Source organism: Actinocrispum wychmicini (genome assembly GCF_004345645.1).
Taxonomy (GTDB): Bacteria; Actinomycetota; Actinomycetes; order Mycobacteriales; family Pseudonocardiaceae; genus Kibdelosporangium; species Kibdelosporangium wychmicini.
The window spans coordinates 229,340-287,010 of the sequence record NZ_SLWS01000010.1 but is presented as its reverse complement, the minus strand read 5'-3'; the positions used below and the strand labels follow the sequence as shown (position 1 = coordinate 287,010).

Sequence of the window (57,671 nt, the reverse complement as noted above, 5' to 3'; positions counted from 1 at the left end):
GTACCCGAGGTCCATCAGGTTGACGTCCACAATGGACTTGACGTTGGCGATCTGCTCATCGAGCGCGACGGCCGATTTCGCCGAGACCACGACCGGGATGACGTCCTCCGCCGGTGGCTCGGCCGGCGGTTGGTCCGGCGGCTCCTCGATGATCACGTGCGCGTTCGTCCCGCTGATGCCGAACCCGGAGATCGCGGCCCGGCGCGGCTCGTCACCCCGCTCCCACGGCACCGGTTCGGTCAGCAGCCGCACGTTCCCCACCGACCAGTCGACCCGTGGCGACGGCTGGTCCACGTTGATCGTCCTGGGCAGAGTGCCGTGCCGCATCGCCATGATCATCTTGATCACCCCGGCCGCGCCGGCCGCGGCCTGGGTGTGGCCGATGTTGGACTTGACCGACCCCAGCCACAACGGCGTCGGCCGGTCCTTGCCGTACGTCGCCAGAATCGCCTGCGCCTCAACAGGATCGCCCAGTTCCGTGCCGGTGCCGTGCGCTTCGACCACGGCCACGTCCTCAGGGGTCAACCCGGCGACCGCCAGCGCGGTGCGGATCAGCCGGCGCTGCGCGGTCCCGCTCGGCGCGGTGAGGCCGTTGGACGCGCCGTCCTGGTTGATGGCCGAGCCGCGCACCACGGCAAGCACCGGGCGGCCGTTGCGGCGCGCGTCCGACAGGCGTTCGACCACCAGCAACGCGGAACCCTCGGCGAAGCTCGTCCCGTCCGCCCCAGCGGAGAACGCCTTGACCCTCCCGTCCCCGGCCAGCCCACCTTGCCGGCGGAACTCGTCCCATAACTCGGGGCTGCCCAACACAGTCACGCCGCCCGCCAACGCGAGTGAGCACTCCCCCTGCCGGACCGACTCGGCGGCGAGGTGGAGCGCCACCAGCGAGCCGGAACACGCCGTGTCGAGCGTCAACGCGGGCCCGTGCAGGCCAAGGAAGTACGCGACCCGGCCGGACGCGATGGACAGCGCGGTGCCGGTCAGCCGATGCCCGGCCGAACCGGCGTAGCCGGACATGCCGGCGCCGACGAACACCCCGGTCCGGCTGCCGCGCAACGACATCGGATCGATACCCGCCCGCTCCAGGGCCTCCCACGCGGTCTCCAACAGCAGTCGCTGCTGGGGTTCCATCGCGGTGGCCTCGCGCGGCGAGATACCGAAGAACTCGGCGTCGAACCGCGTCGCGTCCTTGAGGAAGCCACCCAAGCCCGTCGCTTCCCAGCCGCGATCGGTCGGGACGTCCGTGATCGCGCTGCCGCCCTCGGCGACCAGCCGCCACAGGTCGTCAGGTGACGAGATGCCACCGGGGAACCTACATCCGATGCCGACGACGGCCACCGGAATGTCCATTCTGGACGGTATGGCCAATGGCCGGTCCTCGGTCAGGCCGAGCATCTCCCGACGCAGGTACTCGGCCAACGACGTGGCCCGCGGGTAGTCGAAGGCGATCGTGACCGGCAGGCTCAGCCCCAGCGCGGCGTTCAGCCGGGCGTGCAGCTCCACCAGGGCGAGCGAGTCCATGCCCAGGTCGGTGAACGAACGGTTGACGTCGAACACCGGATCCGGGTGGATCCCCCGCAGGACCGCGAGTGCCTCAGCCCTGACCACATCGAGCAGCAGCGTGATTTCGCCGGGCTGAGTCATGTGCGCGCTCCCGGTATTGACGGACGTACCACCTCACGGGCACGGTATTGCGCGCGCGATACACCGAAATACCCCTAGCCACCCGGACCCGGGCGTATTCACACACGGCCCGGAAAACATCACGGGCCGCGCCTGAGCACCTCACTTGTGCTGTTGTCGGGGAACGTGTCTCAGCAGCCCGGCGTCACACAGTTCGCCCACCCAGATGTCCAGTTCCGCCCGCATGTTCTCCGGGTCGGCCAGCCACGCCGCGGCGAGCGTGTCCGCGGCCGCGTCGACCAGCCAACCGTGCTGGCACAAGGCGATCCACATGGCCGCGCCGGCCGGGTCGCAGCGGAAACTGACACCGCCGTGCCGCGGGGTGAGCTCAAGAACGCCGTCCGGCCGGACCGTCGCGTCGATCCAGGGCTCCGGCTGGAGCCGTCCACACAACTCCTTCACAGTGCCCCCTCTCGATCTTTCACAGTGATCTTTCACAACATGCCCATGAATTATCACCACCACTCTACCGGAATCGTCCACACAAATCCAGACAGTCGTATAATCTGAGGGCGCGCGAAAAACCGGCGGTCCACCACGCGGACCGCCGGTCGGCGTCGAATACCACCCTATTCGACCCCTGCTTTTCGAAATACGCCCCTATTCGAACGAACTCATCGTGTCCTGCTGCGCACCGGTGACGGGAACGCGGCTGAGCAGCAGGCCCACAGGGAGGTCCGCCCGGCTGCCGACGTTGAGCTTGCGGTAGACCCGGGTCAGGTGCTGTTCCACCGTGCTCACCGTGATGTACAGCATCCGGCCGATCTCGCGGTTGCTGTAGCCGCGGGCCGCGAGGGTCGCGACCCGCCGTTCGGCGCCGCTCAGCGGCGGCACGCCCTCGGCATCCATCTTCGTTTCCTTCACCTCGAAGGAGCCGCTGTGCGACAGCAGCCTCGACATCGGTTCCGCGTGGCACGCCTTGGCCTCGGCCGCGGCCCGACGCGCGTGCATCCTGGCCCGGCTGAACTCGCCCAGCTCCTGGTGCGCCTCACTCAGGTCGATCAGCGCCCGGGCCAACTCCAGCCGGTCCCCGGAGTTGTGCAGGTCCTCGATCGCCTCCATCAGCAGGTGCGGGCGTTGCCGCAGCTCGGTGGTGGCGGCGAGCACGCGCAGCGAGACCCCTCTGGTCCGCGAGCTGGTCGTGCGGGACCGTTCGAGCTGCCGGGTCACCAGGTCCCGCGCGAGCTTGTGCTGGTCCAACTGCAGATACGCCTGGGCGAGATCGGTGAGCGCGGGCACCAGGGCCGGCACGTCGATGTTCCACTCCCGCATCTGCCGGTCGCACGTCTGGAAGTCGTCCAACGCGGCCAGGGCGCGTTCCGTGCCCAGGTAGTAGTGGCCGCGCGCGTGCAGGTAGCGCAGCCCGATCACGGTACGGAACATCTGGTCCGGCACGAACTGCTTGAGCACGTCGGCCGCGGCGTCCTGCTGGCCCATCCCGGTGTACGCGGACAGCAGCGTGGCCCGGGGCAGTCCGATCAGGACACCCCAGCCCTCGGCCGGCAGCAGCGCCAGCGCGGCGACGGCCTGCGACTGGGCGAACGCCAGGTCCCCTTGGCGCAACGCGATGTCCGCCCGTACCGCGCCGAGCAACGCCTGCCAGGTGGGGGCGTTGCGCCGCTCGGCCTCGTCGGCCAGGGTCTCGCACCAGAACGCGGCCTTGTCCGGCTTGTCGGCGTACGCCAGGGCGAACAGCGCGGAGACGATGACCTCCAGCGTGGTGTCCCCGAGGTGGCAGCTCTGCAGGATGTGCTCGGCGCTGCCGGCCACTTCCTCGGCCCGGCCCTTGACCATCAGGCCGCTGAGCTTGCTCGCCACCTGCACCCAGGGGTTGCCTGGGGTGCCCGCGCGGTCGCCCGCCGGCAACGCCTGCTGCGAGCCGTACATCCACTCGAACACCAGCCGGAGCTCGGCCGCGATCTGCGGATCCGACGCCTGACTCAGCGCGGCCAGCACGGTCTCGGTGTCCCCTTGCCATAACGCGTGCCGCGCGAGCGTCGCCGCGTCCCGGCTGGTGAGCGTGCCTTCGTGCATCGCCTTCTGCAACGGCCCCAGGTGCAGCGCGGCCGCGGCCGGGTTGACCCGCCACTCCACCCGGGCCAGCGCCTTGGTGATCGCGAACCGGGCCTCATCGGACGCGCAGTCGCGCAACGCCAGCCGCAGGCAGTGCGCGGCGGCTTCGACGTCGTCGTCGGCGAGCGCCCGCTCGGACGCCTCGCGCAGCAACTCCACCGCCCACGGCCCGCACGCGGCGTCGGCGGCGAGCAGGTGCCGTGCGATGTCCAACGCGCCCGCGCCCAGTTGGTGCAACATGTTCGCGGCGCTCAGGTGCATCCGCGACCGTTCACCCGCGCGGAGACTGTCGAGCACGACCCGCGCGGCCGTCGGGTGCCGGAAGCCGTGCGGACCGAGCACCCCGGCGGCGGTGAGCACCTCGAACACGGGAACGATCTCGTCGGTCGACTCCCCGACGAGTTTGGCCACGAGCGCGGGCGTGCCCAGCACGCCCAGCACGGCCACCGCGCTGGCGACGTCGAGCAGTTGCGGGTCGCCCCGGTGCAGGCAGGTCAGCACGGCCTGCGCGTACACGATGCCCGGCTTGGGTTCCTGGCCCGGTGTGCTGCGGAAGTCGTCGACCAGCGCGTCGACCAGGAGCGGGTTGCCGCCGGAGAGCTCGTTGCACAACGCGGCGAGTTGGGCGGCGGCCGGCGAGTCCACCCGGCCGAGCACCATTTGTTCGACGCCTTGCACTGACAGTGCGGTGAGCCGGATCTGTTCGTGCGGTTGACGCGTCATCTCGGCACGGAACGAAGGCCACGAGCGACGGCGCTGCTCCCACCCGGCGAGCACGAGCATCACCGGCGCGGACGTCATCCGACGCCTGAGGTAAAGCAGCACCCGCAGGGACGCGCTGTCGACGAACTGAACGTCGTCGATGGCCATGACGATCTGGCGTTGTTTCGCGACATGCATGATGGCCGCGCACATGTCGCGGACGATCGGCGCGTCCAGCGGGCCGACCACGGCCGGGTCGGGGTCGATCTCCGCCCACGGCAGTTCGTCCACTGTGGACATCAGCGGCACGGGAACGTCCGCGAACGCGGAACTGTGCAGGATCTGGCCCAACACGCCCATCTGCAGCGACTGCTCGGCCCGCGACCCGGCGGCGGACAACACCAGCGCGCCGGCCTCCGCGGCGTGGTCGGCGAAGACCCTGAGCAGCTCGGTCTTGCCGGTCGCCAGACCGCCGGTGACCAACGCGACCCGACCGTGCCCGGCGGCGCTCTCCCGCATCAACCGGTCCAACGCGCTCCACGCGTCATTTCGCTCGACCAGGGTCATCATCCCCACAGCCTTTCGTCGTTCAGGACACCGATACCGTGCACCTGACGCCGACCTGTCCACCCGGTAGGGGGACTGTTCCCCGCTCGCGCCACCGCTGGTGCACGCACCCGTACCTGGAAAATTGTTCATCGGGGCCGGATCCCCTTTCCAGTGCCGCGCTCACCAACCTTGACGTGCTCTTCTCATCCGCCGGTATGAACAATCGACGCTGCCACTAGGTGTTCTTCACGAACCAATCAGCGGTCCACTCACATCGAAACAGTGACCCATTGACTGGCAACCGGCGAGGAAACTGCGCTATACAGCAGGCGGAGGCGCATGAAGATGCCTGATCTCGATCTGTTACGCGAACTGGCCGCCGCCCGCACCTACTACGAGGAACGTTTCGGCTGGCCGGTCACCATTGAAGTCAACACCGAACGCCTGGTCATCCCGCTCGGCCAGCGGCTGGACGCCGTGGTGATGCCCGAAGCATTAGGGAGCCGGGTACTGACCGAATTGCGGATCTGTTTGCTCGCCGGGCCGGTACTGGCCGACACGGGCGGCGACTGGTGGATGTTCCTGACCGGCCCCAAAGGTACGGCACCGAAGGACGTGGCGGACCTTCGGTGCGTCGAAGTGCATCTGCCGGCCGCCGGCACACTCGTGGTGATACCACGTGAAATCGGCGAAACAAACGGGTGGCCGTGGATTGAACGGCCGCGGCCGCTGCACCTGCTGCCACCATGGCCGGCCGTGCTGGCCACCACCCGCCGCACCTGTGCCCGGATCCCCCGGATTCCGGCCCCGCGGATACCGGACCTGATCCGGACGAGATGATCCGGCGCTACGCCCTTCAGCCGTCCACATTGGTCTCAATGGCGGTATACCAACACCGGCGAGCAGATATGCGTCGGCGTTATGCACGGTTTGCGGTACGTTCATTATCTTCAATTGCCGCACGGCTACCGATTTTACGCTTTGTCACCGAACGAATACGTTGCGTTCCGGGTCGCGGACCGGACAGGTGACAAGGACTGTCAGTATCACTGGGAGCTGAATTCTTTTCCCCTAATAGCCGATCCAAATGTTCGGTGAAACCCCTATGATCTCGGGTGACGCCTACTGTGGTCCTCACCCACCACGCCGGGCGAGATGTGCCCGACCGGAGGCCACCGCCCTGTTACCAGGTGGCCGGCCGGGAATGGGAAAGGCGCGGACCCAGGCGAGGGCACGCGCCGAGGGGAAAGGGGCAACCATGATCAGGGTGATTATTGCCGAAGACATGCACATGGTCCGCGGTGCCCTCGTCGCGCTGCTCAACGTGGAGCCGGACATCGAGGTCGTGGCGGAGATGTCGTCGGGGGACGAGATCCTGCCGGCGGCGACCAAGTGGCGACCGGACGTGGCCCTGTTGGACATCGACCTGCCGGGCAAGGACGGGTTGACCGCGGCCGGCGAGATCCGCGCGGCGCTGCCCGAGGTGCGCACACTGATCCTGACCGGCCTCGGCCGGCCGGGCACCCTGCGTCGCGCGCTGTCCGCCCACGTCAGCGGCTTCATGCTGAAGGACGCCCCGGCCAGCGAACTGGCCGACGCGATCCGCAGCGTCGCGGCCGGCCGACGGGTGGTGGACAGCCAGCTCGCGCTCGCCGCGTGGGACAGCACCGACTGCCCGCTGACCACACGGGAGAGTGAAGTGCTCCGGCTGGCGGCGCACGGCGCGGACGCCTCGGAGATCGCGTCCAAGCTGTACCTGTCAGTGGGAACGGTCCGCAACTACCTGACGACGATCGCGGGCAAGCTCAACGCCCGCAACCGGGTCGACGCGATCCGGATCGCGACCGAAGCGGGATGGCTGTAACCGAAGACTTCGGTACCAGCCAGCGGGAACCCGTGGCACGGAGCGAAAGAACAGCGGGGGCGGCGGCGAAGCGAACCACCAGGAACGCCAACAAAGCCGCCACCGCCTTAACCCAAAGCCACCACCGCGCTGATCCATGACAGCCGCGAAAAGCCGCGCATCGCATCGACCACAACCGGCCGCCGCTGTCCCCGACGCCAGCCACGAAAACCCACCGCGCTGATCACAACCCGCCGCCGTCCACGCCAGCCGCGCATCACATCGACCTGAACCGGCTGCCGCTGTCCCCGACGCCACCTCGGAATCCACCCACCGCACGACCACAACCGGCTGCCGCCGTCTCCGACGCCAGCCGGGAATCCACCCACCGCACGACCACAACCGGCTGCCGCTGTCCCCGACGCCAGCCGGGAACTCACCCTCCGCGCCGAGAACAACCCGGCGCTGCTGTCGTCGACACCAGCCGCGAAAGTCCCGCCTATCGCGCCGAGCACATCTCGCCGCCACCGTCTCCGACACCAGCCGGAAACTCATCGCTTCAACCACAGCTCACCATTGCTGTCCTCGATGCCAGCCGCTATGCCGCGCACGCATCGACCACAACTCGCCACCGCCGCCCTAGCCCCAGCCCCGAAACCCACCCTCCGCACCGACCACAGCTGTCTTCGATACCTCACGCATCAACCCACAGTTCGCCTTCGCAGTCCCCGCCGACCAGCCCGCAAGTCTCCCGGCGGCCATCGCCGTCGGCTAGGAAACCACCCGCAGTGGGGGTTTCAGGTCGTCGTCGCCGTCGTCCTGGTCGCTGTCGTGTTGCTGGTCGAACAGGGGAATCACAGCGTGCAGCCGGAATCTCTTGTCGCCTTCGCGTTCCGCGGTCAGCTCGCCGCCCAGTTCGGCCACCCGCGCGGACAGGTTGTGAATGCCGCTGCCGCCCGGACCTTCGTCCTTTCGGGAATCGACCGGAATGTCCCGAACGCCGTCGTTGACCATCTCGATGGTCACCCGGCCGTCCGCCTGCCGGACGCTGATCTCGCAGAATTCGGCCTTGCTGTGCCGCAGCAGGTTCGTGATCCCCTCGCGCAGCACGGTGGCCAACACCGTGGACACCCGCACCGGCAGGTCGCGGTAGTTCACGTCCATTTGGACCTGCACGTCAGCGGCCGCGAGCACCGACCGGGCCGACTGGCATTCCTCGTCGAGCGACATCTCGCGGTAGCCGCTCGCCACCGCACGCACGTCGGCCAGTGCCTGCCGAGAGATCTGCAGGATCTCCACCAGCTCCTCGCGGGCCCGCGCCGGGTGCTTGATCACCAGGCGGTGGGTCAGCTCGCTCTTCAACGTGATGGCCGAGAGGTTGTAGCCGAGCAGGTCGTGCAGGTCGCGGGCGAACCGCAGCCGCTCCCGCGCCACCGCCATCTTGGCCAGTTCCTCGCGCGCCTTGTGCAGCTCGGTGACCAGGGTGGCGAGCCTGGTCAGGCCGTACACCAACAACCCGGTCAACGTGGTGGACAGGGTGATGTAGACGACGTCCTCCGGCTGGCCGCTGTACGCCGCCTGCGTGAACGCCATGCTGACGACGACCAGGCCGGCGGTGATCCAGCCGAACGGCACCGGCATCACCACGAGCGCGCTGCCAGCCAGGAATCCGGGCAGCCCGACCCACAACTGCTTGAACTGGAGCAGCGGCAGGTAGACCAGGCAGGCTTGGACGAGCAGCGCCGAATAGCGGGCCCAGACCGGCAGTTCGGCCGCCCGTTTGGACATCCAGAGAATCTGAATCGAGAGCAGCAGGACGATATAGACGGTGCACAGCGCGCCGGTGAGGAACGTCGGCTTTGTCAGCAGCACCCGGAAGAACGCTAGCATGGCTATGCAGCTGAAGGCCGTGACAACGACTAACCTGGCCACTCTTGGGGCGAGTGTCGAGTTGACGGATAACGCATTACCGTCCGAGTCTGGGCTCATTCTCCCCCCAGCATCGTCACGCTCTCGGCCTGCCTAAGACTACACGCCAACCTGTATAAGTAGTTGTTGCAGCAAGCTGCAGTCACGGATCTTGCCTAGCCATGTCACGCTCGGGTATGGCCTCGGGGCGAAGCCCGACCACGAACCCGCCCACGGTCACTTCCGCCGGCCAGTCCAGCAGGAAGGCGCTGTCGCAGACCTCGATGTCGCCGACGGAAAGCGCGCACGGCGCCAGCCCCATAGCCGTCGCCACAAGGTACAGCGTCTGCTGCAACACGCCCACATGCCGCAGCGTGGTGGCGTACGCGATGCCGTTGTACATCCAAGACAACCGTCCCATTCGTGCGGTCACGGTGATGAGCGCCGGTGGCCGTTGCAGCGAACCCGTGGCCACCTTCGCATCGTCCAACAACTCGCCGACCTTGTCCTCCGAAGTATTGATGAGCGTCAGGGCGTGCCCCAGCGGGTCGTAGTGGTAGATCCCGCGGGGCAGGTCGGTGCACCGGTCAAGGGTCACGTACAGCTCGAGTTCGTGCAGGCTGGCGCTACTGGGATATGGCCGGTCGCTCACCGCGTAGCTGACTCCGCCGCCGTCCGCGGGCCGTACCGAACGAATTCTGGCGGACCGGAACAACAGTTCGCCCAGCCGGCCGGCACTCAGCGGACGGCGCGCGAACTTACGGTAGGACCGTCGGCTCTCCACCACTTCGGTGAACGGCGGATCAGCCGCGATCACCTCCGACAGGAGCGGCTTTTTCAGCGGGAACCGGGGCCCGTCCGGGACGGGTTTCACCGCGGGCGGCGGCGGCAGCTTGTCCCCGTGCGGATACACCGCGCCCCGCGGGTCGTCGTGCCGGCCCAACCGGCTGCGGGAATGGAACAGCAGGTCATTGTGCGACCACACCAACAAAGCCGGGTCGGTGTCCTCGGCGAACCGCGCCGTGAGCGGATTCCCGGGCCCGTCGGCGAAGACCACCATGCCGACCGCGGCCACGTACGTGACGATGTCGACCACCAGCGACTCGGCGATGTCCAGCGCGGGCGCCAGGTCCGCGATGGTGGTCGCCTTCCCCAGCGACCCCACCACCCGGGTGGCCAGCGACCGGTGGAACACCACCCGGTGGCGGGCCAGCGGCGACTCGAGCACCACCTCGCCGTCGCTCGCGCGCATCGCCGCGAACCGCGACAGCCGCACCGGGTGGTGCACGTCGACCACGGGCAACTCGAAGTTCGCCTTGCGGGAGATCGGCACCGCGGACAGCAGCGGCCCGCCCATGTCGGCCAGGCCGAGCGAGTGCACGACGCAGCTCCCGAGCTTCTCCAGCACCTTGCGCACGCGCAGGTACTCCGGGTCCTGGTCGACGTGGTTGCCGCCGCCCGCGCGCGGCGGCAGCAGGTTCTCCAGGGACACCGGGCCGAGGCTCATCCGGTACAGCCACTCCCGCACGACCGGGCTCGGGTCGTCGATCTCGATGTCCCCCCATCTGGTGAAAACCAGCAGTTGGTCATCCGTGCCGCTCTCCACCAGAGCGTCCTCACGCAACGACCACAGCCTGATCCGCTCCGGCTCACCGGCGGGGGGCTTGAACTGCACAGTCGGTCTCCACGGATTGACGGTGACGCCTGGTGGGAACCACCCATCTGCCCTGGCCACGATCAGATGAACAGCGGGGTCGGGTTGAGCTCCTCGTACCGTGTTGGCGCGGCGAGCCGACCAAGCAGAACAGGGACGTCGAACAGCCGGCCGGGCGCGTAGCGGGCCCAGAAGCTGCGCATCCCGGGCACGACCACCTTCACCACCGGCAGGCCGATGTCCGGCCTGGTCTGGTCCAGCACGAGCACCTCCAGTCCCAGCGACTCCACCCGGCCGCGGACGAACTCGACGTCGTCAAGCAGGTCCGGAGTGGACACATAGCCGTAGTCCTGCGGTGTCAGCGGCCGGACGTCCCGGTCCGGCGCCAGGTAGGGCTGGTTGGCCACGGTGGCGTTCTGCCACCACTTCACCGGTTCCGGCTCGATCCAACCGTAGTCCCCGTCGGTGACCACGGGCATGAGCTGGTTCATCTCGGTCAGCGCGCGACGCAGGCACACGCGGGGATCCAGGTGCGCGCCGAACCCGAACATGATGTCCTCTGTGTCGCCGTCGGTTCGCCGCGACAGGGCGACCATCGTCGGGATCCCGGAGTCGGCGGTCACGTCCAGCACCCAGACCTCCCGGTTCAGTCCCTTGTAGACGTCACGGAGTTCGTCCACCCACGGCTCGGCGAACGCGTCCAAGTCGACGGCGGCCTGCTTTGTCCGGTTGTACCACCAGATCGCCACCGAGTCACGCTCGACCAACTCCAGCAACCCCTGCAGCACCGCGTCTTCCAGGCTGCTGCCTGCGGCGTTGCCGTTGGAATCGGCGTACAAGGAAACTGAACCGCCCTCGGGTGGCGCGCCGTAGTACAACATGGCGGTGGGCAGCAGCCGGTGCCGCTCGTTCGTCAACGACCAAACCGGAGTCCAGTCCATCACCGCGTTGTCGTCGAACGGGTCCGGCACGTGTTGGAACGACGAGTGCGACGCGTTCCACGCGGACCGGTTCGGGTACTGCCGTTCGTCGAACAGTTGGCACGTCGACGGATGGACGGCCTGGTCCGCCAACGACCGGTAGCTGCCCCGGACGCGTTCCTCGTCGCCGTGGAAGAACCCGGAATGTCGTTCGAGCGCCTCGCACATGGCGCTCACCTTGCCGTGCAACGGAGTCACGCCCTTGCCGCCGTTCTCCACCCGCGGCGCGGCGGTCAGGTTGATCATGGTGCGGCCGCCGACGGCCACGTTCGGGCCGGCCCGGAAGGAGTTGAAGAACTCCGGCCCGCGGGTGTTGCGGGTGATCTCCTTGATCACCCCGGTGACCGGGCTGATCAGGTGCTGGTAGCGGTCGAGGACCTGCTGCGGCGGAAGCGTTCGGTGCCCGCCGGCGTTGTCGGCCGCCTTCGGCTGGCTGGTCAGCGTCACCGGAAGTCGGGCCTGCGCGCGCATGTACGTCGGGTCTCCGCACAACGCGCACTGTGGCCTGCGCCGGAACTCGTGGTGCCGGGCCTTCAGGTCGAGACTGTCGAACGTCATCACCGAGCGTTGGCCGGCGTACCGGTAGCCGGCCAGCCACTTGGTGACCTCCAACGCCATCATGCGGGTCGCCATCGCGTCGAGCGCGGGCAGGGAAGCGACCGGGCGCACAGCGGGGCCGACCCGGCCCAGCCTTGCCTGTACGTGCGCCTCGGCCTCGCGGTGGGCCCACAACCGGTTCGCCAGGCAGTGCCAGCAGCCCAGTTCCGGTGAGTCGAAGACCGGCCCGATCCACACCTGGGAGCCGATCAGTTTGGCGAGCAGCCAGGGGCGGCGAGCGGCACGGTGCACGGCGTCGATGTCGGCCAGATCCGGCGACAGGTAGTCATCGCACAGCACGACCGAAAGGTCCGCTGGATCATCCGTCGCCAGGGCGAACCCGGCACCCGTGCGGTCCTCATCCCTCGGCGGCGGACCGACCTGCACGGAAAGTCCCGCTTCGCGCAGGGCGGCGAGCGCGGGCACCGGATCGACATCTCCAGTCACGATCACCTGGACGCGTTTGCCCGTGGTGTTCGCGACCGCCGTAGTGGCGTCCGTGCCGGCCGCCTCCCAGTAAGCCCTGGCCCGCTCGGCCACGCCGGAGCTCGGCGGCGGTCCCAGGGTGAGCAGTCCGGCCTCGTCCAGCCGGGCGATGAACCTGCCGACCTGCTCCGGCGCCACGCCTGTGGGGACATCCCGAAGCAGGGTCTCCAGGTCGCGGGTGCTGTCCAGCAGCGGCGCGAGCGTCTCCGCGTCCGTCCCCCGGAGCGCGGTGACCCCGCGCTCGGAGAACAGGTACACGGCCTCGCCCTTGACGACCTCAACGCGCAGGTGGCGTTTGAAGCCGACGACACGCCCGGACGACGCACCCGAGGTGGTCATCGCTACTTCATCTCCTCGGCAACCACGACGAGGTTGAAAGTCTGAGTGCACGAGCCAGCCATTGTCGCCTCGGGATTGCGCCACTGGTCAAGTTCGTTGATGACCAGGTCGCTGTCGATGGTCAACTGCAGGTCCAACTCTGCGAACAACGAACCGAGGGTGTCGGTGAGAGTGGCGGTCACGGTGTTGTTCAGGGTGGCGATCACAATGTCCCCTATCCTAGATTTCCCCGCTCGATTGGATCGAGAAAAGCATGCGACACACCCGCCCAGCCCGGCCAGTGTCGCGTTAATCAGTGCGCGAGCCGTTCCATCACCGTCCGGTACAGGAATTTTTCATACCCGTTATAGGAGATCGTCATAGCCGGTCAACGGGGTCACGACCACCGGCCAGTGGCCAAGGATCCCCAGCAAGAGGGCCATGATCGCGGAGCGTCGCCGCCCACCACCCCACCGTGATCCATTTCATGTACCGATCACCGGAACACAACGCGCCGCAGTAACCACCAAGTGGCCGCCCGTTCATTTTCTCACCCCTTCACCAATGCAATTCTTCGATCAATTACTTCGGCACGGCACCCACATTCCCCCAGGCAGACCCAGACAACATGGCTAAGAGTGACCACCATTAACGGAAAGCACCCACCCACCCCCACCCCACGCTCCGTACCCAACAATGACCAGGGCCAACAGGTATGCCCAGTTCAACGGGCCGAACCGGGATTCTGTCTTGAGCGTCTGCATAGGACAGTGCGACAAGACCCGGGACGAACAGGACAAATCATGCGATGACCCACTCCCCTGCAGGAACATGAGCTGGCCGCACCCGGGTGAGTTGCAGGAAGATGCGGCCCCCAAAGACCGCCTGGCCCGCCCAAAGACCCGATGAGCCAACGATGTGCAGACCCACACGCCCACACGCCGCGCGCCTAGCGCATGGATGCCGCGCGCCAGCGCATGGGCGCGCCTAGCGCATGGGTATGGCTGGCGCGCTAGCGCATGAGTGTGGCCTGGCGCGCCAGCGCATCGCTTGGGTGTGGCGCGCCTAGCGCATGGGTGTGGCTGGCGTGTTCCCTCTCCCGACCGACCTGGGCGAAGCCCAACCACGCGTGTCAAGAGGTCCGCCGGCGCGACCCAACCCCGAGACCAGGCGATACGGACCTCTTGATACGTGTGGTTGCCTCCCGGCAGGTTGGTCGGGAGAGGGAACACGCCCTCAACCAGCCCTCCACCAAAGCCGAATGCCCCGTCAAAGGGGCACCCCACTCTCTCCTGATCGATCAGCCGCCCGGCGAGGGCAGTCTTTGAACAACGAGCACTCTTTGGGCAAAAGATGCGCTCGCCGCGCAGGCAGATCAACCAGGAGACAGGGGAAGGGCCGCGTCCTGTCTCCCACCCGACCTGCCAAAGGCAACCACAGGCGTCAAGAGGCCGGCTCCCGCTCGGGGTTGCTCGCCGCTGTCAGCCTCTTGACACCTGTGGTTGGGCTGCGCCCAGGTCGGCCGGGAGACAGAACGAGGCACAGCTGTGATGCGCGGGCACGCGCCTCAGGGCGGGTGGGGACTGCCGTGGTGGAGGGATTGCCCTGGTAGACGAGGATTGGCTTTGTGGGCGGGGAGCGTACCTCGGACAGGCTTGGCGGCCTGGCCTCAAGTGAGGTTGGCGACGTGCCTTGGACGTGCGTCTTGGCAGCCTGCCTCGAGTGAGCTTGGCGGCCTGGCCTCAAGTGAGGTTGGCGACGTGCCTCGGGCGTGCGTCTTGGCAGCCTGCATTGGGTGAGCTTGGCGGCCTGCCTGGGACAGGCTTGGCGGCCTGGCCTTGGGCGGACCTGGCGACGTGCCTCGGGTGAGCCCTGGTGGTGTGCCTCGGATGGACTTGGCGGCCCGAGGCGATTGGCGGGCCGAGCGAGCCTTGGTGGGGTGGCGTTGGTGGGGTGGATCAGCCCGTGGCGGTGGTGGGTGGTTCCTGGCCCGCCACGGGCTTTGGTCCTCGGTGGGTGCTGAGTCAGTGGGCTACTGGGCCTGGGAGGAGATGGAGGTAGGTTCCTGCCCAATTCACGATGTCGTTGGTCGTGGGTACCAGTGGGGCGGCTGGGGTAAAGTTGGCCGCGTCGTTGATGTCGCCGGTTCCTGTGTACTTGGCGCGCAATGGGTAGGGAAACACCGGGCGGGTTCGCACTGTTTTGTCGTTGTCGTTGGGGTCGACGGCTTGGGCGATGACTTTTTCGGGGGCTTTGCCGGATTCGACCCAGTTGACCAGTTCTTTGGTGGGGTCGAAGGTGGTCAAACTGTCGCCGCCCTGGCAGTGGTACATGCCCGGAATCATGAACAGGCGGGCCCATTTCTGGGTTTGTTGGGCGCCGCCGGAGTGTTGGACCAGGCGTTGGTAGTAGTCGACCGTGCCGGCCGGTGGGATCGCCTGGTCGGCCCAGCCGTGCCAGATGATCAGTTTGCCGCCGTGCCGCTGGAACCTGGTGAGGTCCAGACTCATCGCGTTCACCTTGAAGCCCTCCAGCGTGAGCCGGTTGAAGTCGGGCAGGGTGAACTGGAAGTCCGCGAGCGAGGACGCCGGCGTGCCGACCGGGTAGCCCAGGTACTTCAGGTAGTTGTCGCCCAACAAGGCGGCAAGCGAGCCGAGACCGGGCGCGGGCAGGATCCAGCCGTCCCACGCCAACTCGGTGCCGCGGGGCTCCCCGGCCGGATAGAGCTTCCGGCCGGCCTGGTCGGTCGGGCCCGCGTAGAACTTGCGCACGGCCGCGACCTGGGCCGCGGTGAGGCACGTCGGCTGGTCCGCCCCGGCGCACTGGATCGCGCCGGGATCGAACGTGCAGGCTCTCGGGTCGTCGAGCTGGCCGTCCACCAGGCCGTCCAGCTTGTCGCACGCGGCGAGGACCGCGCTGTGCAGCGCCGGCAGTTTGTCCGAAGTGACGATCTGGGACCCGTCCGCAGCCGTGTTCGAGCGGTACAGCCAGGCCTGGACCACGATCAGCGGGTCGAAATAGCCGGCCGGGGCGCCCGCGATGATGCCGTCGAAGTCGTCCGGGTAACGCTGGGCGAGCAACAACGCCTCGCGGCCGCCGTTGGAGCAGCCGGAGAAGTACGAGTGCTTCGGCGGCGCGCCGTAGTAGGTCGTGATGATCCATTTCGACGCCAACGAGACCACGTGCGGCGCGCGGAAGAAGAAGTCCTCCCGCAGCGGTTCGTTGTTCGCGCCCCACGTGCCGTCGGCCGCCGGGAACACGCCGCCGCCGACGTGGCCGTCGTTGGTGACCGCGACCGCGAAGTCACCGGCCTGCGGTTTGCCGCAGTCCGGGAACGGGCTCGGGAAGAACGTGCCGCAGAAGCCACCGCAGCCGTCCTGGAAGTAGCGTCCGGTGAACGTGCTGGTCGGCAGCTTCAGCTCGAACTCGACGGCCGGGTCGACATGACCTTTGACGTCGCAGTACTCCGGATCGGTCCCGGCCGCCGGCACCACCTCGGTCGAGGTGACGTGCGTCGGCGCGCCCGGAATGTCGAAGTTCCTGACCAGGTCGGCACAGGCCTTGACCGGCTTGATCACGGGACTCTGGCCGGCGTTGGCCAGGTTGGCGGGAAGGACGAGTGCAGCAGCGATGGCGGCCACGACGGCCGCTCTAGTGAAAGCCCCCATGCGGTCGATCGTGGCCCCGGGTAAGAACCTTGTCAACTACGTGGACTCACGGACCACGAGAGTGGGTTTGAACATCACCTGTTTGTGTACGTGCGAATCAGGATCGTCACACTCCTCCAGCAGTAGCTGGGCCGCGTTTCGTCCAATCAGGACAGTCGGCTGCCGGACCGAAGACAGCGGCACGGCCGCGTCCGCGGCGAACTCGATGTCGTCGTACCCCAAGATCGCCAGGTCGCCGGGCACACGCATACCTGTGCTCACCGCGGCCCGCAGCACGCCGAGCGCGAGCAAGTCGTTGGCGCAAAAAGCAGCCGTGAAGCCGGTCGGCCCCAGCAGGGGACGCGCGGCCTCGTAACCGATCCGCGCCTTCAACGCCGGCAACTCGACCACATCGACGACCTCGTCCGGATCCAGCCCCGCCGCGGCCACGGCGTTCCGCAGACCGGTGAGGCGGTCCGCGCACTGCCGCAGGCTCAACGGGCCACTGAAGTACGCGATCCGACGGTGGCCACGCGACACGAGATGCTCCCCCGCCAACTCACCGCCCGCCACGTCGTCCACAGCCACCGAACAGCAGTTGGCGCGGGCGTCGTGCCGGTCGACGAGCACGGTGGGCGTGCCGCGCCTGCGCAGCGCGTCAAGTCGTTCCGAGCTCACCTCGACCGGCGTGATGAGCACACCCCGGACCCGCTGCTCCTCCAGCACCCGCAGATAGCGGTCCTCCCGTTCGGCCTGCTCGTCGGCGTTGCACAGCACCACCGCGTACCCGAGTTCGGTGGCGACGTCCTCGACTCCCTTGGCCACGTCGTGGAAGAACGGGTTCGCCATGTCCAGCACGATCAGGCCGAGCGACCGGCTGGTCCCGGCGCGCAGCTGCGCCGCGGACGAGTTGCGCACGAAGCCGAGCTCCTCGATGGCCGCGAGCACGTGCGCCCTGGTCGACTCGGCGACCTTGTCCGGCCGGTTGAGCACATTGGACACCGTCCCGATCGAGACCCCGGCCCGCTGGGCGACATCTTTGATGCTCGGCTGCATACGATGAACCGTATCAATTCCGCCAGCCCTCTGACGGCCTCTCACCTGACCCGGCCAAGGTCTGAAACGTTTCAACCATCCGGCGGCGGTTTCGGCATGATGGTGTGGTGGATGATCAGAAGGAACGAATGCTCAGCGGACAGCTGTATCGGGACAACGACCCCGAGTTGGTCGCCGAGCGGCGACGGTGCCAGGCACTCCTGGACAGGTTCAACGCGACACGATCCGACGAGGAGGACACGCGCCAGGAGATCCTCTCCGCGCTGTTGGGCGGGATCGGCACCGGGTCGTGGGTCATGCCCCGGTTCCAGTGCGACTACGGATACCTGATTCGCTTGGGAGACAACAGCTTCATCAACTACGACGCGATACTCATGGATTGCGCGCGGATCACCGTCGGCAACGACGTGTCCATCGGCCCCCGAGCCCAGCTGCTGACGGCCCTACACCCCATGGACGATCACGAAGCGCGGCGGCAGCGATGGGAAACGGCGGCCCCGATCGTGATCGGGGACAACGTGTGGATGGGCGGCGGTGTGATCGTTTGCCCAGGGGTGACCATCGGCCCGGACACCGTGGTGGGCGCCGGGAGCGTCGTGACGCGGGACCTCCCCGCACGGGTCTTCGCGGCCGGGAACCCTTGTCGGGTGATTCGCGAGCTACCCAGCACCGACACCCACGGTCAGGCGCATGGCGGGTGATAGGTCAGTTCGGGCACGTACTTCTGCCACAGCTCTTGGGACACCCGTGGTGTCGTGGCACACAGCCGGCGGACGTTCTCCTCGACGTTCAGATCCCACAGGCGGAAGGACGCTTGGGTGTCGGTGCCGCCGTTTCGACCGACGCTGGCCAGGAAATGGCCGTCCGGACTGTACTGGAACGAATCTATGCCGTAGTGATGGCCCGTCAGTGCCTGGCCGAACGGCTCGGGCCTGGCCGGGTCGGTGAGCTTCCACATGTGGATCGCGTTGTCACGCTGGACTGTGGCGAGCACGTCACCGTGCGGGCTGAAGGCCATGACCCCCGTCTCACCGAAGGAGTTGCCCGACGGAATCGAACCTCGTCGGGTGGGCCGATCGGTGTCGGACAGGTCCCACAATGTGACCGCGCTCGCGGTCGCGTCTCCTTCAAGCACAGCGAGCCAGTGGGCGTCCGGGCTCAACGAGACACTTACAGCCCCCAGGGGGACGGGACCACCGAAGGGGTCGATCCGCGTGTCCAGGACGCCCCTCGCACGGGGTGCTGCCGCACCGAGTTTGTCCCACAGTCGCAGGTGCGGGTTGCGCAGCACACCGTGCTCATCGGCATCGAACACACCGACGACAGCGAGATGTGCGGCCGAGTTCGCGGTGAGCAGGCCAGCTCGCTTCTCGGTGTCGTGAATCTGTTCGCTCGCGGCCGGCTCGCCGGGGTGCCAGAGCCGGAAGGTGCTGATGTCGTGGTCCGCCGAGAAGCCGGGGCCTTTGTCGAAGTGCCCGATCGCGAGTGTCCGGTTGTCCAGATAGGTGGCGATCTCGGAGTACCCCGTGCACGGAACCTTGATCTCGCGCGGCTTGTCAGTGGGCGCCTGCTGGTCGAGACCAGAGCACAGCTCGGCGGGTTCCTGGACTTCCCCTGGTTTCCCGTCGGCCAGCGGAAGGACACGGATCCAGCCGTCCCCATGCGTGACGACCACGGCGCTGCCTTCCGGGCTGAAGCTCAGCGACTTGACACCGGTCTCGTATGTCCGGCTCCCTCGCCACAGCTCCTTCAGCGCCTTCGGGTGGCCAGGATCGCTCACCTGCCACAACTCGACCACACTGACAACCGGATTGTCGGCCGCGACGGCGAGCAAACGGCTGTCGGGGCTGAAAGCCACGAACGATTTCTGCGTCCCAAACTCGACGTCAACGTCAAGCGGGATCGGCAGGACCATGCTCGTGTCGTCGGCCAATCCCATGGCCACCACCGGATCCGCCGGGTCATGCCGCAGGTCCCAAGCTACGAGATCCAACTGACTGGCCAGAACGAGATCATCAGGCTTGCCGGCGCTCCGCAGTCCCTGGGCCGCGGTGACGAGCTTCGACACGGCGGTTTGCTCCTTGACCGTCCGTGCCTGGGACAGCTGGGACAGCACTACGACCGGGGCCGCGCCCGCGATGAGGACCAGCACCGCCAACACAACGACCAACATCCGCCGCCGGCGAACCCCTCGCGCGTGCTGATGTACGGACGCGGCGTGAAAAGCCGTACCGACCGGAGTCAGCCTGCCGGGCGATTCCCGCACTAGGTTCCGCGCGACGGCGAGACGCGTGCCGCGGTACAACAACGCCGGGTCGCGGTCCTCGCGGTCCCATCCCGCGGCGGCTTCTTCGAGTTGCTGGCGGGTGAGGTTGTCGGCCCGGTCGTCGTCTATCCAGCTTCGCAGCCGGGGCCACGCCCGCAGCAGAGCCTCGTGCGTGATCGTGACGGTGTCCTGGTCTCGTGTGAGCAGCCGCCCGTCGGTGAACGCGTCGAGCACAGTGATGGCCACCGGGTTCTCGGCGAGGTCCGCACGCACGACTGGGCGGCGAGTGTCGTCGGTCCCGTCGCCGATCTTGACCAGGCGCAGGAAGACCGTACGCGCTGCCTGCCGTTGCGGCTCGTCAAGGCGGGCGTACACGCGTTCGGCCGTGGTCGCGATGGCGTCGTGAATTCCGCCAGTAGCCCGGTAGGCGTCGACGGTCAGCAAGTGGCCGTGCCGTTCCCGCCACAGCGCCCGCAGTGCGTGCGCCAGCAACGGCAGCCGGCCGGCTTCGTAACCACCGATGTCACCAGCACCCAGATCACGGAGCAGCAGCTCGACCAACCCGGGCTCGACCTCCAGCCCGACGTCGCGGGCTGGGAACACCACCGCCTGGCGGAGCTCCGCCGCACTCATCGGACCGACGATGATCTGACTGTCCTGCAACGCTTCCCGCAACGGCGGATGCTCCACACAGTGCGAGTACGCGTCGGCGCGCAGGCCGTAGACGACCAGCCCGCAGGTATGCGCGAGCGCGTCAAGCAGTTCCAGGAACGTCCGGCGCTGGGCGACGTTCGGGCAGAGCGTGAACAGTTCCTCAAGTTGATCGACCACGACGATCAGCCGAGCGTCGGCACGCAATCGGACCCGCACCGCCGTGACGAGAGTCTCCGGGTCCGTGACCCACTCGCGGACCTGGTCCTCGCCGACGTCGAACACGTCGGCCAGCCGCTCGACCAACGCGTCAAGCGGTTGACCTGTCGGCGTGAACACCAACTGCGGCCAACGCCGGGACCCGGCGACCGGCAACACCGCGCGCTCGGTGATCGCGGCGATCAAACCGGCGTGCAACAACGACGACTTCCCCGCGCCGGACGGCCCGACCACGACCAGCGGAGCACCGCCGTCGAGCCGGTCCGCCAGCCTGCCGACCAGATGGGCGGTCAGCGTGTCGCGGCCGAAGAACCACGATGTCTGGTCGGCGGTGAACGCCGCCAGACCTGGATAAGGACAGTCCTCGACATCCACCGCACCCGCGACCCGCCGCGCACCGCTCTCGTAGTGGACATGCAAGTCACGGCCTGCCATCGTGGCGCTGCCGTGCCCGGACACATCGGCGTGCAGATGTATCCCGTTCGGCTCCGTCATCACTTCACGACGTGCGCGTCTCGCCCGGCCATGGTGACGCGGCTGTGCCCAGACGCGTTGGCGCGCATGGTCAGCTGCCCGATCTCCGTGTACCCACCACGGTTCTCGGCCGGCGACCACTCCGCCACCAGATGCCGCAGCTCGTCCACGACTCCCGGATCCGCAGCGACGAGCCGACGCAACCGGCTGCGCCACTCGCCGACGAGATCCTCCTCGACCGACTCGCCGCCGGTTCCCCGGGCGGCCACCAGGTTTTCCCGAGTCTCAGCGGCTTCCGCCCGGACGGTGTCCGCACGATCGGGATGCACCCGACGCCACAACGCGCCGACCGCGGCCACCACTTTCTCCCACCCGTCCGTCGCCAGTCGCTTGACCAACGCGGACGCGGCCGTCTCCGCCAATGTGGACCATTCTGGATCCATTGTTCCCCCTTGCCCCAGGTCGCACGGCAATGGTGCCAGGGAACAGCCTTGGTCTGACAGTGTTTCCTGTTCGTTTCATACGATCGAGTGACCGGGGTCAACCACCAGGAGCCGAGACCTTCTTCAGGGTCAGCGCCAGCTTCGGGCAGAGGTTCACCGCTTTCCTCGCGTGCTTCCGGAGTTCTTGGGGCACAGGGTGATCGCTCACGATGGGGTAGCCCCATTCGTCCAGGCCAACGAGTTCCGGCAACAGCTCCGCGCAAAGGCCGTGGCCGTCGCACGCGATCATGTCCACTTTCAGGCTTTCGGTCATCGCCAGCCCTCGCTTTCCGACGGCACAGTGGGAAGCGGCAGGACCTGCGGGGCGGGCGGGCAGTGATGGCCGGACAGGTGCCGCCGCACGTCCTGGTTGAACACTTTGAAGGCGGTCGCCACGAACTTGACCACCCCGTCGGGGTGGGCGCACCCGCCCCGGCCGTTGATCACGCCCAACCGGAACCGCAGTCGTTCGTACGCCTGGCGGTCACCGTCCACTGTGATCTTCCTGATGTCGTCGGCGATCGACGGCAGGCCTTTGAAGCAGGGGCCACACTGTTTCGCCGTCTGGCCGGCCATCCAGGTGGCCACCCGGGTGGTCTCCAGCAGGCCGCACGCCCGGGACGGCAACGCGACCACCACGCCGGCGCCGATCTCGGTGACAGGACGGCGCATCTCCTCTGGTGTCAGCCAGGCGCCGCCGTAGCCACCGATGAGCACGCCCGAGATCGGTTCACGGAGCCCACCGGCGACGCGCAGGACGGTCTCCCCGGTCACCCCCACAGGCAGTTCGTAGACGCCCACATGGCGGACCGCCCCGCTCACCGTGAACAGCGCCGTCCCTGGGGCGTCGCCGGTGCCCGCCAGCCGGAACCAGTTCGGGCCGTGCCGGGCGATCAGCGCGACCTGCGCGAAAGTCTCCACATTGGACACCAAGGTCGGCCGGCCGTCCACACCGGACTCACGGGTCGGGACCGACCGCGGCTTTCCCTCGCCGCCGCCGACGAAGTTGGCCAGTGCCGTGGACTCACTGGAGACGTACCACCTGGGCGCCTCCACCACGTCGACCTGGACGCCGGTGCCCCAGCCCGCGATCACCCGCTCGGCGATCACGGACGTCAGGTGCTGGGCGAGGCCGTTGCCACGATGGACGGCGACCGTGACAGTGTCCGCGCCGATCTCCCGCGCGGCCAGCTCGGCGCCGTCCAGCACCAGGTGCGGGGCGCGCCGCAGGAGCAGTTTGTCCTTGCCGGCAGCGGGTTCGCTCTCCATCCCGTTGACGATCACATACGGGTTGTCCTTGCCTGCGACCGAGGTGAGCTTGCGCGCCGTCGGGAACCAGGCGCCACCACGCCCACGCAGTCCCGCCGCGGCGACCATGTCCGCCAGTTGCGGCACCACCGGCAGCGGACCGACCGCCCGGACATGGTCGGCCAAGCGGACCGCCTGATGAGTCAGCAGCCGAGGGCGACCGTCATAACCGTACTGTGGGACGCTCACAGGGACCTCCGGCGCAGCGCCGCCACCCGGAAACCACCGCACGCCACGACGATCGCGACACTGACACCGGCCGTGACCAGCACCCACATCTGGTCCGTGCCGATGAAAACGCCGTGCACCACCGCGACCGGCCAACCCAGGTACGCGATCCAGTGCACCAGACGCCAAGCGCGGTAAGGCATCCGCGCGCGCAGCAGACCGGTGATGATGAGCGTCAAGATGATGTCGAACGCCAACGTCCCCAGGCCCAGGAACAGCGGCGAGTACGTGCCGATGAACGGGACGAGCGCCTCAAGCGGCCTGATGGTGACGTACGTGTCGAACACGATCGTCAGCACGTGCACCACGATGAACGTGACCGCGGCCATCGAAAGGTTGCGGTGCAACGTTTCCGTGACGAACCGAGGCCAGCTCGGCGAGGTGACGCGGCCGGCCGTGAGCAGGCCGAGCGCGAATGTCATGGTGAACAACGCGAGCGAGACGATCCCGCTGCCGCGCGCCACATACCAGAGTGTCAGAGTCACGACCCCTCCCCGGGCCAGTCGGAAACCGTGGTGACCGCGCCGCTGGTGGCGACCAGGCGGGCGGGAAGCTTGCGTGCCGCGAGCCAGTGCGGGGCACCTTCCCCCAGCACGAGCGCGGCTGTGGATGCCGTGTTCGCGGCGACGCAGCTGACGGCGGAAACCGTCGCGTACCGCCAGATCCGGGGTGCCGGCAGGCCGGTCGACGGGTCCAGCACGTGATGCAACTCCTGGTCGCCGCGCTGCCAGGACCGGACCGTGACGCTGGACGTCGCCAGGCCGCCGGACCGGACGCACACGACTTGTCCGCCGTCGTCCGACGTGTGGTCCGCGGTCACCCGGACGTTCCAGCCGCCCTCCGGCGCTGGCCCGGCCACCGAGACGTCACCGCCGAGGTTGACCAGAACGCCGGCGCCAGTTTCGTCCGCGATGTGCTTGGCGGCGGTGTCCGCGGCCCACGCTTTCGCCGTGGCCCCCAGGTCGATCCGGACGCCGTGCGGGACGGTCACGGACTTGGGTGTGATCTCGATGTCCCGCCATGCCTGCCGGGGTCGCGAGGGCACGAACACGGGTTCGGGCGCGTACGGCGCGACGTTCGCGAACGTCTGGTCGTATCCCAACGTGACCATGTACCCGCCGAGGGTCGGGTCGACCAGGCCGTCGGTGTCCGCCGCCGCCTGTAACGCCACCTGTAACGCCGCCACCAGGATCGGGTCGTCCGACGTGCCGGTCCGGTTCAGCTCGCTCAGCGCCGAGTCGTCCCGGAACCGGCTGCACGCCTTGTCCAGGTCCGCGATGAACTCGCGCAGCATCCACTCGGCGGACGGCAGCGCGTCCTTCGCGGTGATGAGCAGGTGCACTGTGGTGCCAATGGCCGTGAACCGAACACCGGTGGTCATGACCCACCTGACGTGGTGACCGCGTTGCCGGTGGCGACCTGCGGGGCGACTCCGCCCTGCGGCTTGGGAGCCGCGTTGCCGCCCTGGTTGGTCACGGCGGGCTTGACCACGGTCTCGGCGGCGATGGCCATGCCGAGGCCGACCGTGCCCGCCACACCAAGCACGACGATGCCGGCGGTGATCATCCTGACCCGGTTGACGGCCGCGTCCCGCGCGGCTGGGCTGAGTCGCTGTGCCATCGTGCCTCCCCGACTTGTCGTTCGCCTCGATCCCCATACGTAGGCGCGACTGTCAGGGTTCAAAACCTGCTCAACGGCCCCGTGGCGTAGTAGGTCTTGCACACCGCGTGGTCGTAGTCGGTGGTCACTTCGAGCACCGCGCGGCCGTCGCGGGCGGGCAGCAGCGACGGGCTGAAGTTGCGGCAGCCCTCGTTGTCCACTCCGGACACCTTGATCGGCGCGGGCATCTCGTACCACGGGCCGTCGCCGTGGTTGTCGTTCGCCAGAATCGTGCCGCCGTTACCGCCGGCGGTCGCGCCGCCGTCCTGCACCAGCATCTCGGTGATCAGCAGGATGGTCCCGGCGCGTCCAGGGCGGGGGCTCCAGGCCGGCGTGGGTGTGTGCCGGCCGTGCTTGCCGTCGGCGGTCAGGACGAGGGTGCCCAGGTCGCGCGGGTCGCCGTAGTTCCAGCCGTCCGCCGACCGACGGAAGTACGCGCTGCACAGGTGGATCAGGTCGTTGTTGCACACCTCGTAGGTCATGAAGTACGAGCGGTCCGGGAGCCGCAGCGTGTTGATCATGCCCGGCCGGACGTACCAGTCGGCGCTGACCACGGTCTCGCGCTGGTCCGTCCAGTGCACGCCGTCGGCGGACCGCACCTGGACGAGTTTCTGGTCGTGGTGCACCTTGTCCGTCTCGTCCGAGTAGAACGCGACGAGCCGGCCGTCGGCGGCGACCGACAGGCTGGGCTCCCAGATGTCGAACCGGTTCGGCGAGACGGCGACGTTCGACAGGAACCGCCAGGTCACGCCACGGTCTGTGCTCGCCCACAGGCGGTTCGACGTGTTCCGGACGCCGAGCGGCGCGGAGAAGCCCATGGTGCTCACCCACAGGACCGTGCCGGCGGGGAGGGTGCCCACTGCCGACGGCAACTCGTACAGCGTCGAGCAGCAGGTTCCGCCGCCGCGCGCGCCGGCCGGGTCCTTGATGGTGGCGATCCGCTTGAACGTCCGGCCGTTGTCGGCGCTCGCACTGATCACGCCGGTGCCGTCCGCGCCCATGTTGGTGGTGATGCTCGCCAGGATCGTGCCGTTCGCCAGCCGGATCACCCGCGGGTAACTGCTGCCTCCGTCGAACAGCACCCCGCGCTGCGGCGTCGCCTGCGCGGGCAGAGCGGTCACCAGCAGGATCGCCACACCGGCAAGCGCACTCCGCACCGCACCTCCCCAACTACTCACGGTAGCCATCGCATGCTAACCCGCCGCCGACCATCTTGCCGAAGACATACTCGGCAGCGTATATTCGGAAGCGAGCATTCGGATCCGAGGAGGAGTCATGGCGAAACCCAGGAAGGTCAGCAACCTGCTGGCGCTTGCCATCCTCGGCACGCTCATCCAGCGCCCGATGCACCCCTACGAGATGGCGTCGGTCATTCGCGCCCGCGGCAAGGACGCCGACATGCCCATCAAGTGGGGCTCGCTGTACACGATCGTGAAGAACCTGGAGAAGCACGGGTTCATCGAAGCCACCGGCAGCACCCGCGAAGGCGGGCGGCCGGAGCGGACGGTCTACCGGATCACCACGGCCGGCAACGAGGAGCTCAGGGACTGGGTCCGGGAACTGCTGGCCACCCCCGAGCAGGAACAGAGCCGGTTCAAGGCCGCGCTGTCGATGGCCGGCGCGCTCACCCCGGGCGAGGCGGTCGACCTGCTCCGGCAGCGGGTCGACCGGCTGTCGGCCGAGCTCGAGGCCGACCGGCGGACGCTGGCCGGCCAGGACGTCCCCCGGCTGTTCCTGATCGAGGACGAGTACGACCTGGCGATCCGCGCGGCCGACCTGACCTGGACCAGGACCCTGCTCGACGAACTGGCGGCCGGCACGTTCCCGGGCATCGACATGTGGCGTCAGTTCCACGTCACCGGCGAAGTCCCCGCGGAGCTGCGGGAGCTGGTGGAGAAAGGCAGACCGGACGACTGAAAGCGAGCCCCGGCGGGGTGCGGGAACACGCCACCGGGGCTCTTCGACCTCGAACCGAGACGAACCCGGCCGCGAGGCGGCACCTTGAAGAGTAGCCGGGCTCGTCTCCCACCGATTGGGAGACACACATGACACACGTGAGGACCGCGCTGGTCATCGGCGGCGGAATCGCAGGGCCGGTCGCGGCGGCCGCGCTGCGCAAGGTCGGCGTCGAAGCCACTGTTTTCGAACGCGCCGACGAGACGACGGACAACGTCGGCGGCATCATCGGCCTGGCACCGAACGGGATGAACGCGTTGGCCAGCGTCGGGCTCGACGAGGCGGTGCACAAGGTGTGCCGGCCGGTGCCGTCCATGGTCCTGCTCAGCGGGACCGGCAAGCGGCTCGCCGAGTTCGGGTCCGCCCAGGCGGGCCCGGTCCTGCACGCGGTGTGGCGCAAGGACCTGTTCCTGGCGCTCGCGGGCGAGGCCAAGGCCCGTGGCGTGCGGGTCGAGTTCGGCAAACGTCTGGTCGGCGTGGACGAGTCGGCGGACAGTGTCACCGCGCGGTTCGCGGACGGCACGTCGGCCACCGCGGACATCCTGATCGGCGCGGACGGCATCCGCTCCACGGTCCGTTCGCTGATCGACCCGTCGGCGCCCGGACCGCGGTACACCGGTCTGCTCAGTTTTGGCGGCCGGCCGACCAAACCACTGCGAGTTCCGTCGACCCATGGGTCGTTACACATGGTGTACGGCAAGAAGGCGATCTTCTGCTACCTCGCCGACGACGACGAGACCGGCTGGTTCGTGAACATGCCGAGCAAGCGGGCCATGACGATCGCGCAGGCACGGGCCGTCGGCGCGGCGGAGTGGCAGCGGCGGCTGGCCGAGTTGTTCACCGAGGACCGGTCGCCGGCGGTGGAGATCATCTCGGCGTCCGATCCGGACGAGTTGGTGATCGTCGGTGGTGTGGACGACCTTCCGCATGTGCCCACCTGGCACAGGGGTCGGATGATCCTGATCGGCGACAGCGCGCACGCGACGTCACCGAGTTCCGGCCAGGGCGGCTCGATGGCCATCGAAAGCGGTGTCCAGGTGGCGCGGTGCCTGCGGGACCTGCCCAGCGTTCCGGAGGCGTTCGCCGCGTACGAACGGCTTCGGCGGCCGCGCGTCGAACGTGTCATCGCGGAGGGCAGAAAGGTCGACCAGAGCAAGTCACCCGGGCCGGTCGGCCGGGCGTTGCGGGACCTGCTGCTGCCGACCATGATGAAGCTGATCGCCAAGCCGGAACGACGAGCGTGGCAGTTCGACCACCGGATCGACTTCGCCGCCGCGGTCAGCCCAGCTGAGCTGGGGTAGGCGCACCGCCGCCGGCCCGCGTTCCGGGACCGTCCAATCGAGACGGTCGCGGGCCGGCGCGGTACGCACTTGGGCCTACCGATCATTTTCGGTCAGGTCTATCGTTGACCCGCCAACGGGAGGCTAGATGACAGCTGTTACGGCGGAAACCGCCACGGTGGCGGCGTCGGCGCAAGAGCCGCTGGAACGCCATCGTCCCCGTGTCGCGATCGGCACGGACGGGTCCACATGGGGTGACGCCGCGTTGGAATGGGCGCTGCGGCACGCATGGCTGATGAACGCCGGGTTACGCGTCTACTCGGCGAAGACCAGTGACGACAACGAGATCGCGCGACGGTTGGACGTCTACCGGTGGCTGCACGCCTCGGTGACAACGTCCGAGGACACCCCGGAGCACACCTTGCTGTGGGCGAGCGCGGACACCGATCTGCTGGTCCTCGGTCACCACGGTCACCGGACCCGGCAGACGCTCGGCCTGGGCCACCTTGTGCTACCCGTGGTGAGCGCGGCCGAGTGCGACACCGTGGTCGTCCGCGGCGAACCCCGTGCGGTGCGCGGGGAACATGGCTGGGTCACCGCGGCTGTGGGCGGCCAGCACGACGAGATCGTGGTCCGCAGGGCCACCGAGATCGCCACCCGTTACCGCGACGGACTGCGGCTGATCCACGCCTGGGCGCCGCACGGCGCACGGTCGGTGGAGTCCGACGAGGAACCCACGGACGTCCTTGACCGGGCGTGCGACCTCGTGGCACAGCTGATGCCCACGCTCACCCCCAGCCTGCAGCTCGTTCGCAGCCATCCGCACGAGGCGGTGGAGACGTGCGGCCGCAGCGACCTGCTCGTGCTGGGGCCGGGCGGCGAGCCCGGCAACCTCTCCCCCATCACCAGGACAGCGCTGTACCTCGCGCCGTGCCCGGTGATGGTCGTCCATCCCTGACGTCCTCCCCACTGTGAACGGTGGGGATCCCGGCCCGCACTCCCGCAGCGCCGTCCCGCCCGTGAGGCGGTCAACGAACCCCTCGCGGGCGGAACTGGATGCTGACGCGCGGGCCGACGTGCCGGTTCGTCTTGGGTACGGCGTGGTCCCAGGTCCGTTGGCACGAACCGCCCATCACGATCAGGTCGCCATGCCCGAGCGCGTGCCGGACCGTCTCCCCGCCTTCTTTCGGCCGCAGCAACAGTGCACGCGCCGCCCCCACGGAGACGATCGCGACCATGGTGTCCTCGGTGGCGCCGCGGCCGAACCGGTCGCCGTGCCAGGCGACACTGTCCCGACCGTCCCGGTAGTAACAGAGCCCGGCGGTCCGGAACGGTTCCCGTAACTCCTCCGCGTAGTACTCCGACAGCCGGTCCCTGGCCGCCACCAGCACCGGATGCGGCAACGCGTCGTTCTCGCCGTAGAAGCACAGCAGCCGGGGCACCGCCACCACCCGGTCGTACATCTGTCTACGTTCGGCATACCATGGCACGCCTGTCGCGAGGCTCGCGAAGAGGCTGTCGGCGCCGGTCAGCCAGCCCGGCAGGACGTCCACCCATGCCCCGTGGGTCAGCTGCGTCCGGCGGACACCGTCGAGCGGCCGCAGGCCCACCGGAGCCTCGGCGTTGTCGAACAGTGATCCCTGGAGTGCCGTGTCCACAGATCCGAGCTTACCCGAATTCGAACACATGTTCTTGGTCAACGACGGGTGTCGGATCTGGGATCGTAGGCGGGTGCGGTTCAGCATCCTGGGCACGGTCGAGGTTAGGTCCGACAACGGGGACGAATTGCCCCTTGGCGGGCCCCGACAACGGGCGCTGCTCGCGCTGCTTCTGGTGGACGCGGGCCGGATCGTCACATTCGAGCGGCTGATCGACGGCCTGTACGGCGACCAGCCGCCGGCCGGGGCGGCGAACGCGCTGCAGTCGCAGGTGTCGCGGCTGCGCCGGACCCTGCCCGGTGTGATCTCGTTCCACCCGACCGGCTACCGGATCGACGTCGACCCGATGGACGTGGACGTGCACCGGTTCGAGGATCTCGCCCGCCACCACGACGTCACGCACCTGCGGGCGGCGCTGGACCTCTGGCGCGGGCCGCTCGAACTGCCGGTGGACACGGCCGCGCGACTGGTCGAACTGCGGCTGTCGGCCGAGGAGGACCTGTTCGAGGCGCGGCTGGCCCTCGGGGAGAACGTCGTCCCGGAGGTCCGGGCGAAGGTCGCCGAGTATCCGCTGCGTGAGCGGCTTCGGGGCCAGCTGATGCGGGCGTTGTACGCGGCCGGCAGGCAGGCCGAGGCGCTCGCGGAGTTCGAGGACGCCCGTCGACTGCTCGCCACCGAACTCGGCGCTGACCCGACGGCGGAGCTGGCGGCCACCCATCTCGCCGTCCTGCGCGGTGAGACGCGGCCGAGTCTGCCGGCGCAGTTGACCAGCTTCGTCGGCCGGCACGACGAACGCGGCCGGATCACGCGGCTGCTCAACGAGTCCCGGCTGGTCACGATCGTCGGGCCGGGCGGGGTGGGCAAGACGCGGATAGCGATCGAGGTCGCCCCGCCCGACACGTGCTTCGTCGACCTGTCGACCGTCGACGGGGATGTCGCCCAGGCCGTGTTGAGCGCCCTCGGGGTGCGGGACGCGGGGTTGTTCCCGTCGGCGGGCGGGACGCCGGACGCCGGCACGCGGGTCCTGGCCGCGCTCGCCGACCGGCGGCTGTTGCTGGTGTTGGACAACTGCGAGCACGTCGTCAACGAAGCCGCGCGGCTGTCCCGCGCCGTCCTGACCGGATGTCCGGGTACGCGAATTCTGGCCACCAGCCGGGAGGCGTTGGGGATCACGGGTGAGTATCTGTGTCCGTTGCCGCCGCTCGGACCGGCGGAGGCAGCGCGGTTGTTCGCCGATCGCGCGCGTGCCGTGTCGCCCGGGTTCGCCGAGTCCTCGGCGACGGTCCGCCGGGTGTGCGCCGCGTTGGACGGGTTGCCGTTGGCGATCGAACTGGCCGCGGCACGGCTGCGGACGTTGACCCTCGACGAGATCGCCGACCGCCTGGACGACCGGTTCAGGCTGCTGTCCCGGGGTGACCGGACCGCGCCGCCCCGGCACCGGACACTGCGGGCCGTGGTCGAGTGGAGCTGGGACCTGCTGGCCGACGACGAACAGCTACTGGCGGGTCAACTCACCGTCTTCGCGGGCGGCGCCACGTTCGAGACGGTGACGGCGGTCTGTGACTCGGCCGCGCCCCTGCCGGACCTGGTGGACAGATCGCTGGTGGAGAACGTCGGCGGCCGGTACCGGATGCTGGAGACGATCCGGGCGTTCTGCGCCGCGCAGTTCGACCTGGAACCGTTGCGGCGCAGGCATGCCGTGTACTTTCACGAGCTGGCCGAGCAGGCCGCCCCGGAGCTGCGCCGGGCCGCCCAGCTGGTCTGGATGTCGCGTTTGGACAGTGAGCAGGCGAACCTGCGGGCGGCACTGACCTGGGCCATCGACGCGGATGTCGCATTGGCTCTGCGGCTCGTAGGGGCGTTGTCGCAGTACTGGTACCTGCGCGGGCTACGGGACGAGGTCGCCCCGCTCGCGGCCGCCTTGCTGGAACGCGTCGGCACCGAGCCGCCCGACGAGCTGGACGAGGAGTACGTGCTGTGCGTGGTCTACGCGGCTTGGGGTCGCACGGACGCGCCTGAGCGGGAGACGCATCTGAAGCTCTCGGAGTCCTTCATGGACGCCTCGCGTGGACCACTGCGGCGGCCGTTCACCGCGTACCTGTGGGCGGCGACCACCGGACCGCCCAAGGGTGCCTCGCAGCGCGCGTTGGCCTCGGACGACCTGTGGTCGGAGTCGTTCACCGTTCTGGGGAACGGGATCCTGCACCTGTACGACGGTTCGACGGAGGCCGCGGACCGGGAGTGCACCAGGGCGTTGGCGGGATTCCGGGCGATCGGCGACCGCTGGGCCATGGCGATCGCGTTGAACATCCTCGCCGCGTTGACCGACGCGCGCGGGGACAAGCGGTTCCTCCCGCTCGTCGAAGAGGCACTACGGTTGGTCGCGGAGCTGGACTCGGTAGAGGACACCGCGTCCCTGCTCAGGCGGCGTGGCCACCACTTCGCGCGGCACGGCGATCTTGACGCCGCCGAGTCGGACTTCGCGCGGGTAGTAGCGTCGGCACGGCAGGCCGGGGTGCCGGAGTTCCTGGCCGACGGGTACTGGGGGCTCGGCGAGGTCGCCCGGTTCCGCGGCGATCTCGGCGAGGCACTGAGGCTGCAGGAGTTGGCGCTGGCCACGTGCACCCACGGTCCGTACACCACGGGTGAGGCGCGGGCCAGGATCCTGGTGGCCCTGGGCCGGCTGGCCGAGGAGGACGGGGACATGGACCAGGCGCGGTCCCGCTTCGACCTGGCCGTGACAGTCGCGTTGGCGAGCCGGAACATGCCGAATGCCGCGGCCTCGGCGGAAGGCCTCGCCGGCGTCGCACTCCGCGACGGGGACGCGGAGCTGGCGGCCACCCTGCTCGGAGCCGCGGTGGCGTTGCGCGGGACAGCCCTGGCCGGCGACCCGGACGTCGAGTCCGTCAGCTCGAAGGCACGGGCGTCGTTGGGCGCCGGCTATGGCACGGCGTTCGACCGTGGCGCGTCGCTCGCGCGGGACGAGGCCCTCACTCTGCTCGGCCAACGGGTGCCCTGACCTGCGCTATCAGTCAGCGGTGCGTGGCCGGTAAGCGGGTTCGCGCACGATCCCTGCCTGGCATCAGGGAGGAGATCCACATGACGGACCAAGATCCGCTCGCAGGACCCGCACAGGTCCAGGCTCGGCGTTGGTGGCGCCGGCCATGGGTGGTACCGCTCGCGTTCATCGCCGCGTTTTTCATCGCGTTCTCGTTGCCGCCTTATCTGGCGTTCGACAGCAGCAAGTCCCGGGTCCCGCCGCCACCGGGGCTCGGCTGGTACTACGGGCTGCTGTCCTTCCACGTCGTCCTCGCGTCCATCGCCATGATCACGTGCGTCTTCCAGATATGGCCATGGTTCCGGCAGAGACACCTGAACGCACACCGGATTCTCGGCCGGCTCTACGTCTTCGCCGGAGTGCTCCCGGCGGGAATCTGCGCGTTGATCCTGGCCGTTGTCAGCCCGTTGGGGCCCGCGGCCAAAGCCAGTACCCTGATCATGGCGCCGCTGTGGCTCACGTTCACCGTCGTCGCGTACCGGATGGTGCGACAGAAACGGATCGTCGAGCACCGGCGGTGGATGATCCGCAGTTTCGCGCTCACCATGTCGATCATCACCAACCGGGTGTGGGGTGGGGTGATGACCGCCATCCTGCAACCGGACCTGGATACCAGATTCCACGGCGACGCCACCGTGATGGGGTACTCCATCAGCGGCGTCGCCACCTGGGCCGGCTGGGTCGTCCCGCTGCTCATCGCCGAGTGGTGGCTGGAACGGGGCGACATGGCCAAGCACCGGGCGCGTGCGCAGCGTCGAAAGGCCACCGCGCAGCCACAAACGCCGGCGACCACCCGGTAGCCACGGCCGCAGCTCCATGAAGGACATCCCCCGGGTCACCGGCGGGGGATGTTCTCCTTCAGGCGGCCCGTTCGCGTGACTTGCGCTTGGGGACATAGGGAACGTCGGCGAACTTGAGCGTCATCCGCTGACCTCGCAACGTCCTGTCCAGACGCAGCAACGCGATCTGCGACAACGTGAACAAGCTGTCCACCCGCCACGCCCGCCCGGCCGCCGCGAGCACGACCGTGTCCGGCGGCGCGGCCAACACCCGTTCCGGGTCCAGGTCACGGATCTTGCCGACCAGCTGCAGCATCGCCTCCGGCTCGTCTCGCAACGCGTCCGCGGACACCTGCGCCTGGATGAACAGGTGGCTGGCGGCCTGCGCCCGGCCGAGCCATTTCACGTGCACCAGCTCGTTGTCCGGTCCCAGAACGTCGCAGAGCTCGAACCGCGGATGCAGCGGCGTGCTCGCGAAGTCCTTGTCCAGGCACAGATATCCGGGCTGGCCGGCGACCTGCCGGCAGAACTGGTGCTCGTCGTCCGGCTGGCGGGTCGGCACCCAGGTCGGGAACCTCAGGTTCGCCCGCCGGGTGAGCAGCCGGGCCACCTGCTCGTGGATCTGGTCGACGTAGTTCTCGCCGATCTTGAACCACTTGCCCTGCAGGAAGCAGAACCGGGTGTGGCCGACCGTGGTCTCGAAGGCGATCCACTTGACGGCCGTACTGGACCGTTCCGCGTCGTCCGCGCTCGCGGTGACCCGAGCCCTGCGAAGGACGTCCATCCGGTCGCCGGACGGGATGCCGGCGAAGTGGTCGGTGAGGTCCACCAGCTCGATCGGCCCGTCCACCACAACGGTGTCCACGGGCGTCCGAAGCGTGAACTCGGTCGCCTGCTCGGCCTCGTGCACCATCTCACTCGGCCAAGCGAGCCCCAACGGCCCATGCCGTTCGTCCCCGCCCAACGCTTCCCCCAGCCGCTGGTTCAACTCCGGCAACGCAGGGTCGTACGGCGCCAACTTGCGGACCTGCGCCACAAACCTCAGCGCGGAGTGCTCATCCGGCTGGTCGACCACGGCACCGACGGCCCGCAGATCATCGAGCAACGCCTTCGGGTCCCGCGCGAACGGCGCCCACAAAGCATCGCCCACTTTGATCCGGTACGGCTTGCCGTACGTCAGGCCACTGAGGTCGGCCGACCCCGCCATCCGGGTGACAAGTTCGCCATACGGCTCCAGCCGGAAGCCAGAAAGGTCACTGCCGCCCGGATAGGACGTCTGAGTGGTGCGCGCGGTCGCGTCAAGTGCGGCACTGGCAACCAACCCAAGACGTTCCTCATTCAGCCGCCGGATCCCGAACAACAGCCCGAACCCCTGCTCGACGAGCTCGTCCTCAAGCAGCAGGTGGCCAGCGCCCCACGTGAGCGCGTACGTCCAGGAATCCAGCGGTACCAACAAAACCGCGAACGGGTGAACACCAGGAAGGTCGGCGGGCTCGCCAGTCAACGACGTGACGTGCTCCGCCCACTTGGGACGGTCAGACCGCAGCGACCCGGACACCAGCCGGCACGCAACCGTGTCGAGCCGCACATCGGTGTCGGAGTCGAAGTCGGTGGGGACAAGGTAGGAGGTGAGGTCACGGCCACCTGCCATGCGATACAAGGAGGTGGCGTGGCACAGTGAGCGCGGAGTCATGGTTCTCTCCTCGGCTTCAACACCGTGATCTCCAGTATAACCGCAGGTAGATGGCGGTGGGGTGAACACCTCGGGTAGTTGGTATGTCATCCGCGCGGAGTAGGGTGGGTGCCATGTCAGCCCTGCCACCGGTGTACCTGATCGACGAGCCGGACACGTTCCCCTGGCAGGTCTTCCACCACCGCCACCCGGCGCTCATCCGCAGGCTCCTCGACGCCCACCCGTACAGTCCAGCCCAACGGGCCGCGTTGACCGGCCTGCTGGCCGAGTCGCTCGAAGGCGTGATCGCCCCGCTGGCCGATCCACTATGGCAGGACTGGGACCGCGGCCATTTCGGCACCCCTTGGGCGAAGGCGCCTTTTCTGTGGGCGGAGAGCTACTTCTACCGCCGACTGCTCGACGCGGTCGACTACTTCACCACAGGCGTGGACCCGTTCGCTCCTTTCAAGACTGCCGAACTCACCGACCCGGCACTGGCGGACGAGTACCAGTGGCTGGCCAAGGACATCTCGTTGGACACCGCCGTCACCGCCTCCCTGTACGGCAACCAGGCTGATCTCGGGTTCCGGCTCCTCACCGCCGGCACCGACCCGATCCACCAGCACCTGGTGGTGGACGACACCCAGGCCGTGGAAACCTGGCTGGCGGACAACGCACCCAGCCGGGTGAATGTGGTCCTGGACAACGCCGGTCGGGAACTGCTCGCCGATCTGGTGCTGACAGACCATCTCCTCACCAGCGGCCTGGCGCGTGCGGTCGTCCTGCACGTGAAGCCCCATCCGTACTTCGTGTCAGACGCGACCTGCACCGATGTGCACGACTGTATGCGTCGGCTGCGCGGCCTTCCCGGCGGCTGCGGCGACCGGTTGCACGAGGCCGCCGCGGCCGGCCGGCTGACGATCCGCACCCATCCGTTCCACTGCGCTCCTTTGTCCTTTGTGGACATGCCGGGCGATCTCGCCGCGGGCCTGGCCGAGGGGTTGACCGTGGTCAAGGGTGACCTCAACTACCGTCGGCTGGTGGGCGACCGCGCGTGGCAGCCGACGAGTGAGTTCCGGCAGGCTGTCAGCTACTTTCCGGGACCGGTGACGGTGTTGCGGATCGTCAAGTCCGAGGTCGTGCTGGGGGTACGCCCCGAACGGTTGAGCGAACTGCCGGCTGGGTGGCGGGTCAGCGGGAAGCACGCCATGGTGTCGGCCGCGCTGTAGGGTCGGATCATGGACCACGCCTCCACTGGCCCGTTGTCTGGTGTCACGGTCGCCGACTTCTCGCGGGTGTTGGCCGGCCCGTACTGCACGATGTTGCTCGCGGACCTGGGCGCGGACGTGATCAAGGTGGAGAGCCCGGCGGGCGACGACACGCGGCAGTGGATGCCGCCGGTCACCGCGGCCGGTGTCGGCACGTACTACCTGTCCGCCAACCGGAACAAGCGGTCGATCGCGCTGGACTTCGCCGATCCCGCCGACGCCGAAGTGGCACACGCCCTGGCGGCTCGCGCGGACGTGTTCATCCACAACTTCAAACCCGGCGGGCTGGTCCGGTTCGGCCTGGACTACCAGGCCGTGCGCGCCCTCAACCCGGCGACGATCTACTGCGAGATCAGCGGGTTCGGGTCCGGCGGCGGCGCCCACCTGCCCGGGTACGACCTGCTCATCCAAGCGGTGTCCGGGTTGATGAGCCTGACCGGCGCCCCGGACGGCGAACCGTACCGGGCGGGGGTCGCCGTGATGGACGTGATGGCCGGGTTGCACGCCGCCATCGGCATTCTCGCCGCGTTGCACCACCGGACGACGACCGGGGAGGGGCAACTGGTCGAGATCGACCTGATGTCGAGCGCACTGTCCGCGTTGGCCAACCAGACGTCCGCGTACGTGGCTGGAGGCGTTGTCCCGCAACGGATGGGCAACGCGCACCTGAGCCTGTACCCGTACGAGCCGATGGCCACCGGCGACGGCGAGCTGATCATCGCGATCGGCAACGACAGGCAGTTCCGGAAGTTCGCCGAGGCCATCGGCACGCCCGAACTCGCGGACGACCCGCGCTTCACCACCGTGCTGGCCCGCAACGACAATCGTGACGCGCTGCGGCCGTTGTTGCTCAAAGGACTGGCGGGCAGGTCCGCGCAGGACTGGTTCGGCGTCCTGTCCGCCGTCGGCGTCCCGTGTGGACCCATCAACGACATCCGTGGCGGTGTGGAACTCGCCGAAAGCCTCGGCCTCGACCCGGTCGTCGAGATCGACGGCTACCGCGGCATCCGCAACCCGATCACCCTGGCCGAGACGCCCGCCCGCTACTCGTTCGCGCCGCCGCGGCTGGACGAACACGGCGACGAGATCCGGGCCTGGCTGCGGCGGGACTAGGCCGTGTTCACGTCCTGTTTAAGGTTCACCCGTTATCTACGTCCGAATGCCGAGTAAAGTCTCAACCGCAATTTCAATGAGACACTTGAAGGCATGGATGTCGGTACGAAACAGAAGAAACCACCAGTCAGTCAACGGCAAGCGGTCGTCGAAACCAGTGGCCTGCGGATGCGGTACGGCTCCAAGGACGTGCTCAACGGGATCGACATCCGGGTGAACCAGGGCGAGGTGCTGGTCCTGCTCGGCCCGAACGGCGCCGGCAAGACCACCACCATCGAGATCCTGGAGGGATTCCGGAAACGATCGGCCGGCGACGTCCAGGTGCTCGGCGCCGACCCGGACTCCGGTGACGAGGCGTGGCGCGCCCGGATCGGCGTGGTCCTGCAGTCCTGGCGGGACCACGGCAGGTGGCGGGTCCGTGAGCTGCTGGACCACTTCAGCGGCTTCTACGCCCCGTACAGCACCCCGTACGACGCCGACGAACTCATCGCCCTCGTCGGGTTGACCGAGCAGGCCGACACCACGGTCGCCAAGCTGTCCGGCGGGCAGCGGCGGCGGCTGGACGTGGCCATCGGCCTGGTCGGCCGGCCGGACCTGCTGTTCCTGGACGAGCCGACGGTCGGCTTCGACCCCCAGGTCCGGCAGGACTTCCATGCCCTGCTGCGCCGGCTGGACACCACCGTCCTGCTCACCACGCACGACCTGGCCGAGGCGGAGAAGCTGGCCGACCGGATCCTCATCCTGGTGGGTGGGGACATCGTCGCCGACGGCACCGCGGCCGAACTGGCCGGCCAGGTGTCCAGCAAGGCCGAGGTCCGGTTCAGCAAGGCCGGCGAGTCCTATGTGGAGTCCGTGGAGGACGCGACCACGTTCGTCCGTGAGCTGTTCGAGCGGTACGGCGAGGCCATCGGCGACCTGGAGGTGCACCGGCCCAAGCTGGAAGACGTCTACCTGGCCATGGTCCGCGACTTCGAGGAGCAGGCGTGAACACGGTTCCGGTGCGGGCCGGGTTGCGGCGAGGGCGGATCGAGTTCCGGCAGAGCATGACCAATCCCACCGAGCTCTGGAACTCCATGTTCTTCCCGGTGATCGCGTTGGTCGTGATGTTCTTCCTGAGGGAGAACACCGTGCCGGGGACCACGTTCTCGCTCGGCACCCAGTCGATCCCGGGCATCCTCGCGATGAACTTCATGTTCAACGGCCTGTTGGGGCTCGGCATCATCCTCACCATGGAACGTGAGGACGGCACGCTCCTGCGCGCCAAGGCGATCCCGAACGGGACGCTCGGCTATCTCGTCGGCAAGGTCACCAGCCGGGCAGCCGTGACGGTCGTGGGCGCCATCCTGCCGCTCGCCGTTGTCTCCTTGGTGTTCGACGGTTTGCGGCTGGACGTCGTCACGTTGTTGTGGGTGCTCGTCCTCGGGCTCGTGGCCGTCCTGCCGATCGGCGCGATCCTCGGGGCGGTCTTCAAGAACGCGCAGGCCATGGGGTTCATGAGCCTGGTCGTGTTCCTCCTGCTGGCGGTGTCCGGGGTGTTCTACCCGATCACCGCGTTGCCGGAGTGGCTACAGTGGATCGCCCAGGTGTTCCCGCTGTACTGGCTGGGTCTGGGCCTACGCTCGGCGCTGCTGCCGGACAGCCTCTCGGCGGTGGAGATCGGCGAGTCGTGGCGGCACCTGGAAACCGTTGGGGTGCTTGGCCTGTGGGCGGTCGTCGGGTTCGTGTTCGCGCCGATGCTGCTGCGCCGGATGGCCCGGCGGGAGTCCGGCTCGACCGTGGCCGCCAGCCGCGCGAAAGCCATGCAACGGACCATGTAGGACAGAGGGTGGGGCGTCGCGGCGGCGCCCCACCACCCACTACGTCGTGACCACCCACTGCTGGTTGGCCGTGCCGGCGCAGCTCCAGATCTGCAATGCCGTGCCGTCCGCGGAACTCTGCCCGGTCGCGTCCAGGCACTTGCCGGAGTTCGGGTTCACGAACTCGTTCGGCCCGTTGCGGGTCCACTGCTGGGCACCCGTGCCGTTGCAGTCCCACAGCTGCACCTTGGTGCCGTTCGCCGTGCCCGCGCCGGCCACGTCCATGCACTTGCCCAGGGCCTGCAGGGTCCCGCCGGAGACGGTCCACTGTTGCGCGCCGGTGCCGTTGCACGTGAAGATCTGGATCTTCGTGCCGTTCGCGGTGTTCGCGCCGGCCACGTCGACGCACTTGCCGCCGATGCCGGTGATCTGGTGCCCGCCAGGTGGCGGCGGACCGCCGCCGGTGATGGCGTTGAAGATCCGCGAGTACGCCCATCCGACGTTGCGGTCGAAATCGTGCACCTCCCAGAACGCCAGTTCCGCCACGCCGTTGCTGGCGGCGAAGTTCTCCAGGGTCTGGGCGTCGGCCTGGGAGAAGAACTCGTTGTCGTCGTTCTGGCCGGCGATCGGGGTCAGGCCCAGCATGCCGTACGCGGCGGACGTCGAGACGCCGTACAGGCTCGCCAACTGGCCGGCCGTGCCGCGCGCGGCCGACAAGGCGTCGTTGAGCGCGTTCTGGCCGTCACCGAAGTCCATCGTCATGATGTTGACGACACTGACCCGGACGCCCTTGTTCTTGGCGTCCCGCAACAGGTTCAGCTCGGCCGACGGGAGACCGCCCGGGTCGACCGGGAGGGTGTAGTCGACCTGGACCGCGGGGTTCTGCGCCTGCAACGTGGCCAGCGCCGAGTTGCGTCGCGCGGTCGCCGCGGTGTCGCCGAGCACGCCGCCCTCGATGTCGAAGTCGAGCCGGTTCGTGCCGTACGTGTTGACGACGTTCGCGTACGCCGCCGTCAGGCTCGCCGTGTTCGTGCAGGTCTGGGCGAGTTCGCCGCCGGCGGCGCCGCCGAACGACGGGATCACGTTGCCGCCGGCCGCCTGCAGGGCGCTGATCTGGGACTTGAACGAGCCGACGCCGGTGCCGTTGGCCTCCCAGATCGGCGTGCAGCCGGACTGCGGCGTGAAGAACGCCAACGTGTAGAACTTCAGCCCGGTCGCGTTCATGTCGGCGGCCATGTCGCCGGCGGTGCCGTCGCTGATCTGCAGGTAAGGGGCGGCATAGTGGGCTGGGAAGGCGCCGCCGGCCGCCGCGGCGGTGTACGGGGGCAGTCCGACGAGCGCGGCGAGCACCGGTAGCGCCGCCGCCGCGAGCCTGGAAATACGCATAGGTTCTCCTGGAGTGGCCATCGTGAGGTGCAGGGGCACGACCGGGCCAGGAAAATTACCGACTTAATCCTGACTGTGAAGAAAGTGATACGCGCCCCGGCACCCGGCTGTCAATGGTTCGGACCACTAGTCCCCCCGGGTGACAGCCCCGGGAAGTGCGCACGTAGCGGCTGTGCGTCACCTAGGTTGGCTCTTGGGGAGGTGACCTTTCGACGATGAGCGGTCAGATTCCGCGACCGGCGAGAGCGGTGGCGTCCGTGCTCGCGTTCGCGGCGGCCGTGGGGGTGGTCGCGCTGACCAACCCGCCGTCACCCCATCTGTGGGCCTGGGTGTTGCTCATCGTCTGCATCCTGATCAGCGCGTTGGCGGTCACCGAGGGGCTGGCCAAGATCCTGGTGCATGCCAGCTCGGGTATCCGCCGGGTGCCGTGGAAGCCGATCCTGCTGGTGGTGCTCGTGGTCACGCTGACCGGTGGGGTCTGGTGGGTGTCCCGGCCGCTGCTGGCCAAGGCCGACGTGCTCCTCTTCGGCTGCCCGCACCCGGTGGAGGTGCGGGTGATGACCGCGCCCGAGCTGCTGACCACCTACCAGGGCCTGGCCAGCCGGTTCGAACGGTTCGACGCCACCCAGAAGGCCGGCTGCCGGACCGCCGAGCTGCACGTGTTCGCCCCACCCGTGGCGAAGGCACGGGACGGGCTGATCGCCGCGTGGAGCGCGGAGTACCTGCGCGACCAGGGCCCGCGGCCGGACGTCTGGCTGCCCGAGTCACGCTTCCAGGTCGACGAGGTCCGGGTGCGCGAGGCCGCGACCGGCTTCGGCCCGGACATGGCGGGCGGCGCCTCGATCGCGACCACCCCGATCGTGCTGGGCGTCCCGGCGTCCGTCGGGATCCGACAGAACGACCCGGCCTGGCAGGGCCAGACGTGGACGACGCTGATCCGTGGCCTGCGGGACAAGGGACTGGGCCTGATCCGCCCCTCCCCCGCGGTCTCCACGGTCGGCGACTTCAGCACGGTCGCGATCTACACGAGCGAGAACAAAGGGGTGAACCTGCGCCAGGACCCGTCCTACGCGCGGACGGTCGAGCAGTGGGTGCGCCAGACCTTCACCGCCAACAGCTATCCGACGGACGCGGATGTCTCCGCTCTGCTGCAGAAGGAAAAGGACGGCAAGCAGCAACCGATCGTGCTGTCCGAGCAGCAGTTGGCCCGGTTCAACGCGGCCATCCACGGCGACGGCCCGGGGTGCGGCACCCCGAACGGCCCGCCCACGTGCCTGCTCGCCTTCTACCCGACCGACACCCACCGGCTGGACCTGCCGGTCGTCCAGTTGACCTGGCAGGAGGACCCGGCCACCGAGGAGCAGCACGCGGCCGCGACCCGGTTCGGCGAGTGGCTGACCGGGCCGGACGGCCGGAAAGCGTTGGTGGCGGCGGGTTTGCGCCCGCCCGGGATGAGCGTGGCGGCGCCGCTGGTCGAGGCGAACGGCGTGATCCCCGGCGGGCCGCAGCTGAACGTGCCGCGGGACAACCCACCGGTGGCCGTGCACGACGAAGTGCAGGCGATCCTGAAGAAGGTGACCCAGCCGAGCCAGGTCCTGATCACCGTGGACGCGTCGGGTTCGATGAACGCACCCGTCGGCGGCGGCAGCCGCTTCACCGCGGCGGTCGACGCCGTCCGGACATACGTCACCAGCCAGCGGGACACGTCCCTGATGGTGTTCTCGGCCAAGGTCGGCATCCACCGGGTGGATCTGCCCGGTCTGCAAGAGACGAAACCGCTCGGGAACACACCGCTGTACCGGGCGATCGTGGCCGGTGCGCAGGAGGTCGGACCCGGAGGCGTGCTCGCGGTGCTCACCGACGGCACGAACAACGTCGACGAGGTGAGCTTGGACCAGGTCACGCGGAGCGGTGTCCGGGTGGTGGTGCTCGCGTTCGGTGAGGCGAGTTGCGCCACGCAGGCACTGGTGGACGTGACGAGCAGGACCGGCGGGAGTTGCCGGCAGGGCGGCGTGGACACGTTACGCACGGACCTGGCCGAACTGCTGCGCGGGGTGTGAGGAGGAGGACTGGGGTGGACAGGCGGCTGGTGTTCGGGCTGGGCGCGGTGGCCGGCGCGGCCGTGATGGCGTTGGTCGCGTTCCTGCTCGTGCCGTCGTTCACGCCGGACAACGGTTTGGAGCCCGGCGAACTGGTGCTGCTGTCGGGCAAGGACCAGAGCGACGGCGGCCAGCGCCAGGAGCTGGTGAACCAGTGGAACCAGCTGCACCCGGCGAACAAGGCGACGATCGTGGAGCTGCCGCTCGGCGCGGACGACCAGTACAGCGAGATCGTGGCCCGCGCCCAGTCGCCAACCGGCCAGGCGGACGTCTACAACCTGGACGTGGTGTGGACCGCGGAGTTCGCCGACGCCGGCTACCTCACCCCACTGTCTGATGTGGACACCAGCGGTTTCCTGGCCGGCCCGTTGGCCACCTGCGCCTACGACGGGAAGCTGTGGGGCCTGCCGTTCAACACCGATGCCGGCCTGATGTACTACCGCGACCCGGGAAAGGCGCCGCGGGACTGGAACGACATCGTCCACCAGACGCAGGAGGTGTTCGCCGGCGCGCACGATCCCCGGTTGCGGGCCGGCTACACCGCCCAGCTCTCCGACTACGAGGGCCTGGTCGTCAACGCCCTTGAGGCGATCTGGGCGGCGAACGGCGAACTGGTGGACAAGGACGGGAACGTCCGGATCGACACCCCGGAAACCCAGACCGGGCTGCGCCGGCTGGCGGAGGGCCTGCACGGCACCGATCCCAGGGTCGTCCTGCCCGAGTCCCGCGGGGAGGACGAGACCAGCAGCATGGAGGCGTTCGGCGCCGGCAAGACGCTGTTCATGCGCAACTGGCCGGTCGCCTACCGCCATCTACAGCAGATGGCGTCGGACGACTCGGCTGTCCCGTCGTTCTTCAAGGTGGTCAAGCTGCCCGGCCCGAGTGTGCTCGGCGGCCAGAACCTCGCGGTGGCCAGCAAGAGCACGAAACCCAAGGCCGCCAAGGCGTTGATCGAGTTCCTCACCAGTCCCCGCAGCCAGCAGATCCTGTTCGAACGCGGCGGGTTCGCGGCCACCCGCGACATCGTCTATCTGGACGCCGAGGTCAAGAAGCGTTACCCGTACGCCACCGCGTTGCTGGACGCGATCCGTGACGCCCGCCCGCGGCCGGTCAGCCCGCACTACGTACGTTTCGCCCAGGCGTTCCGCGAGATCATCAAGGAGACGCTGGACGGCGACGGCCGCGTCCCTTCGGACGCGTCGACCCGGCTGACCGCCGCACTGCGCGGCCAGTAGCCAGTTGGCAGGCAACCCCAGCCGGTTGTCGAGCGTAGGTATCAATGGGACGAACGACGGCAACCTCGCGCGCCGTCGCCCGTCATAACGTTTCAATGGTGGGGTCGGGGGATGTAAACAGGGGGAGAGTTCGTGATAACTGAATTATGGGCGCACGTCTCGCATCCGGCACTCGGGTCGGTGCTGCTGGTGCTGTGCGCGGCCGCGGTCTGGTGGGTGCCAGGCTTGGCTTTCGGTGCGCTGCTTGGTTTGCGGGGCTGGCTGTTGGCGGCGACGGCACCGGCGGTCACGCTCGGCATGACCAGCGTGAACGCGGCGGTGCTGCCGATCCTGGGGGTGCCGTGGCGGCCGGTGCCGGCGGTACTCGCGTTCGGGTGCTGGCTGCTGGTCGCCTGGGCGGCGCGCGCCAGGTTCCGGCCCAGACCGGCGGATTCGGCGACCACGCCAGGGTGGTCCCGGGCCGGGAACTGGGCGGTGGCCGGTGGTGTGGTGTTCGCGGCGACGATCGTCGTCTCCGTGGTGCTGGTGGGGATGCACGGAATCTCGGCGTTGCCGCAGATCTTCGACGCGCCCTTCCACGCCAACGCGATCCGGTCGATCGCCGACTCCGGTGACCCGCGTCCGGCCGCGTTGGGCTGGCTGACCAACCAGTCCGGGAACTACTACTACCCCAACACGTTCCACGTCCTCGGGGCGCTGGTGCGGGAGCTGACCGGGCAGTCGGTGCCGGCGGTGATGAACGCGAACGTGTTGGTGCTGATGGCGTTCGCCCTGCCACTGGGTGTTGTCGCGCTGGTCCGCGGCCTCGGCGGCAGCAGCCGGCTGGCGGCCGCGGCCGCCGCGGTGAGCACGGCGTTCACCGCGTTTCCGTACGATCTGCTGTTCTGGGGCCAGCTCTACCCGTACGTGGCCGCGGTGACGTTGGTCGCCGGGTACGTGGGGCTGGTCGTGTGGTGGCTGCCGCGGGCCACCCTCTCGATCGGACTGCTGGTGGCGGTGGCCGGTGCCGGCATGGTGGCGGTGCACAACTCGGCGCCGTTCGTGATCGCCGTGTTCCTGCTCTGTTTCCTTGTACAGCGGCTGTTCCAGGCCGGGTGGCCCGCGTTGCGACGCGACCTGCTGTGGCTGGCGTCGCTCGGCGCGGCGACGCTGGTGGTGGCGTTGCCATCGGTGTTGGGTGCGATGAGTGTCGCCGGGGAGGTGTCCGCCTTCCAATGGGCGAAGGAGATGACGCCGGCGCAGGCGTTCGGCGAGGCGCTGTTCTTCGGGCACCGCGAGTGGTGGCCGCAGTGGTTGTTGGCGGGCTTGGCGATCGTCGGCGGCTACCTGTCGTTCAAACAGCCGCGCTGGCGCTGGCTGATCGCCGCGCACAGCGTGTTCGTCGTCCTGTTCGTCGTGGCGGCCTCGGTGCCGTACCCCTGGGCGAAGTTGATCACCTCGCCGTGGTGGAACGACCGTTACCGGCTGATGGGGGTGTTGCCACTGGTCGCGTCGATCGCCGTCGGATGGGCGTTGCAGGCGGCCGCGCAGCGATTGGCCGCGCCGGCGGTTCGACGCTGGACAAGCCGGCCGGCCGTGCTGTGGTCGGCGGCGGCGGGCGCAGTGCTGCTCGTGGCGTACATGGTCGAGACGGGCGGTTACGTGGAGCGCAACGCGGAACGTTTCGAGTTCTCCTACGGCGAGGAATTCGTGTCGCACGCCGAACGCGACGGGTTGTTGGCGTTGCCCAGCTTGGTCGGTCCGCATGATGTCGTGCTCAACGACGTCGGCGACGGCACGGTCTGGCTGTATGGGTTGACCGGGATCCGCCCCGCGTTCAGCCACTACAGCGGCAACATGTCTGCCGACGTGCGACTCCTGCTGGACCACCTGAACCAGGTCGACACCGACCAGGCCGTCCGCGACGCGGTGCAGCGCCAGCACACCCGGTTCGTGGTGATCGGCACCAGCGCGCGGCTGACCATCGGCCGGTCACCCGGCATGACCGGCCTGGACCAGGTGCGTTCCCTGCACTTGGTGTGGGCCAACGACGGCCTGCGGCTCTACCGGGTCGACCTGTCCCCCGGCCCGGACGTCTGACCGGGAGTCAGGTGAAGGCTGTTTCCGGAGGTGTCGGCGCGGCCATCGGTGCCGCGTCGGTGATGGGTGCCGCGCGGCCCGCGAACGCACGCAGGCCGTCGTCGGCCAACACACGCGCGGGAAACGCGCCCGAAGCCGCGTGCCGGGTCAGGTCCGCCACCGGCAGGTCGCCCGCGGCCAGGACGAGGTTCCCGAACCGGCGACCGCGGAACACCCCGGGATCGGCCAGCAGGATCGCGGAGTCGAACACCGACAGCACGGTCGCCACCACGTGTCGGGCGAACCGGAGACCCGGGCCGTCCGACACGTTCACCACGTACGTCCCACGTGGCCGCAGCACCCTGGCCACGTCCCGGGTGAACTCCACGGTGACCAGCCCGCTGGGCATCGCGGCGCGCTCGAACGCGTCCAGCACGATCAGGTCGGCCGAGTTGCCGGGCCGGCTCGCCACCCCGGCCCGGCCGTCAGCGATCCGGACCCGCGTGTCCGGCACGCTCCGCAGGTCGAGGTGCGCGCGGACGAAGTCGATCAGTTCCGCGTCCAGGTCGAACACGAGCTGCCGCGAGCCCGGCCGGGTCGCGGCGACGTACCGGGGCAGGGTGCACGCCCCGCCGCCGATGTGCAGCGCCCGCAGCGGCCCCGCCGGCAATGCGTCGATGATGTCCCCGATCCGGCGGACGTAGTCGAAGTCCAGGTATGTGGGGTCGTCGAGGTCGACGTAGGACTGGGCCACCCCGGCCACGCTCAGCAGCCACCCGTTCGGCCGGTCGAGGTCCCGCATCAGCTCGGCCGTGCCGAACCGCACCTCACGCCGGCCCGGCCCGGTCGACTCACGGTCCATGGACCCAAGCCTATGCCGACAAGGCTAATCGGGCCCGACGGGCGGGAGCGGGGTGGCCCGCTCCGGACGCAGGCCGTCCAGCAGCACGCCGACGCCGCGTCGCCACACCGTGCTCGGCACCGACACCAGCCGGACGGTGCTGAACAACATGAACACCGCCACCTCGATGTCCGCGTCGGTCAGGTCGTCCCGCACCACGCCGGCGTCCTGGGCCCGGCGGACGAGCGCGACGATCCCGTTGGTGTACCTGGTCTTGAGGCCGTGCACCAACGCGCCGGGATCGCGGGCCGCCCGGATCACCCGGTGCGCCTTGACGGCGAGTTCGAACGCCGCCTCCAGGGCGGTGACCATGGCGCGCCAGGGATCCTCGTCGGCGGACGCCAGCCGCAGCACCGGTTCGATCTCCTCGGCGTACCGCCATTCCAGGACGGCCAGCAGCAGGTCCTCCTTGCTGGGGAACCGCCGGTAGAGCGTGGCGACTCCGACGCCGGCGCGTTTGGCGACCTCTTCCAGCGGGATGTCCGAGCCGGACTCGCCGAACGCGCGCCACGCGGCCAGGACCAACGACTCGGCGTTGCGCGCCGCGTCGGTCCGCAGGGGCCGTGGCTTCGTCACCAGCAGCAGGGTAACAGAGTGATAGTGGACTTTCACTTGTGCTAGCGTGACACCTGTGCTTCCCGTCCATATCCAGCGGAACAAGTTCGACCCGGTACCGGAACTGGCCCGGTTGCGGCTGGAACAGCCGATCTCCCCGGTGAGCACCCCGTGGGGGCTGACCGGCTGGCTGGCCACGCGGTACGACGACGTCCGGGAGGTGCTCAGCGACACCGCCCGGTTCAGCAACGCCCCCGGCCGGCGCAACCCGCGGTTCGCCGACCTGCCGGCCCGCAACGGCTTCCTGCTCACCTACGACCCGCCGGACCACACCACGCTCCGGCGGATGCTCACCCCGGAGTTCACCGTCCGCCGGATGAACCGGCTGCGGCCGCGGATCGAAGCCCTGGTCACCGACCACCTGGACGCGATGGCCCGGTCCGGACCGCCGGCCGACCTGGTGTCCGACTTCGCGCTGCCGATCCCGTCGCTGGTGATCTGCGAGCTGCTCGGGGTGCCCTACGCGGACCGCGAGCAGTTCCAGCGCCTCACCGGGACACGGCTCGACATGAGCCTGACGCCCGACGACCGCGCCCAGGCGACGATCGAAGCCCGCGAGTACATGGCCGGGCTCGTCGCACGGCAGCGCGCGGACCCGGGCGACGACATGATCGGCATGCTGATCCGGGAGCACGGCGACGAGATCGACGACTTCGAACTGACCGGCGTGGCCGACCTGCTGCTGATCGCCGGGCACGAGACCACGTCGAACATGCTCGGCCTCGGCACGCTGCTGTTGCTGCGCCACCCCGAGCAGGCGGCCGAGGTCCGGACCGGCGAGAACGTGGCCGAGGCGATCGAGGAACTGCTGCGCTACCTGTCCATCGTGCACATGATCGTGCCGCGGACCGCTCGCGAGGACGTCGTCCTGTCCGGACAGCGGATCGCCGCGGGCGAAGTGGTGATCTGCTCGCTGGCGGCGGCGAACCGGGACCCCGCGTTCGGCGAGGACCTGGACAGCTTCGACATCCGCCGGAAGATCTCCGCGCACATGGCGTTCGGCCACGGCATCCACCACTGCCTCGGCGCGCCGCTGGCCCGGATGGAGATGACGATCGCGTTCCCCGCGCTGCTGCGGCGATTCCCCGACCTGCGGCTGGCCGTGCCGTTCGAGGACGTCCCGTTCCGTTCGTACACCTTCGTCTTCGGGCTGGAGTCGATGCCCGTCACGTGGTGACACGCGTGGGCCTGGACGCCCGATGTCGACGCCCAGGCCCACTTGTAGCCCCTAGCTAATGGTGAAGTCGTCCGCGAACACGGTTCCCTGGCCGTACCAGCCGTGGACGAACACCGTCACGGTGCCGGACGCGCCGGTCGTGAACGCCAGCGACGCCTGCGTGTACGAGGCTGACGAGACCCAGGTCTGTCCGCTGGCCCCGCCGCTGACGCCGATGAACGCGAAGTTGCCCTGCACCCACGCCTTCAGCGTGTAGGCGTGGTTCGGCTGCAGTGTCACGGTCTGGTCCGCTTCACCGGTCGCCGACGAGGTCGCGTTCACCTGCAACGCGCGCGTCCCCGAGTGCACCGGGGTGGACACGACCGAGTCGCCGGTCGCGGTCCACGGAGCGAGAGCACCGCTCTCGAATCCGGCGTTGACGATCCCGCCGGACGGGGTGGACCCGTTGATGGTCAACGTGAACGTGGTGTCATGGCTGCCCGAAGTGGCGGCTCCGTGAATGTTCAGCGCGTAGATCCCGGGCGGTGCCGCGGACGTCGTCGAGATCGACAGGCTGGCCGAGCCGCCGGCCGTGACACTGCCAGGGCTGACCGACGCGTTCACGCCGGTGGGCGTGCCGCTGACCGTCAGGGCCACCGACTGGGCGGATCCGGAGGTGACCGCGGTGGCCACCGTCGCCGAGGTCGAGCCGCCCGGGTTCACCGCGGCCGAACCGGGGTTGACCGAGAGCGAGAAGTCGTTGCCCGGGGTCGGGTTCCCGCCGGTGAACTGTTCGAACACGTGGCTGAACTGCCAGGTGCTCTGCGCGACGCCGGAGCAGTTGTCCGCGCCCTTGGTGCCGGGGCAGCTGCCGTTGTCCCGCTGCAACGCCCAGAACGACAACGTGTTGATGCCCTTGGACACGGCCCAGTTGAAGACCGTGGGGGCGTTGTCGGTGGTGAACGTCTCGGCCGGGCCGAAGTCGTCGATGCCGATCATCTCGGTGATGCCGACCATTCCCCACAGCTGCGCCTGGGTGCGCCCCGGGAACAGCTGGCCCAGCTGGCTGACCAGGCCGTTGCCGGCGGTCTGGGTGTCCGACGCCATGTTGTGCGACGCGTTGTCGAAGTAGTCGAACGTCATGATGTTGACGACGTCGATCCGCGCGTTGTTGGTGACCGCGTTGCGCAGCACCGCGAGGCCGCTGTCGACGAGGCCGGACGTGGACGTGGGCAGCGTGTAGGAGAACTGGATGGACCGGCCGTTGGCGGCGGCCCAGTCCTCGGTCATCTTGATCGCCTTGTTGCGGCGGTCGATGCCGGCCGTGTTGGTCAGCGAGTTGTCCTCGATGTCCAGGTCGATCCGGCTGATGTTGTAGGTGGTGATCAGGTTCTGGAACACCCCGGCGATCGAGTTGACGTTGGTGCAGCTGTCGGCGATCTCGGTGCCGGTGTTGTCCGCGGTGAACCCGCCGAACGACGGGATCACGTCGCCGCCGTTGGCCCGGATGGTGTTGATGTCGTTGCCGAACGTGGACTGCGCGATCGGCATGCCCGAGTCGCCGTTCCAGAACGCGGTGCAGGATCCTTTGCTGGCGGTCTGGATGAACGCCATGGTGAGGAACTTGTTCCCGGACTGTTGCGCCACCGTGGCCGGGCTCTCGCCGGTCCACGATTCGAAGTACGGCGCGAACACGTGCGTCGGCAGGGGTGCGGCCTGCGCGGTGTGGGCGGCCGCGACCGCTAGGCCGGCCGTGGTGGTGAAAGCTGTCAGTAACGACAGGGCTCTTCTGGTGAACCGCATGCGCGCTCCAAGGCAGGGGATGGAACGTTCCGTCGCCGGCGCGCCTCCGGCAACGTGTCGAGTTCACAATTGGACTAGACCACCTTGGATGTCAACCCTTGTCCGGTCATTGGCGCACCCGACGTACTCGAATCGTCACCGAATGCCGGGTTCATCCCGTTACCGTTCGCGGCTCGCACGTAAGCTGGGAGCGTGCGGACGAGACCGACGCTGACCTGGGCGCCCACCGGCGAACCGCGGCCCAGCACCACGAGCCTGGCCGAGGTCACCGCGGTCCTCGCGGACGGCGACGTGGTGGTGCTCAGCGGCGCGGGCCTGTCCACCGAGTCCGGCATCCCGGACTACCGCGGCGCCGAAGGCACCCTGCGCCGGCACGCGCCCATGACGTACCAGGACTTCGTGAGCAGCGAGACCGGCCGGCAGCGGTACTGGGCCCGCAGCCACATCGGCTGGCGGACGATCGCGCGGGCCGCGCCCAACAAAGGCCACCACGCCGTTGCCGCGCTGCGGGCGAACGGATACCTCTCCGGGGTCATCACGCAGAACGTCGACGGGCTGCACCAGGCCGCCGGCACCCCGGACGTGGTGGACCTGCACGGCAGCCTGGACCGCGTGATCTGCCTCGGCTGCCGGGAGACCAGCCCGCGCGAGGACCTGGACCTGCGGCTGCGGCTGGCCAACCCGGACTTCGGCGGCACCGCGCTGGCCCTGAACCCGGACGGCGACGTCGACCTGGACGACGCGGCCGCCCGACGGTTCACCCTGGTCGACTGCTCGGAGTGCGCCGGGGTGCTCAAACCGGACGTGGTGTTCTTCGGCGAGAACGTGCCGAAGCCACGGGTCGAGCAGTGCTACCGCCTCGTCGACGAAGCCAACGCGTTGCTGGTGCTGGGATCGTCGTTGACGGTCATGTCCGGCCTGCGGTTCGTCCGGCACGCGGCCAAGAACGGCAAACCCGTGCTGATCGTCAACCGCGGCCGGACCCGAGGGGACGAGTACGCGACCGTACGCGTCGATCTTCCCCTCGGCCAGGCGTTGACTTCGCTGCTGTCCCTACTGGTTCGCTGACGCGAGTCCCGGCGGCGCGGAGGCGATGGCCGCGTTGATGGCGTCCACCAGTGCCAGCGCGGCCTCTTCGGTCAGCTCCACCGCGACCCGCGCCGACGGGCCGCCCGCCGGGTTGAGGAAGTCGATGTTGACCGTGTGCCCGTACTGCGCGTGCACCGGGTGGTCGACATACACCTGCGCGTTGGTCAGGCCGAACCAGCCGGTCGCGCCCTTGCCGCTGCCTTCGATCTCGATCTGCTCAGTCAGGTATGTGCACATAACGCCATCCTCCTGTGATCGCTAGGTGCTGGAGATCTGCATCGCGTCCAGCCCCCAGTCGATGATCACCTCGCGCCCGTCCCGGTCCTTGAGGGCGAAGTCGTAGAGCCCGAGTGGGTTGCTGCTGACGATGGTGATCTCCTTGCGCCGGGTGGTCGCCCTCGACTCGTTCACCGAGATGTCCTGCTTGACGAGCGCGTCCCGCTCGTTCTGGTTGAGCGCCGTGTACAGCGAGCGGACGGCGACTTCGCAACTGGGCGCCTGTTGCTGTTCCTGGAGCTTGGCCACAGCGCCGTCCGCCAACAACCCACACGCCTTCGCTGTGTCGCCCGACCCGACGGCCCGGAAGTACGCCTGGACCGTCTTGCCCTCGTCCGCGAGATAACTCGCGCAGCCTTTGGAGATCAGCGAGAACGCGACCACGGCGACAGCCACCCCGGCGATCCCGCCGACGACCTTCAGCAACACTCCAGTCAGCCCAGCGTCCGGCCGAAGAAGTCCCAGATCTTCGTCCAGCCGTCCACCGCCGCCTCAGGCCGGTACGACGGCCGGTCCACGGAGAAGAACCCGTGCGCGGCGCCGTCGTAGCTGTGGAACTCGTGCGGCTTGCCCAGGCGGGTCAGCTCCTCGTCGAGCTTCGCCACTTGCTCCGGGCCTGGGTACTGGTCGTCCTTGCCGAACAGGCCCAGCAGCGGGCACGACAGCTGCGGCGCGAGGTGCAGGATCGGCTTCATGCTCTTCGGCACCCAGTCCGGGCCGTCCTCCACGATGAACGCGCCGTAGCAGTCCACGGCGGCGTCCAACGGCAACGAACAGGCCGCCAGGAACGCGTGCCGGCCACCGGAGCAGTGGCCGATCACGCCGACCTTCCCGTTCGATCCCTCCAACGCCTTGAGGTACGTGGCGGCGCCGTCGACGTCACCGACGAGACGCTCGTCCGGCACTCCCCCTTGCGACCGCACGAACGCCGCCGCGTCGTCCGGGCTCGCGCCGGGGGCCTCCCGCGAGTACAGGTTCGGGCACAACGCGGCGTACCCGTTCGCCGCGAAGGTCCGGACCATCTCCTTCGTGGCCGGGTCGTAGCCGGGCATGTGGTGGATCACCACGACACTGCCGCGTGGGCCGCCGTCGAGCGGACGGGCCAGGTACGCCTCGATCTCGTCCCCGCCGTGGCCGGTCACGGTGACCGTCTCGGCCCTGATCGCGTCACTCATCCCCGCTTGGTCTCCTAAGTCGACTCCGTCACCGGTGCGGCGAACTGGGTGTTGTACAGCCGAGCGTAGGCCCCGTCGGCGGCCAGCAGGGTGGTGTGGTCGCCTTGTTCGACGATGCGGCCGTTCTCCATCACCAGGATGACGTCCGCGTCGCGGATGGTGGACAGCCGGTGCGCGATCACGAAACTGGTCCGCCCCTGCCGCAACGAGTTCATCGCCCGCTGCACCAGCACCTCGGTCCGGGTGTCCACCGAACTGGTGGCCTCGTCCAGGATCAGGATCGACGGCTCGGCCAGGAACGCGCGGGCCACGGTGATCAGCTGCCGTTCACCGGCGCTGAGGTTCGACCCGTCCTCGTCGAGCACGGTGTCGTACCCGTCCGGCAGGATCCGGCAGATGTGGTCCACGTGAGTGGCCTTGGCCGCCTCGATGATCTTCTCCCGGGTCGCGTCCTTCGCGCCGTAGGCGATGTTGTCCGCGATCGTGCCGCCGAACAGCCACGCGTCCTGCAGCACCATGCCGGTCCGGGCGCGCAGGCCCTCCCGGCTCATCGTCGAGATGTCCACGCCGTCCAGGGTGATCCGGCCGGAGTCGATCTCGTAGAACCGCATCAGCAGGTTCACCAGCGTGGTCTTGCCCGCGCCGGTCGGCCCGACGATGGCGACGGTCTGGCCCGGGTCCACGGTCAGCGTGAGGTTCTCGATCAGCGGCGCGTCCTCGACGTACCGGAACGACACGTTCTGGAACTCCACCCGGCCACGGACCGCCTCCGGCTGGGCCGGGTTCGCCGGGTCCGGTGACTGCTCCTCGGCGTCCAGCAACGCGAACACCCGCTCCGCCGACGCCACCCCGGACTGCAGCAGGTTCGCCATCGTGGCCACCTGGGTCAGCGGCTGGGTGAACTGCCGCGAGTACTGGATGAACGCCTGCAGGTCGCCGAGGGACAGCGAGCCGGACGCCACCCGCACCGCGCCGACCACGGCCACCAGCACGTAGTTGAGGTTCCCGATGAACATCATCGACGGCTGGATCAGGCCGGACACGAACTGCGCCCGGAAACCGGCTTCGTACAGGCCGTCGTTGTGCTTCTTGAAGGTCGCCGCGGCCTCGTCCTGCTGGCCGAAGGTCTTCACCAGCGCGTGTCCGGTGTAGACCTCCTCGATGTGGCCGTTGAGCCGGCCGGTGGTGGACCACTGCTTGATGAACTGCGGCTGGGCCCGTTTGCCGATCTTGGCCGAGATGTACACCATCACCGGCACGGTCACCAGCGCGATCACCGCCAGCAGCGGCGAGATCACGAACATCAGCACGAGCACGCCCAGCACCGAGAACAACGAGATGAGCAGCTGGCTCATGGTCTGCTGCAGCGACTGGGAGATGTTGTCGATGTCGTTGGTGACCCGGCTGAGCACCTCGCCGCGCGGCTGCTTGTCGAAGTACCGCAACGGCAGTCGCGCGAACTTCTCCTCCACCTGTTCGCGGAGGTGGAACACCGCGCGCTGCACCACGACAGTGGTCAGCTGGCCCTGCACGGCGGCGAACACCGTGCTCAGCAGGAACAGGCCGAGCGCGACAAGCAGCACGTGCCCGACCGCGGTGAAGTCGATGTGCTGCCCGGGAACGACGTCCATGGCGGCGAGCATGTCCGCCTTGGCGTTGTCGCCCTGCGCCCGCAGGCCGGCCACGATCTGGTCCTTGGGCAGGGGCGGCAGGTTCGGGCCGATGATGCCGGCGAAGATCAGGTCGGTGGCCTGGCCGAGCACCTTCGGCCCGACGACCGAGAACCCGACGCTGATCACGCCGAGCGCCAGCAACGACACCAGCATCAGCCGCTGCGGCTGGAGCAGCCGCAGCAGCCGGAGGCTGGATCCCTTGAAGTCCAGGGCCTTCTCGGCCTGGCCGCCGGCCATCATCCGGCCGGGGCCGAACGCCGGGCCACCACCCGCGCCGGCCCGGCGGGCGGGTGTCGCGCGTTCCCCCGGGGCGCTCACGCCGCCTCCTGCTCGGTCAGCTGGGACAGGACGATCTCCCGGTAGGTCTCGTTGGAGTCCATGAGTTCGCGGTGGGTGCCGGTGCCGACGACCCGGCCTTCGTCGAGGACGATGATGCGGTCGGCGTACCGGATGGTGTTCACGCGTTGCGCCACGACGACGACCGCCGCGTCCGACGTCTCGGCCGCGAGCGCGGCCCGCAGCCGGGCGTCGGTGGCCTGGTCGAGCGCTGAGAAGCAGTCGTCGAACAGGTAGACCGACGGCCGGTGCACGATCGCGCGGGCGATCGCGAGCCGCTGGCGCTGGCCGCCGGACACCGTGGTGCCGCCCTGGGCGATCGGCGTGTTCAGGCCTTCCGGCATCTTCTCCACGAAGTCACGGGCCTGCGCGATCTCCAGGGCCTGCCACAGGTCCTCGTCGGTCGCGTCCTGGTTGCCGTAGCGCAGGTTCGTCGCGACCGTGCCGCTGAACAGGTACGCCTTCTGCGGCACCAGGCCGATGGTCGTGGCCAGGTCCTTCGGGTCGATGTCGCGCACGTCCACGCCGTCGATCAGGACCGTGCCGTCGGTGACGTCGAACAGCCGGGCCACCAGGTTGATCAGGGTCGTCTTGCCGGCGCCGGTGCTGCCGATGATCGCCGTGGTCTGCCCTGGCCGGGCGGCCAGATTGACGTTGCACAGCACGGGTTCCTCGGCGCCGGGGTACGAGAACGCGACGTCGGTGAGGGTCACCTCGCCGCGCCGGGTGGGCAGCCCGACCGGCTGGATCGGCGGGGCCACGGTCGGCTCGGTGTCCAGCACCGCCATGATCCGCTCGGCGCAGACCTCGGCGCGCGGCAGCATCATGAACATGAACGTGGTCATCATGACCGACATCAGGATCTGCATGAGGTAGCTGAGGAACGCGGTGAGCGCGCCGATCTGCATCTGCTGGTCCTCGATGCGGATCGCGCCGAACCACAGCACCGCGACGCTGGCCACGTTCATCACCAGCATCACGGTGGGGAACATCAGCGCCATCAGCCGGCCGACCCGCAGCGACGTCTGCAGCAGGCCGTCGTTGGCGTCCTTGAACCGTTCCCGTTCGTGCGTGTCACGGACGAACGCGCGGATCACGCGGATGCCGGAGATCTGCTCACGCAGGATCCGGTTGATGCCGTCGATGCGGTCCTGCATCTGCCGGAACCACGGCCGCATCCGGCTCACGATCAGCGCGATCAGCACCCCGAGCACCGGCACGATGACCACCAGCAGCAGCGACAGCTTCGCGTCCTGGCGCAGCGCCAGCACGATCCCGCCGACGCACATGATCGGCGCCATCACCATCAGGGTGAACGTCATCAGCGCCAGCATCTGCACCTGCTGGACGTCGTTGGTGGTGCGCGTGATCAGCGACGGCGTGCCGAACTGGCCGACCTCGCGGGCCGAGAACGACTGGACCTTGTCGAAGACGCCGGCCCGGATGTCGCGGCCGAGCGCCGACGCCGTGCGCGCGGAGAAGTACACCGCGCCGGCGGCGCACACGATCTGGCCGAGCGTGACGGCGAGCATGACCCCGCCGATCCGCATGATGTACCCCGTGTCACCAGGCACGACGCCGTAGTCGATGATGTCGGCGTTCAACGTCGGCAGGTACAGTGCGGCCAACGTCTGCAACAACTGCAGCAGCACCACGATGGCTATCGGCCCGCGGTACGGTCGCAGCGAGCGTCCGATTAGTCGGAAAAGCACCGGTTTGTGCCTCTTTCAGCGATTTCGAGCCCCCGTTTTTCCTTCCCGACCTTACCGTCGCCCGCCAAACTGATTACGGACCGCTCCAAGACTGGTGGGATCAATAGACTGATCGAGTGAACAGCCCGTCACCTTTCACCGAAACGGCTCTGGCCGCCCGGACCGCGGCGTTCGAGGACCTCGCCGCGGCCGGCCCGGTCCAGCGGGTCACGCTCTTCACCGGCGTGCCGGTCTGGCTGGTCACCGGCTATGCCGAGGTGCGCCAGGTGCTCACGGACCCGGACGTGCGGAAGTCGCTGACCGAGTCACCGCACCGCGACCACGTGCCCGAATGGCTGCTCAAGGCGATGAACACGCACATGCTCGCGGTGAACCCGCCGCACCACACCCGACTGCGCAAGCTGGTCTCGGCGGCGTTCACCCGGCGCCGGGTGGAGGGGCTGGCGCCGCGGATCGACGAGATCAGCCGGACCCTGCTGGACGCCCTGCCGGCGGGCGCGCCGGTGGACTTGGTGGCGTCCTACAGCTATCCGCTGCCGATCACCGTGATCTCGGAACTGCTCGGCGTGCCGGTGAACCTGCGCGACGACTTCCGCCGGTACACCCAGATCGCCCTCTCCGGACCGGTGCACACACCGGAGAAGTACGTGACCGCGGCGAGCGACATGGTGGCGCTGATCCGGTCGCTGATCGAGCGCAAGCGCGCCGCGCCCACCGACGACCTGCTGTCCGGCCTGATCGAGGTGCACGACGGCGGGGACACGCTGTCCGAGGACGAACTGACCTCCATGGTG

46 protein-coding genes (2 of these 46 running past the window's edge) are annotated in these 57,671 nt (G+C 68.6%); 18 read left to right on the top strand and 28 right to left on the bottom strand.

Features of this window, described 5'->3' with window-relative positions; genetic code table 11:
* The 3 genes from EV192_RS38875 to EV192_RS38865 all read right to left on the bottom strand — a co-directional run.
* Nucleotides 1-1,644, bottom strand: the beginning of a protein-coding gene (locus EV192_RS38875; RefSeq protein ID WP_132123635.1) for a type I polyketide synthase. Its footprint begins 12,126 nt before the window's first position; 1,644 of the gene's 13,770 nt are visible here — the first part of the coding sequence; the start codon lies at nucleotides 1,642-1,644; its stop codon lies off the left edge, out of view.
* A gap of 141 nt (nucleotides 1,645-1,785) precedes the next feature.
* A complete protein-coding gene (locus tag EV192_RS38870; protein WP_207926546.1) occupies nucleotides 1,786-2,085 on the bottom strand; it encodes a PqqD family peptide modification chaperone in 300 nt (99 codons plus the stop codon).
* A gap of 198 nt (nucleotides 2,086-2,283) precedes the next feature.
* Entirely contained in the window at nucleotides 2,284-5,028 is a 2,745-nt protein-coding gene (locus EV192_RS38865; protein ID WP_165960855.1) for an AAA family ATPase, read from the bottom strand.
* Nucleotides 5,029-5,346: 318 nt separating this feature from the next.
* On the opposite strand from EV192_RS38865, the gene EV192_RS38860 reads away from it, so the two are divergent.
* Entirely contained in the window at nucleotides 5,347-5,847 is a 501-nt protein-coding gene (locus EV192_RS38860) for a hypothetical protein (protein ID WP_132123633.1), read from the top strand.
* 418 nt (nucleotides 5,848-6,265) lie between these two features.
* Complete coding sequence (locus EV192_RS38855; RefSeq protein WP_132123632.1) at nucleotides 6,266-6,871, top strand: response regulator transcription factor; 606 nt, start codon at nucleotides 6,266-6,268, stop codon at nucleotides 6,869-6,871.
* A gap of 750 nt (nucleotides 6,872-7,621) precedes the next feature.
* On the opposite strand, the gene EV192_RS38850 is transcribed toward EV192_RS38855, so the two are convergent.
* From EV192_RS38850 to EV192_RS38825, 6 genes are all read right to left on the bottom strand, one after another.
* The gene (locus EV192_RS38850; protein ID WP_165960854.1) at nucleotides 7,622-8,740 is read right to left on the bottom strand and encodes a sensor histidine kinase; all 1,119 of its coding nucleotides are present in this window, start codon (nucleotides 8,738-8,740) and stop codon (nucleotides 7,622-7,624) included.
* A 181-nt stretch (nucleotides 8,741-8,921) separates the two neighbouring features.
* Nucleotides 8,922-10,433 carry a SagB family peptide dehydrogenase gene (locus EV192_RS38845; RefSeq protein ID WP_132123630.1) on the bottom strand — a complete coding sequence of 504 codons (1,512 nt, stop codon included), beginning with the start codon at nucleotides 10,431-10,433 and terminating at the stop codon, nucleotides 8,922-8,924.
* Nucleotides 10,434-10,495: 62 nt separating this feature from the next.
* A complete protein-coding gene (locus tag EV192_RS38840; protein WP_132123629.1) occupies nucleotides 10,496-12,814 on the bottom strand; it encodes a TOMM precursor leader peptide-binding protein in 2,319 nt (772 codons plus the stop codon).
* Between the two features lie 2 nt (nucleotides 12,815-12,816).
* Nucleotides 12,817-13,020, bottom strand: a complete 204-nt coding sequence (locus EV192_RS38835) for a hypothetical protein (protein ID WP_132123628.1) — start codon at nucleotides 13,018-13,020, stop codon at nucleotides 12,817-12,819.
* A gap of 1,797 nt (nucleotides 13,021-14,817) precedes the next feature.
* Nucleotides 14,818-16,461: a tannase/feruloyl esterase family alpha/beta hydrolase gene (locus EV192_RS38830; RefSeq protein ID WP_132123627.1), complete on the bottom strand. Its 1,644-nt coding sequence runs from the start codon at nucleotides 16,459-16,461 to the stop codon at nucleotides 14,818-14,820.
* Between the two features lie 36 nt (nucleotides 16,462-16,497).
* Nucleotides 16,498-17,496, bottom strand: a complete 999-nt coding sequence (locus EV192_RS38825; protein WP_132123626.1) for a LacI family DNA-binding transcriptional regulator — start codon at nucleotides 17,494-17,496, stop codon at nucleotides 16,498-16,500.
* A 107-nt stretch (nucleotides 17,497-17,603) separates the two neighbouring features.
* Between EV192_RS38825 and EV192_RS38820 the strand changes: the two genes are divergently transcribed.
* Nucleotides 17,604-18,197 carry a sugar O-acetyltransferase gene (locus tag EV192_RS38820; RefSeq protein ID WP_132123625.1) on the top strand — a complete coding sequence of 198 codons (594 nt, stop codon included), beginning with the start codon at nucleotides 17,604-17,606 and terminating at the stop codon, nucleotides 18,195-18,197.
* Here the strand turns inward: EV192_RS38820 and EV192_RS38815 are convergent.
* The 8 genes from EV192_RS38815 to EV192_RS38780 form a co-directional block, all read right to left on the bottom strand.
* The gene (locus EV192_RS38815) at nucleotides 18,179-21,127 is read right to left on the bottom strand and encodes an NACHT and WD repeat domain-containing protein (protein ID WP_132123624.1); all 2,949 of its coding nucleotides are present in this window, start codon (nucleotides 21,125-21,127) and stop codon (nucleotides 18,179-18,181) included. The genes EV192_RS38820 and EV192_RS38815 overlap by 19 nt on opposite strands.
* Nucleotides 21,127-21,549 (bottom strand): hypothetical protein, encoded by a 423-nt coding sequence (locus tag EV192_RS38810; protein WP_132123623.1) that lies wholly within the window; start codon nucleotides 21,547-21,549, stop codon nucleotides 21,127-21,129. Before EV192_RS38810 ends, EV192_RS38815 begins: the two co-directional genes overlap by 1 nt.
* 97 nt (nucleotides 21,550-21,646) lie before the next feature.
* Nucleotides 21,647-21,862, bottom strand: coding sequence for a ferredoxin (locus tag EV192_RS38805; RefSeq protein ID WP_132123622.1), 216 nt, complete (start codon nucleotides 21,860-21,862; stop codon nucleotides 21,647-21,649).
* Nucleotides 21,859-23,085: an NADH-ubiquinone oxidoreductase-F iron-sulfur binding region domain-containing protein gene (locus tag EV192_RS38800; RefSeq protein WP_132123621.1), complete on the bottom strand. Its 1,227-nt coding sequence runs from the start codon at nucleotides 23,083-23,085 to the stop codon at nucleotides 21,859-21,861. Before EV192_RS38800 ends, EV192_RS38805 begins: the two co-directional genes overlap by 4 nt.
* Entirely contained in the window at nucleotides 23,082-23,609 is a 528-nt protein-coding gene (locus EV192_RS38795; protein WP_132123620.1) for a ferric reductase-like transmembrane domain-containing protein, read from the bottom strand. The genes EV192_RS38800 and EV192_RS38795 overlap by 4 nt, the downstream gene beginning before the upstream one ends.
* Nucleotides 23,606-24,505 carry an FAD:protein FMN transferase gene (locus EV192_RS38790; protein ID WP_132123619.1) on the bottom strand — a complete coding sequence of 300 codons (900 nt, stop codon included), beginning with the start codon at nucleotides 24,503-24,505 and terminating at the stop codon, nucleotides 23,606-23,608. Before EV192_RS38790 ends, EV192_RS38795 begins: the two co-directional genes overlap by 4 nt.
* Nucleotides 24,502-24,744: a hypothetical protein gene (locus EV192_RS38785; protein WP_132123618.1), complete on the bottom strand. Its 243-nt coding sequence runs from the start codon at nucleotides 24,742-24,744 to the stop codon at nucleotides 24,502-24,504. Before EV192_RS38785 ends, EV192_RS38790 begins: the two co-directional genes overlap by 4 nt.
* A gap of 59 nt (nucleotides 24,745-24,803) precedes the next feature.
* A complete protein-coding gene (locus EV192_RS38780; protein ID WP_132123617.1) occupies nucleotides 24,804-25,940 on the bottom strand; it encodes a sialidase family protein in 1,137 nt (378 codons plus the stop codon).
* A gap of 118 nt (nucleotides 25,941-26,058) precedes the next feature.
* Here EV192_RS38780 and EV192_RS38775 point away from each other — a divergent pair, with 118 nt between their 5' ends.
* The 3 genes from EV192_RS38775 (at nucleotide 26,059) to EV192_RS38765 (ending at nucleotide 28,977) form a co-directional block, all read left to right on the top strand.
* Nucleotides 26,059-26,700, top strand: a complete 642-nt coding sequence (locus tag EV192_RS38775; RefSeq protein ID WP_132123616.1) for a PadR family transcriptional regulator — start codon at nucleotides 26,059-26,061, stop codon at nucleotides 26,698-26,700.
* A 128-nt stretch (nucleotides 26,701-26,828) separates the two neighbouring features.
* Nucleotides 26,829-28,040: an FAD-dependent oxidoreductase gene (locus tag EV192_RS38770; protein ID WP_132123615.1), complete on the top strand. Its 1,212-nt coding sequence runs from the start codon at nucleotides 26,829-26,831 to the stop codon at nucleotides 28,038-28,040.
* A 127-nt stretch (nucleotides 28,041-28,167) separates the two neighbouring features.
* Nucleotides 28,168-28,977, top strand: a complete 810-nt coding sequence (locus tag EV192_RS38765; RefSeq protein ID WP_132123614.1) for a universal stress protein — start codon at nucleotides 28,168-28,170, stop codon at nucleotides 28,975-28,977.
* 70 nt (nucleotides 28,978-29,047) lie between these two features.
* Here the strand turns inward: EV192_RS38765 and EV192_RS38760 are convergent, their stop codons facing one another.
* Nucleotides 29,048-29,677, bottom strand: a complete 630-nt coding sequence (locus EV192_RS38760; RefSeq protein ID WP_132123613.1) for an alpha-ketoglutarate-dependent dioxygenase AlkB — start codon at nucleotides 29,675-29,677, stop codon at nucleotides 29,048-29,050.
* A 73-nt stretch (nucleotides 29,678-29,750) separates the two neighbouring features.
* Here EV192_RS38760 and EV192_RS38755 point away from each other — a divergent pair, with 73 nt between their 5' ends.
* Both EV192_RS38755 and EV192_RS38750 read left to right on the top strand, forming a co-directional pair.
* The gene (locus tag EV192_RS38755) at nucleotides 29,751-32,696 is read left to right on the top strand and encodes an AfsR/SARP family transcriptional regulator (protein ID WP_207926544.1); all 2,946 of its coding nucleotides are present in this window, start codon (nucleotides 29,751-29,753) and stop codon (nucleotides 32,694-32,696) included.
* 80 nt (nucleotides 32,697-32,776) lie between these two features.
* On the top strand, nucleotides 32,777-33,535 hold the full coding sequence (locus EV192_RS38750) for a DUF2306 domain-containing protein (protein WP_132123612.1): 759 nt from the start codon (nucleotides 32,777-32,779) through the stop codon (nucleotides 33,533-33,535).
* 58 nt (nucleotides 33,536-33,593) lie between these two features.
* Here the strand turns inward: EV192_RS38750 and EV192_RS38745 are convergent, their stop codons facing one another.
* Nucleotides 33,594-35,207, bottom strand: coding sequence for a TIGR04141 family sporadically distributed protein (locus tag EV192_RS38745; RefSeq protein ID WP_132123611.1), 1,614 nt, complete (start codon nucleotides 35,205-35,207; stop codon nucleotides 33,594-33,596).
* Nucleotides 35,208-35,320: 113 nt separating this feature from the next.
* On the opposite strand from EV192_RS38745, the gene EV192_RS38740 reads away from it, so the two are divergent.
* The 4 genes from EV192_RS38740 (at nucleotide 35,321) to EV192_RS38725 (ending at nucleotide 39,384) form a co-directional block, all read left to right on the top strand.
* Nucleotides 35,321-36,415 carry a damage-control phosphatase ARMT1 family protein gene (locus tag EV192_RS38740; RefSeq protein ID WP_132123610.1) on the top strand — a complete coding sequence of 365 codons (1,095 nt, stop codon included), beginning with the start codon at nucleotides 35,321-35,323 and terminating at the stop codon, nucleotides 36,413-36,415.
* Between the two features lie 9 nt (nucleotides 36,416-36,424).
* On the top strand, nucleotides 36,425-37,567 hold the full coding sequence (locus tag EV192_RS38735; protein WP_132123609.1) for a CaiB/BaiF CoA transferase family protein: 1,143 nt from the start codon (nucleotides 36,425-36,427) through the stop codon (nucleotides 37,565-37,567).
* Nucleotides 37,568-37,660: 93 nt separating this feature from the next.
* Nucleotides 37,661-38,554: an ABC transporter ATP-binding protein gene (locus EV192_RS38730; RefSeq protein WP_132123608.1), complete on the top strand. Its 894-nt coding sequence runs from the start codon at nucleotides 37,661-37,663 to the stop codon at nucleotides 38,552-38,554.
* Nucleotides 38,551-39,384 carry an ABC transporter permease gene (locus EV192_RS38725; protein ID WP_243727348.1) on the top strand — a complete coding sequence of 278 codons (834 nt, stop codon included), beginning with the start codon at nucleotides 38,551-38,553 and terminating at the stop codon, nucleotides 39,382-39,384. Before EV192_RS38730 ends, EV192_RS38725 begins: the two co-directional genes overlap by 4 nt.
* A 39-nt stretch (nucleotides 39,385-39,423) precedes the next feature.
* On the opposite strand, the gene EV192_RS38720 is transcribed toward EV192_RS38725, so the two are convergent.
* Nucleotides 39,424-40,749 carry a ricin-type beta-trefoil lectin domain protein gene (locus EV192_RS38720; protein WP_132123607.1) on the bottom strand — a complete coding sequence of 442 codons (1,326 nt, stop codon included), beginning with the start codon at nucleotides 40,747-40,749 and terminating at the stop codon, nucleotides 39,424-39,426.
* Between the two features lie 215 nt (nucleotides 40,750-40,964).
* Between EV192_RS38720 and EV192_RS38715 the strand changes: the two genes are divergently transcribed.
* The 3 genes from EV192_RS38715 (at nucleotide 40,965) to EV192_RS38705 (ending at nucleotide 46,162) form a co-directional block, all read left to right on the top strand.
* Nucleotides 40,965-42,809, top strand: a complete 1,845-nt coding sequence (locus EV192_RS38715) for a vWA domain-containing protein (protein ID WP_132123606.1) — start codon at nucleotides 40,965-40,967, stop codon at nucleotides 42,807-42,809.
* A gap of 14 nt (nucleotides 42,810-42,823) precedes the next feature.
* Nucleotides 42,824-44,083: an extracellular solute-binding protein gene (locus EV192_RS38710; protein WP_132123605.1), complete on the top strand. Its 1,260-nt coding sequence runs from the start codon at nucleotides 42,824-42,826 to the stop codon at nucleotides 44,081-44,083.
* 132 nt (nucleotides 44,084-44,215) lie between these two features.
* On the top strand, nucleotides 44,216-46,162 hold the full coding sequence (locus EV192_RS38705) for a DUF6541 family protein (RefSeq protein ID WP_132123604.1): 1,947 nt from the start codon (nucleotides 44,216-44,218) through the stop codon (nucleotides 46,160-46,162).
* Between the two features lie 7 nt (nucleotides 46,163-46,169).
* Here EV192_RS38705 and EV192_RS38700 read toward each other — a convergent pair whose 3' ends face one another.
* Together EV192_RS38700 and EV192_RS38695 are read right to left on the bottom strand one after the other, a co-directional pair.
* On the bottom strand, nucleotides 46,170-47,003 hold the full coding sequence (locus tag EV192_RS38700) for a spermidine synthase (protein WP_132123603.1): 834 nt from the start codon (nucleotides 47,001-47,003) through the stop codon (nucleotides 46,170-46,172).
* Between the two features lie 24 nt (nucleotides 47,004-47,027).
* Nucleotides 47,028-47,618, bottom strand: coding sequence for a TetR/AcrR family transcriptional regulator (locus tag EV192_RS38695; protein WP_165960853.1), 591 nt, complete (start codon nucleotides 47,616-47,618; stop codon nucleotides 47,028-47,030).
* A 55-nt stretch (nucleotides 47,619-47,673) separates the two neighbouring features.
* Here EV192_RS38695 and EV192_RS38690 point away from each other — a divergent pair, with 55 nt between their 5' ends.
* A complete protein-coding gene (locus EV192_RS38690) occupies nucleotides 47,674-48,834 on the top strand; it encodes a cytochrome P450 (RefSeq protein WP_243727347.1) in 1,161 nt (386 codons plus the stop codon).
* Between the two features lie 51 nt (nucleotides 48,835-48,885).
* Here the strand turns inward: EV192_RS38690 and EV192_RS38685 are convergent, their stop codons facing one another.
* Nucleotides 48,886-50,616 (bottom strand): glycosyl hydrolase family 18 protein, encoded by a 1,731-nt coding sequence (locus EV192_RS38685; protein WP_132123601.1) that lies wholly within the window; start codon nucleotides 50,614-50,616, stop codon nucleotides 48,886-48,888.
* 192 nt (nucleotides 50,617-50,808) lie between these two features.
* On the opposite strand from EV192_RS38685, the gene EV192_RS38680 reads away from it, so the two are divergent.
* On the top strand, nucleotides 50,809-51,684 hold the full coding sequence (locus EV192_RS38680) for an NAD-dependent protein deacetylase (protein ID WP_132123600.1): 876 nt from the start codon (nucleotides 50,809-50,811) through the stop codon (nucleotides 51,682-51,684).
* Here the strand turns inward: EV192_RS38680 and EV192_RS38675 are convergent.
* The 5 genes from EV192_RS38675 to EV192_RS38655 form a co-directional block, all read right to left on the bottom strand.
* Nucleotides 51,670-51,942 (bottom strand): DUF6295 family protein, encoded by a 273-nt coding sequence (locus EV192_RS38675; RefSeq protein WP_132123599.1) that lies wholly within the window; start codon nucleotides 51,940-51,942, stop codon nucleotides 51,670-51,672. The two genes, EV192_RS38680 and EV192_RS38675, sit on opposite strands and share 15 nt — an antisense overlap.
* A 21-nt stretch (nucleotides 51,943-51,963) precedes the next feature.
* Nucleotides 51,964-52,410: a hypothetical protein gene (locus EV192_RS38670; RefSeq protein ID WP_132123598.1), complete on the bottom strand. Its 447-nt coding sequence runs from the start codon at nucleotides 52,408-52,410 to the stop codon at nucleotides 51,964-51,966.
* A gap of 5 nt (nucleotides 52,411-52,415) precedes the next feature.
* Entirely contained in the window at nucleotides 52,416-53,156 is a 741-nt protein-coding gene (locus tag EV192_RS38665) for a dienelactone hydrolase family protein (RefSeq protein WP_132123597.1), read from the bottom strand.
* Nucleotides 53,157-53,170: 14 nt separating this feature from the next.
* Nucleotides 53,171-55,066, bottom strand: a complete 1,896-nt coding sequence (locus tag EV192_RS38660; protein ID WP_132123764.1) for an ABC transporter ATP-binding protein — start codon at nucleotides 55,064-55,066, stop codon at nucleotides 53,171-53,173.
* A gap of 77 nt (nucleotides 55,067-55,143) precedes the next feature.
* Nucleotides 55,144-56,877, bottom strand: a complete 1,734-nt coding sequence (locus EV192_RS38655) for an ABC transporter ATP-binding protein (protein WP_165960852.1) — start codon at nucleotides 56,875-56,877, stop codon at nucleotides 55,144-55,146.
* Nucleotides 56,878-56,993: 116 nt separating this feature from the next.
* Here EV192_RS38655 and EV192_RS38650 point away from each other — a divergent pair, with 116 nt between their 5' ends.
* A protein-coding gene (locus EV192_RS38650) for a cytochrome P450 family protein (RefSeq protein ID WP_132123596.1) crosses the window boundary here: on the top strand, nucleotides 56,994-57,671 show its 5' portion. Its footprint extends 510 nt past the window's final position; only the first 678 of its 1,188 coding nucleotides appear in the window; its start codon is at nucleotides 56,994-56,996; its stop codon lies off the right edge, out of view.

Bases quoted from the DNA above. Each gene is read 5' to 3' on its own strand.
- EV192_RS38865 (WP_165960855.1), bottom strand. From the start codon at position 5,028: ATGATGACCCTGGTCGAGCGAAATGACGCGTGGAGCGCGTTGGACCGG.
- EV192_RS38860 (WP_132123633.1), top strand. From the start codon at position 5,347: ATGAAGATGCCTGATCTCGATCTGTTACGCGAACTGGCCGCCGCCCGC.
- EV192_RS38855 (WP_132123632.1), top strand. From the start codon at position 6,266: ATGATCAGGGTGATTATTGCCGAAGACATGCACATGGTCCGCGGTGCC.
- EV192_RS38850 (WP_165960854.1), bottom strand. From the start codon at position 8,740: ATGCTAGCGTTCTTCCGGGTGCTGCTGACAAAGCCGACGTTCCTCACC.
- EV192_RS38840 (WP_132123629.1), bottom strand. From the start codon at position 12,814: ATGACCACCTCGGGTGCGTCGTCCGGGCGTGTCGTCGGCTTCAAACGC.
- EV192_RS38830 (WP_132123627.1), bottom strand. From the start codon at position 16,461: ATGGGGGCTTTCACTAGAGCGGCCGTCGTGGCCGCCATCGCTGCTGCA.
- EV192_RS38825 (WP_132123626.1), bottom strand. From the start codon at position 17,496: ATGCAGCCGAGCATCAAAGATGTCGCCCAGCGGGCCGGGGTCTCGATC.
- EV192_RS38815 (WP_132123624.1), bottom strand. From the start codon at position 21,127: ATGACGGAGCCGAACGGGATACATCTGCACGCCGATGTGTCCGGGCAC.
- EV192_RS38810 (WP_132123623.1), bottom strand. From the start codon at position 21,549: ATGGATCCAGAATGGTCCACATTGGCGGAGACGGCCGCGTCCGCGTTG.
- EV192_RS38805 (WP_132123622.1), bottom strand. From the start codon at position 21,862: ATGACCGAAAGCCTGAAAGTGGACATGATCGCGTGCGACGGCCACGGC.
- EV192_RS38790 (WP_132123619.1), bottom strand. From the start codon at position 24,505: ATGACCACCGGTGTTCGGTTCACGGCCATTGGCACCACAGTGCACCTG.
- EV192_RS38785 (WP_132123618.1), bottom strand. From the start codon at position 24,744: ATGGCACAGCGACTCAGCCCAGCCGCGCGGGACGCGGCCGTCAACCGG.
- EV192_RS38775 (WP_132123616.1), top strand. From the start codon at position 26,059: ATGGCGAAACCCAGGAAGGTCAGCAACCTGCTGGCGCTTGCCATCCTC.
- EV192_RS38770 (WP_132123615.1), top strand. From the start codon at position 26,829: ATGACACACGTGAGGACCGCGCTGGTCATCGGCGGCGGAATCGCAGGG.
- EV192_RS38765 (WP_132123614.1), top strand. From the start codon at position 28,168: ATGACAGCTGTTACGGCGGAAACCGCCACGGTGGCGGCGTCGGCGCAA.
- EV192_RS38750 (WP_132123612.1), top strand. From the start codon at position 32,777: ATGACGGACCAAGATCCGCTCGCAGGACCCGCACAGGTCCAGGCTCGG.
- EV192_RS38745 (WP_132123611.1), bottom strand. From the start codon at position 35,207: ATGACTCCGCGCTCACTGTGCCACGCCACCTCCTTGTATCGCATGGCA.
- EV192_RS38740 (WP_132123610.1), top strand. From the start codon at position 35,321: ATGTCAGCCCTGCCACCGGTGTACCTGATCGACGAGCCGGACACGTTC.
- EV192_RS38735 (WP_132123609.1), top strand. From the start codon at position 36,425: ATGGACCACGCCTCCACTGGCCCGTTGTCTGGTGTCACGGTCGCCGAC.
- EV192_RS38730 (WP_132123608.1), top strand. From the start codon at position 37,661: ATGGATGTCGGTACGAAACAGAAGAAACCACCAGTCAGTCAACGGCAA.
- EV192_RS38720 (WP_132123607.1), bottom strand. From the start codon at position 40,749: ATGCGTATTTCCAGGCTCGCGGCGGCGGCGCTACCGGTGCTCGCCGCG.
- EV192_RS38715 (WP_132123606.1), top strand. From the start codon at position 40,965: ATGAGCGGTCAGATTCCGCGACCGGCGAGAGCGGTGGCGTCCGTGCTC.
- EV192_RS38700 (WP_132123603.1), bottom strand. From the start codon at position 47,003: ATGGACCGTGAGTCGACCGGGCCGGGCCGGCGTGAGGTGCGGTTCGGC.
- EV192_RS38685 (WP_132123601.1), bottom strand. From the start codon at position 50,616: ATGCGGTTCACCAGAAGAGCCCTGTCGTTACTGACAGCTTTCACCACC.
- EV192_RS38675 (WP_132123599.1), bottom strand. From the start codon at position 51,942: ATGTGCACATACCTGACTGAGCAGATCGAGATCGAAGGCAGCGGCAAG.
- EV192_RS38665 (WP_132123597.1), bottom strand. From the start codon at position 53,156: ATGAGTGACGCGATCAGGGCCGAGACGGTCACCGTGACCGGCCACGGC.
- EV192_RS38660 (WP_132123764.1), bottom strand. From the start codon at position 55,066: ATGGCCGGCGGCCAGGCCGAGAAGGCCCTGGACTTCAAGGGATCCAGC.